We start from the raw sequence: 49,307 nt of genomic DNA, 5'->3' as shown, positions 1-49,307 counted from the left end.
ACGTCGCCATCTCCTAGAAAAACGCCACTTTCTTCGCCAACACGCGTCATAACTCTCTTACTACGCACGCTCGCGGGGGACGGGGAGCGCTCCAGTAAGCTGGCCTATCGTGCAAAAACGGCGGCGCAGGCTGGGTGTGATGGGTGGGACGTTCGACCCCATCCATAACGGCCACCTGGTCGCCGCCAGCGAGGTCGCCGACCTGTTCGAGCTGGACGAGGTCGTGTTCGTGCCGACCGGCCAACCGTGGCAGAAGGGGCGCTCGGTCACGCCCGCCGAGGACCGCTACCTGATGACGGTGATCGCCACCGCCGCCAACCCCCGGTTCTCGGTGAGCCGGGTCGACATCGACCGCGGCGGCCCCACCTACACCATGGACACCCTGCGCGATCTGCGCGCGGTCAACCCCGACACCGACCTGTACTTCATCACCGGCGCCGACGCGCTGGCCTCCATCCTGACCTGGCAGGACTGGAAGGAACTGTTCTCCATGGCGCGGTTCGTCGGGGTGAGCCGGCCCGGCTACGAGCTCAACGGCGACCACCTCAACGACGTGCTGGGCAAGCTGCCCGACGACACGTTGACCCTGGTCGAGGTGCCCGCGTTGGCGATCTCGTCGACGGACTGCCGGCGTCGCGCCCAACAGTGCCGGCCGATCTGGTACCTGGTGCCCGACGGGGTGGTGCAGTACGTGTCCAAGCGGCGGCTGTACCTGAAAGCCGACGCCACCACCGGAGACCACACATGACCGCCACCGCAGACGCCGTCGACATGGCGACCGTCGCCGCCCGGGCCGCCGCCGCCAAACTCGCCGACGACGTCGTCGTCATCGACGTCTCCGGGCAGCTGGTCATCACCGACTGCTTCGTCATCGCCTCGGCCTCCAACGAGCGGCAGGTCAACGCCATCGTCGACGAGGTCGAGGAGAAGATGCGCCGGGCGGGCTACAAGCCGGCCCGCCGCGAAGGCACCCGCGCCGGCCGGTGGACGCTGCTGGACTACGTCGACATCGTCGTGCACATCCAGCACCAAGACGAACGCGACTTCTACGCCTTGGACCGGCTGTGGCGCGACTGCCCGGTCATCGAGGTGGACCTGACGGTAGGCCCCGACGATTCCGAGGCCACACCATGAGGGTGCGCCGCCTGGTCATGCTCCGCCACGGGCAAACCGAGTTCAATGCCGCCAGCCGGATGCAGGGCCAGCTGGATACCGAGTTGAGCGAGCTGGGCCACGTCCAGGCCGTCGCCGCCGCCGAAGTGCTCAGCAAACGTCAACCGTTGCTGATCGTGTCGTCGGACCTGCGTCGCGCCGACGACACCGCGGAAAAACTGGGGGAGCGCACCGGGTTGCCGGTGCGGGTCGACACCCGGCTACGCGAAACCCACCTGGGCGATTGGCAGGGCCTGACCCACGACCAGGTCGACGCCGCCGCGCCCGGCGCCCGGCTGGCCTGGCGCGAGGACGCCGCCTGGGCGCCGCACGGCGGGGAGAGCAGGATCGACGTGGCGGCGCGCAGCCGGCCGCTGGTCGCCGAACTGGTGGCCGCCGAGCCGGAGTGGGGCAGCGACGAGCCTGGCCGCCCGGTGGTGCTGGTGACCCACGGGGGGCTGATCGCCGCGCTGACCGCCGAGCTGCTGGGGCTCCCGGTCGCCAACTGGCCGGCACTGGGCGGGATGGGCAACGCCAGCTGGACGCAGCTGTCCGGGCACTCCGCCGACGACGCGGACCTCGCCGACATTCGCTGGCGCCTCGACGTATGGAACGCCTCGGCCCAGGTTGCCAACGATGTCCTCTGACCTGCGGCCCACGCTGCTGATCTTCGCCGACTCGCTGGCCTACTACGGGCCGACCGGCGGGCTGCCCGCCGACGACCCGCGGATCTGGCCGAACCTGGTCGCGGCCGAACTCGGCTGGGACGTCGAGCTGATCGGCCGGATCGGCTGGACCTGCCGCGACGTGTGGTGGGCGGCCACCCAGGACCCCCGGGCCTGGGCGGCGCTGCCGCGGGCGGGTGCGGTGATCTTCGCCACCGGCGGGATGGACTCGCTGCCGTCGGTGTTGCCGACCGCGCTGCGCGAACTGATCCGCTACGTGCGCCCACCCCGGCTGCGGCGCTGGGTGCGCGACGGCTACGGCTGGCTGCAGCCGCGGCTGTCCCCGGCGGCGCGCTCGGCGCTGCCGCCGCATCTGACCGCCCAGTATCTCGAAGAGACCCGCGGCGCACTGGATTTCAACCGGCCGGGCATCCCGATCGTGGCGTCACTGCCGTCGGTGCACATCGCCGAGACGTACGGCAAGGCCCACCACGGGCGGGCCGGGACGGCGGCCGCGATCACCGAATGGGCGCAGCAGCACGACATTCCGCTGGTGGACCTTAAGGCGGCGGTGGGTGATGAGGTACTCAGTGGCCGCGGTAACCCCGACGGCATCCACTGGAACTTCGAAGCACACCAGGCCGTCGCCGAATTGATGCTCAAGGCGCTGGCCCAGGCCGGGGTCCCAGGGCGCCGATGACCGTCGTGGTGGTCACCGACTCGGCGTCGCGGTTGCCGGCCGACCTGCGGGACACCTGGGGAATCCGGGTGGTGCCGCTGCATATCCTGCTCGACGGCGCCGACCTGCGCGACGGCGTCGACCCGGTGCCCGACGACATCCACCAGCACGAGCATGTGACCACCGCCGCGGCCACCCCGGACGAACTGCGGGCCGCCTACCGCCAGGCGCTGGCGGACAGCGGCGGTGACGGCGTGGTGGCGGTGCACCTGTCGGCGGCGTTGTCGGGGACGCTGGCCGCCGCCGAAACGGCGGCGGCCGACCTGGGTGCCGCGGTGCGGGTCGTCGACTCCAAAACCACCGCGATGGCAACCGGTTTCGTGGCCCTGGCCGCCGCGCGGGCGGCGGCCGACGGCGCCGACGTGGACACCGTCGCGGCCGCGGCGTCGGCGGCGGTGGGCCGCAGCCACGGCTACATCGTCGTGCACCGGCTGGACAACCTGCGGCGCAGCGGACGGATCGGCAGCGCCGCCGCATGGCTGGGCACCGCGCTGTCCCTCAAGCCGCTGCTGCGCATCGACGAGGGCAAACTCGTGCTGGCGCAACGGATCCGCACCGCCAGCAAGTCGGTGGCGGCGATGATCGACCGGGTCAGCGAAATCGTCGGCGACCGGTCGGCGGCGCTGGCCGTGCACCACGTCGCCAACCCGGATGGGGCCGATCAGGTCGCGGCGGCGCTCGCCGAGCGGCTGCCGGCCTGCCCGCCGGCGATCGTCACCGACCTGGGCCCGGTGCTGGCGCTGCACGTCGGCCAGGGTGCGCTGGCGGTCTGCGTCGACCTGGACGCCGACGCCCCCGCCGCGCGCTAGCCCGCGACCCGGCCTGTGATCGGCGGTAGGTCGGCCAGCGTGACGATGCCGGGCTCGGCGGCCACCACCGCCGGGACCGCGTTGGTGACCGGCATCGCGGTGTAGATGCCGCCCAGCCCGCCGAAACCGGGCTCGCTCCAGTCCTTCGGCGGCAGGCAGTGAATGACGGTGCGCATGTTTGGCAGCCCGAACACCTGAATCACGTGGCCGTCGGCCACCGGTTTGGGCGGCGTCACCTGATCACCCATGATCCAGTTGAAGCCGACGCTGACCACGTTGCGCTCACCGACCCAGCCGCGGTGATACCCGTAGACGCTGGCGACGGTCCCGGCCGGAATCCGCATGAAGCCCAGGTCGGTGTCGCCGGTGGCGGGCGTGAATTGCACGTCGAAGGTCATCTTGTCCAGCTGTGCGCCGATCGCGTCGGCCATCACCGCCGCGGCCTCGGCGAAGACTTCGCTTTCGCGGCGCACACTTTCGGCCAGCCCCGCGGTGTCAGGATGCTGGGAGAACCCCATCGCGGTCATGGTGCCCGCCGATTCGTAGGTGGAGCAGTCCACCGACTCGGTGATCCGGATCTCGTCGACCCGCTCGCAGGCACCGGACAGCACCATGCCGACCATGTTCGTGATGCCCGGATGCGCCCCGCTGCCGAACATGGTCGACCGCCCGGCCTGGCAGGCGGCCAGGATGCGCTGACGGTCGGCGGGGGTCTGCTTGCCGCCGGTGATCCAGGCCGCGCTGGAGCACACGTTGACGCCGGCCTCCAACAACCGGACCAGCTCGTCGATGTTGGGCCACAGCGGGTTGTAGCAACACGCGTCGGGCCGCAGCGCCAGCAGCGCGTCGATGTCGTTGGTGGCCGTCACCCCGGTGGGCTGAGGCCAGCCCGCCAGCTCGGCGGCGTCCACCCCGACCTTGTCGGCGCCGTGCGCGTACACCCCGACCAACTCCATATCGGGTCGGCCGATGATCGCGTGCAGCGAGCGGCGGCCGATGTTGCCGGTGGTCCACTGGATTACGCGCAGCGGGGGATTGACGGTCATGAGGCTCCTCGGCGACGGTGGTCCGCCCAGCTTATTCGGATGCGGTGCGTCGCCGATTGTGGCACCGTCGAAGTTCGTGAGTCCCCTGACCCTGCGCACCCCGACCGACGACGACTGGCCGAAGATCTTGCTGTTGGACGCCACCGGCTTCGGGGTGTTCTTGGACCCGGGGCAGGTCGGCGCCTTCCGAACCCTGATCCCGTCCGACGGCGCGGTGGTGGCCTGCGACGGCGACGACGTCGTCGGCGTGGCGCTGTATGTGGATCTGGAGCTGACCGTGCCCGGCGGGGCGGTGCTGCCGACCGCCGGGGTCAGCGGCGTGGTCGTGGCCCCCACCCACCGCCGCCGGGGTGTGCTGCGGGCCATGTATGACGAATTGCACCGGCGCATCGCCGATTCGGGGTACCCGATGGCGGCCCTGACGGCCAGTGAGGGCGGCATTTACGGCCGGTTCGGCTACGGGCCGGCCACCATCGACCACGAGCTGACCCTGGACCGCCGGTTTGCCCGGTTCCATCCCGACGCCCCGGACCCGGGCGGGGTCCGGCTGGTCAAACCCGCCGAGCAGCGCGACGCGTTGGCGGCGATTTTCGACCGCTGGCGTCGGCGCACCCCCGGCGGGCTCGCGCGCCCAGCGGCGCTGTGGGACGACCTGCTCACCGACCGGGAGAGCACCCGGGGCGGCGGCACCGCCTGGTTCGCGTTGCTGCATCCCGACGGCTATGTGCTGTACCGGGTGCACGGCACCGACCCGAAGACGGTGCAGGTCGGCGAGTTCCGGGCGGTCACCGCCGACGCGCACACCGCGTTGTGGCGCACGCTGCTCGGGCTGGACTTGATGCGGACGGTCACGATCGCCACCCACCCCGACGACCCGTTGCCGTACCTGTTGACCGACACCCGGCTGGCCCGCACCAGCGCCCGCCACGACGCGCTGTGGCTGCGGATCATGGATGTGCCCGCCGCCCTGCAGGCCCGCAGCTACGCCGCCGACTTGTCGGCGGTGATCGAGGTCGCCGACGGGTTCCGCGGCGACGGCGGCCGGTTCGCGCTGCAGATCCGCGACGGCCGCGCCCGTTGCACCCCCACCGACGACCCGGTGGACGTCGCGATGGACCTCGATGTGCTGGGCAGCCTGTATCTGGGTGCGCACCACGCGGCGGCGCTGGCGGCCGCACACCGGTTGCGCTGCAAGGATCCCGAGCTGCTCGCCCGCCTGGACGCCGCGTTCGTCAGCGACGTCCCCGCCCAGATCGGCTTCCGTTTCTGACCGCGCCTCGGCACGCGCTGGGTGGCTACCCGGCCGCGATGTCGCGACCGATGATCTCTTTCATGATTTCGGTGGTGCCGCCGTATATGGTCTGTACCCGGGTGTCCAGAAAGGCTCGCGCGACGGGGTACTCCGCCATGTAGCCGTACCCGCCGTGCAGCTGCAGACAGCGGTCGATCACTCGTTTCTGCAGTTCGCTGACGTACCATTTGCCCTTGGCGGCGTCGACGGGGGCCAGTTCACCCGCGTTGAACGCCAGTACCGACTTGTCGACGTAGGCTTCGGCGATGTCGATTTCGGTAGCCATGTCTGCTAGTTCGAATCGGGTGTTCTGTAGGGCGGTCAGCGGTTGGCCAAAGGCGGTGCGCTGGCGGCAGTAGTCGACGGTGAGATCGAAGATCGCGCGGGACGTGGCCATCGCCATGGCTGTCACCCCGAGCCGTTCGCGCGGCAGGTGACTCATCAAATATTGCAGTCCGCGGCCTTCCTCGCCGAGCAGGTTTTCCTGCGGCACCTGGGCGTCCAGGAAGTACAGCTCGGCGGTGTCCTGCCCCGGCAGCCCGATCTTGTCGAGCTTGCGGCCTCGTTCGAATCCGGGCGTGTCGCGCTCGACTACGAACAGGCTGAACGCACCGGATCCACCGGCGGGGTCGGTGCGGGCCGCGACCACCACGACGTCGGCCATGATGCCGCTGGAGATGAACGTCTTCTGGCCGTTGAGAATCCAGCGGTCACCGTCCCGGTGGCCGCTGGTGCGGATGTTGCGCAGGTCGCTGCCGGTGCCGGGCTCGGTCATCGCCAACGCGCCGATCAGTTCACCCGACGCGAAACCGGGCAGCCAGCGCTGCCGCTGTTCCTCATTGGTCAGGTCCAACAGATAGTGCAGCACAAGATCGTCCTGCAGGCTGACTGTCAGACCAAACGACAACGCGTTGATTCGCGCTACTTCCTCGCACACCACCATGCGGTAGCGGTAGTCAGATTCACTCGAGCCACCATAGCGTTCATCGATCTGCAGCGCGTAGATCCCGGCCTTGGCAGCTCGTGCGAACACCGAGCGATCGATCCACCGATCACGATCCCAGGCGTGTTGGTGAGGGACGACTTCACGCGCCAGGAATTCCCGGACCGTCTCTCGGTAGGCGTCGTGGTCGGAGCCATATAGTTCGCGGCGCATGATCTAGAGCCGTTCGATGATTGTCACGTTGGCCTGCCCGCCCCCCTCGCACATGGTCTGCAGCCCGTACCGCCCGCCGGTTCGCTCCAACTCGTGTAGCAGCGACGTCATCAGGCGTGCACCGGTGCAGCCGATCGGGTGGCCCAGCGCGATGGCTCCGCCGTTGACGTTGACGCGGTCCGGGTCGGCACCGAGTTCGGCCAGCCAGGACAGGACGACAGGAGCAAATGCTTCGTTGATCTCGACGAGGTCGATGTCGTCGATGGACAGCCCGGTGCGCTTGAGTGCGTGCTGGGTGGCCGGGATCGGGGCGGTCAGCACCATCACCGGGTCGGCGCCGCGTACCGACATGTGGTGGACGCGGGCGCGGGGCGTCAGGCCGAACCGGTTGACGGCATCCGGTGAGGCCACTAGCAGCGCTGCGGCACCGTCGGAGATCTGGCTTGCGACCGCGGCGGTCAGTACACCCCCTTCGACCAAGGTCGGTAGAGCTGCCATTTTCTCCAGCGAGGTATCGGCGCGGGGGCCTTCGTCGACGCTGACACCGGCGTACGGGGTGATCTCGCGCTCATAGCGACCGTCGACAATCGCGGCGACGGCACGTTGGTGACTGGTCAGCGCGAACCGTTCGTTGTCTTCGCGGCTGAGCCTCCATTGTTCGGCGATGAGTTCGGCACCGCGGAACTGGGAGATCTCCTGGGTGCCGAAGCGCGCTTCCCACCCTCGGCATCCGGTCCACGGATCGGTCGAGCCGTACGGCTCTCCCGCACCGAACGCGCTGAGGATCGGGAACTGGCTCATCTTCTGCACACCGCCGGCGATGATGAGATCCGCGGTACCACTCATCACCGCCTGCGCAGCGAAATGCACAGCCTGCTGGGCTGATCCGCATTGCCGATCGATGGTGACTCCGGGTACCGAGTCGGGCAGGCCTGCCGCGAGCGCTGCGGTACGGGCGATATCGCCGGCCTGCGAACCGATGTTGTCTAGACAGCCCAAGATCACGTCATCGATCGCCGCGGGATCAAAGTCGTTCCTGGTGACGAGTGTGGTGATCACGTGGGCGGCCATATCCGCCGGGTGTTCCCCGGCGAGTCCACCGCCACGCTTCCCCACCGCGGTGCGAACCGCGTCAACTATGTATGCCTCAGCCATAGGACATAATTTAACATAGAATCAAAACATGGACCCAAACGGTGCCGGGCGGTGCGATCGAGGGTCCATGACCTACATCGCTAGGGTCGGGTCGCGGAACTCCTCTTCTTCCGCGGCCTAACAGCCGGTTCTTCGGGGGCTTGGCTCAGACCATGACGGACCAGCGTCTGGGCGTTTCGCACGACCGCATCGACCGAGCCCCTTCGGGGGTCCCACCACTCAGCTGTCCAGTTCAGGGCTCCCAGCGCCAGCAACTGGGCCAGGCGCGGATCGAGGTCGGGCCGGATTTGACCATCGGCAGCGGCATTGTCGAACAACCGGCGCCAGATCATCCCGTAGCGCGCCTCCTCCTTCATTTGGCGCTTGCGCAGCTTTTCTGGAACCTGCCCGGAATTGCGGATCGATGCGGTTGTGTAGTCGGATAGCTCCAGCTCGTGGCGTAAATGGGCCTCGACCGCGGTCAGGATGCGATCCATCGGCGACGTTTCAGGAGGTAGCGCGTCGAGAACCTCCTGGAGATACCTGCTCATATCGGCGATGCCGCAATGCAGCACCTCTTCGATCAGATCGTCGCGGGACGGGAAGTAGTAATAAATCGCCGGTGCCTGAATTTGAGCTTGCTCCGCGACGTCGGACAGGCGGGTACCCGCATAACCTTTGACGCTGAGGATATGCGCCGCGGCATCAAGGATGCGGGCGCGCGTGCGGGCGTACTTGGAATCCTGCTTGACGGAGCGCGCACCAGCCTTATCCCGTGGTTTTTTAGGCATCGTTTAATAATACGGTTCACCGCCGACGGAGCGACGACAGGGTGGGACCGGCCGTTACGGCATTGTGTATCCGCCGCTGACCGAGACCAGCTGGCCGGTGACCTGGCGGGCGGCCCGCGGCGAGGAGAACCACAGCACAACGCGTCCGACATCCTCGGCCGTGGTGAGCCGCCGCAACGGCGTGTCCTTGATCATGTAATCGATCTGGTTTTGGTTGAAGACCGCATCTTGGCCGACCGCCCACAGGCTCGCGGAACCCACCGCATCGGGGCCCTCGGGGATAACCAGACCCGGACACACAATGTTGGATCGGATCCCGTGACGTCCATGTTCGCGGGCGGTCGTGCGGGCTAAGGCGACCATTGCTGCTTTCGATGCACCATAGACACCCTGCCGAATTTGGCCGAAAGCAGCGTCGCTAGCAATGAAAACGATCGAGCCCCCTCCGGCCTCCTTCATCGGACCGAGGGCGGCCTGGGTGGCGGCGATCGCGCTGAACAGATTGATCTCGATGGTCCGTTGCCATTTCTCGCGGTCGGTATCACTCGCGATGAAGCCGGGCACGCTCCAGCCGGCGTTGTTCACCAGGACGTCAATGCCGCCCCAGGCTTCGATGCTGCGCCCGATCGCGGTGTCGGCCCCGGTCGGCGTCGTCAGATCTGTGATCGCGAGTTCAACCGCCGGGGCGCCCAGGTTCAGTGCCTCGGTGCGAACTTTCTCCGCCTGCGGCCCGTCGATATCGCTGATCACAATACGGGCACCTTCGGCGGCGAACTCGTGTACGATCCCGCGGCCGATGTTCGACGCGCCGCCGGTAACCACGACCCGTGCCTCGGTCAATCCCAGATCCATCACTGCTCCCTTCCTGGAGCCTGCTTGTGGCCACTGCGGACGTAGTTTAACCTAGATTAGAAATATTGAGCGGCGGAACGGAGGAGCATGACAGAGCTGTTGCTCGCGGAGCGTGTTGCTGTCGTGACGGGCGCTGGCCAGGGCATTGGTCGGGAGATCGCGCGCACCCTCGTCACCCATGGCGCCCGGGTGATTCTGGCCGACATCAACAGCGACCTGGCCGGTGAGGCGGCTACCGATGTCGGCGGAACCGGTGTGGCCTGCGATGTCACCTCACCCGAGCAGATGCACGACCTGGTCACCGGTGTCACGACCGACCTGGGTCGTCTGGATGTGTTCGTCAACAACGCTGGTATCACCCGCGACGCGTCGTTGAAGAAAATGTCGGTCGAAGACTTCGACACGGTGGTACGGGTGCACCTGCGAGGCGCCTGGCTCGGTGTGCGAGAGGCATCGGCGGTGATGCGGGAGCAAAAGTCGGGCAGCATCGTCAACATCTCCTCACTGTCTGGCAAGTCGGGCAATCCGGGGCAAACCAACTACAGTGCGGCTAAGGCTGGCATCGTCGGGTTGACCAAGGCCGCGGCCAAAGAGGTGGCACATCACAACGTCCGGGTGAATGCGATTCAGCCGGGGCTGATCCGGACGCCGATGACTGCGGCGATGCCGCCGGAGATCTTCGCCGAGCGCGAGGCGGCTGTGCCGATGAAGCGGGCCGGGGAGCCCGCCGAGGTGGCCGGTGCGGTGGTCTTCCTGGCCTCGGAGCTGTCCAGTTATGTCACGGGGACGGTACTCGAAGTCGGCGGCGGACGGTTCATGTGAGCACCGTTCTGCACACCATCACCGACGGCGTGGGGCGGATCGCACTCAATCGCCCGGGCCAGATGAATGCAATCACTGTCGCACTCGGTCGAGAATTGGAGCGCGCGATCCTCGACTTGGGCAATGATCCGAGGGCCAACGTGGTCCTCATCCGGGGGCTAGGCGGGAACTTTTGCGCTGGCGGCGATTTCAATGAGGTGCAACGCCTGCGTTCAGATGGTCCCGATGAGCTACGGTCGCTTTTCATCGCTTTCCGGCGTGCCTGTGAGGCCATTGCTAACGTCGATGTGCCGGTCGTGGCGGCGGTCGAAGGTGTCGCAATGGCCGGTGGCTTCGAGCTGATGCAGTCCGCCGATGTCGTTCTGGTCAGTGACGACGCCCGAATCGCGGACAACCACATCAACTTCGGCATGATCCCCGGTGGTGGCAGCACCCAGCGGATGCCGCGATTGGTGGGACGCCAGCAAGCGTTGGGCATCTTGCTTAGCGGTGACCGGATGTCGGGACAAGAAGCTGTCCGATACGGCCTGGCCTACCGCAGTTTCGCACCTTCCGAATTCAACGAAGGGGTGGAGCAATTCGTGTCAAGATTGGCTGGCCGGCAACGCTCGGCGGTGACCACGATCAAGCGGCTGGTATATGCGGGCCTGGGGAGATCCCTAGCGGTTGGCTTGAACGACGAGAGCGACGCTGTTGTCGCGCATATCAGCGGCCAGACCGGGGAGCGCGCGATCAATGCGTTCGCTGAGAAAGGTGAGAGTTGATGACAACCGCCAGCGCAACTGCGCCGGTTACCTTGAACGTTGACGACGACGGGATCGCGCGGCTACGGCTGAACCGGCCCGCTGTGTCCAACGGCATGAACGTGGAGTTGCTGAGGGCCCTGCATGAGGAGATCCTGCGCTGCCACGCCGATCCGCGGGCGAGGGTGGTGCTGCTGACCGGCGAAGGCCGAAACTTCTGTGCAGGCGGCGACGTCCACACCTTCGAGTCCAAGGGTGCCGATCTGCCCGACTATCTGCGCGAGGCCACCGCGTGGCTGCAATTGGCCACTGCGGCGCTGATCCAGCTCCGGGTCCCCGTGGTGACTGCGGTCCAGGGATTCGCGGCGGGCGGCGGCGGATTGGGACTGGTATGCGCATCCGATATCGTGGTCGCCGCGGACTCGGCCAAGTTCTTTTCCGGCGCGGTGCGGGTCGGGATGGCCCCCGACGGTGGTTCGTCGGTGACACTGACCCAGCTGGTTGGACTGCGCCAGGCGCTGCGCATCCTCCTGACCAATCCGACACTGTCCGCCGTCGAAGCGCGCGATATCGGGCTGGTCACCGAGGTCGTGTCGGACGATGCATTGGCGGACCGGACGGCCGAAATCGCGGCATCGCTGACCGCATTGCCTACCGGTGCGCTGTCGGCGACCAAGCGGCTGGTGTGGAGTGGAGTCGGAGCGTCGGTGGAGCAGCGGCTGGCTGAGGAGGCACGCACAGTGTCCGAGTTGTCTGGCACTGATGACGCGCTCGAGGGCTTACGAGCCGTCATCGAACACCGCAAGCCGAGGTTCCAATGACCGCCAGCACAGTTCTTATCAACGACAACGGCGCGGTGCGCACCATCACGTTGAGCCGTCCTGAGAAGCGCAACGCCATCGATCTCGAGCTGCGCGTCGCGCTCGCTCAGGCGATCGAGGCAGCAGGCTCCGACCAAGAGATCCATGCCATAGTCATCACCGGCGCCGGCCCGGCATTTTGCTCTGGTGGTGATATCACCACCATGGAGCGGATGCCCGTCGATCGCGCGATCGAGCGCGCCGAGCTGGCGCAGCGGGTGATTCGCGCGATTTGGAATACGCCTAAGCCGGTGTTGGCGGCGGTTGAAGGGTCCGCATTCGGCGCCGGAACGGCGCTGGCGGCCGCGTGCGATCGCGTCGTCGCCGCCCGTGACGCGAAGTTCGCGACGACGTTCACGAACGTCGGCCTCGCCGGCGACATGGGCACCTTCGTCTCATTGCCGGCACGGGTCGGGATGGCGCGGGCGCGGCAGATGCTCTTGTTTCCCAGATCCCTTTCGGCGGCGGAGGCGCTGGAGTTCGGGTTGGTCGACGCGGTGGTCGAACCCGGCGAGTCGCTGGATTCCGCGTGTCGGGACGCCGAGCGGCTGGCCGACGGCCCCGCAGCCGCTTATGGGGTGATCAAGACGCTGCTGTCCGAATCGGGCACGGCTAACCCGTTTGAGATGCTGCAGCGCGAGGCGGCCTATCAGTCCCAGCTTTTCGACACAGATGACTTTGCCGAGGGCGTCGCCGCCTTCCGTGACAAACGCCCTCCGTTGTTCGGCTCAAAGAGAGGAGCGCGATTGTGAGCTCGGCGATCGAAACCCAAACCCGCTATGACCGGCTGATCAGGCGCGACAAAGTCCACGGGTCGTTGTACACCGATCCCAGCATCTTCGCCGAAGAAGTAAGCAAAATCTGGTACCGCACCTGGGTCTTCGTGGGACACGAAAGCGAGGTAGCGCAGCCGGGCGATTATGTCCGCAGGCGGCTCGGGCCGCAGGAAGTGATCATGACCCGCGGCCGCGACGGTCAGCTGCACCTCTTGCTGAACCGCTGCGCCCACCGCGGCAATCAGGTCTGTCACGACGCCAAGGGAAACTCGTCGACGTTTCGCTGCCCGTACCATGGCTGGACCTTCCGCAACGACGGCGAGCTCATCGGTTTCCCATTCTTCAAGGGCTATGGCGAACGCAAACTTGACTTGAACTTGGGTCGGGTGCCGCGGGTCGACTCCTATCACGGTTTCGTTTTCGGTAGCTTCGCTCACGACGGACCGAGTCTGGTCGAACACCTGGGCGCCGCCGCCGGTGAGATCGACCGGCTAGCCCGATTGTCGCCGGCAGGCAGGGTGGAGCTCACCGCCGGATGGCTGCAGCATAAGACGCGGGCCAACTGGAAGCTGCTGGCCGAGAACGAAACCGATGGTTACCACCCACAATTCGTGCATGGATCCATCTTCGGTGTCACGGGCAGTCCCATCGGTGCCCTGTACAGCGACTCGTCCACCGCCGTCACCCGCGATCTGGGCAACGGTCACAGCGAAAACGACCTGCGGCCGGAGTTCCGCAAGTTCGGCGAGCCGATGCGGTGGTTTGGCACCACCGAGGCACGGGTTCCGGACTACGTTGCCGCGATGCGCGAACGCTACGGCCCGGAGGCTGAGCAGATCCTTATCGAGGGCGGCCCGCACGTGATGATCTTCCCGAACCTATTCATCGCCGAGATCCAGGTGTTCAATATCCAACCGGTTGCGGTCGGTGAATGTATCCAATTCTCGACCGCGATTCAGCTGGCGGAGGGGCACGAACTCAACACGCGGATGGTCTCGCAGTGCATGGGTTCGGTGGGGCCGGCCGGCATGCTGCTGGCTGATGACACCGAGATGTACGAGCGCAACCAGCGCGGCATCGAATCACTGGAGCCGGAATGGCTCGACGTCCGCCGCGGGCTCAACCGTGAAAGCGTCGACGAGAACGGATTCACGGTCGGGGCGGCCACCGATGAAACCGGGATGCGCGGATTCTGGTCGCACTACAAGACACTGATGGAGCAGCCATGACCGCCACTGCCGCAGCCGTTCAGGATCTGGGACCCGTACCCGAGGACTTCGACCGCTGGGAAGTCGAACAATTCCTGTACCGCGAGGCCCGGTATGCCGACGAGTTGAACTATGACGCGTGGGAGGCGTTGTGGACCGATGACGCACTGTACTGGGTTCCGGTCGCCTCGACGGACGACCCGCTGCGGCAGATGTCAGTGATCTACGACAACCGCAGCCGGATCTCCACCCGGCTCAAGCAGGTGCGGACCGGAAAGCGTCATGCCCAGGCACCGCCGTCGAACCTACGCAGATTGCTGTCCAACATCGAGTTCCTAGGCGGTAGGGCTAATCCTGAAGGCGGTATCGACCTCGAGTTGGCGGCTAATTTTCTGGTGCTTGAATCACGGGACCGCGACAACAACCTGTGGGGAGGACGCACCACGTATCGGTTGCGCCGTGTAGACGGCTCTTTGCGGCTGACGTACAAGAAAGTTGTCCTGGTGGACAATGACAAGCCCCTGCCCACGCTCAGTTTCCTGATCTGAGGATTCATGTCTATCGAGTTTGGTGGGAGCGACAGCATCGACATGCCGGGCATCGGTCCGGTGATCGGAAGTGAGTTCGCTGAGGTATCAGTGAATTTCGACACCGAAGGGAACTCTCCGCGGCTGCGTCTCGAGGACCTGCGCAGCGGGCGGGTTCGGTATCTGGATGCGCTGGAACTGGAGACGATCATCTGGCTGCAGCAAGATCATCTGAGCAGCCTGCTTGATCCGTCGGCCGACCGGTGGCGGGGTGACGCATGAGGCGCGCCGCGATCGTAGCTCCGCTGCGCACGGCGGTCGGTACTTTCGGCGGGACGCTTCAGCCGCTCCGTGCCGAGGATTTGGCAAGCCGCGTCATCGAGGCGGTGCTGCAACGCAGCGGTGCCCATCCCGAGCTCGTGGACGATGTCGTATTCGCCCAGTCATACGCCAATTCCGAGGCGCCCTGCATCGGCCGGTGGGCGGCGCTGAACGCCGGGCTGCCGGTAGGCGTGCCCGGCCTGCAGATCGACCGGCGTTGTGGCGGTGGCCTTCAGGCGGTGGTCACTGCCGCGATGATGGTGCAGACGGGCGCGGCCGACGTAGTCTTGGCCGGTGGTGTGGAATCGATGAGCAACATCGAGCATTACACCACCAGCGTCCGGTGGGGAGCCCGATCTGGTAACCAGGTACTGTACGACCGGCTCGATCGGGGCCGCGAGATGTCGCAGCCCATATGGCGATTCGGTCAGATCAGCGGGATGATCGAAACGGCAGAGAACCTAGCCTCGGACTACAGCATCGATCGCAACGCGGCCGACGCGTTCGCGGCCCGTAGCCACCAGCGAGCCGCCGCGGCGCAGGACTCGGGTCTGTTCGACGACGAGATCGTTGCCATAGAAGTACCCCAGCGCCGTGGTGATGCCGTGGTGTTTGATCGCGACGAGGGCGTCCGGCCCGACAGCACACCGGAGACCTTGGCGCGGCTGCGCACCATCGTGCCGGAGGGGACGGTGACTGCCGGCAATTCCAGCCAGCAGAACGATGCCGCCGCCGCCTGCTTGGTGGTAGCCGAAGATCGGCTCGACAAGCTGGGGCTGCAACCCCTTGGCTATCTGGAGGGCTGGGCCGCCGTCGGCTGTGAGCCCTCCCGGATGGGCATCGGCCCGGTCGGTGCGGTCGAAAAGCTCTTCAGCCGAACTAATTTCGGTTTCGACGATCTGGCTCTGATTGAAGTGAACGAGGCGTTTGCCGTCCAGGTACTCGCGGTGCTGGACGGGTGGGGCGTTAAGCTGGGCGATGTTGACGATCGGCTCAACGTCAACGGGTCGGGTATCTCGCTGGGCCATCCGATTGGCGCCACCGGGGTGCGAATTCTCACGACGATGCTGCACGAGCTGCGCCGTCGGGGCGGCGGGTTCGCGCTGGAAACGATGTGCATTGGCGGCGGTCAGGGCATTGCCGCACTATTCCGCGGGCCGACGTCATGACCGCTGCTTTAATCGGCTACGCCGCCTACCTACCGCGGTACCGATTGCCCAAGGACCGGATCGTGGCCTCGTTCGACGAGGACAGCACCACCATGGCGGTGGCCGCGGCCGCCGCCGCGACAAGGGGGAACCGGCCCCCCGAAAATCTGTATTTCGCCACCAGCAGCCCGGCTTATGCCGATAAGACCAACGCCACCGCGATACATTCCGCGCTGGGCTTGCCGGTCGGTGGGTTCGCTGCAGACCTCTGCGGTACCGGGCGGAGCTGGATCGCGGCCTGCCGAGCTGCGGCATCGACCGGCGGCGTTGCGGTATCGGCCGATGTGCGGGTGGGCCGGCCGGGTTCGCTCGACGAAAAGCGGGGCGGTGACGGTGCGACGGCGCTGCTGTTCGACGATGGTCCCGCCATCGCCGAGATGGTGGGTACGACATCGCTGACGGCGGAGTTCCTCGACCGCTGGCGGCAACCGTCTTCGATCACCGGTGAGCAGTGGGAGGAGCGCTTCGGTGCCGAACGATATGCTGCGCTGATCGGCGGCGCCTTCGACCGCATGCTCGGCGACAGCGGATTGTCTGGCGTCGACCACGTCGTGCTCGCCTGTCCCAATCCCGCGATCGTCAAACGGGCCGGAAAGCTGGTGAAAGGGCTGAAGTCGACCGTCACCTCGCCGATTGGGTTCGCAGGGGCGAGCGATGCGGCCATCGCCCTGTGCTCGGTGCTCGACACCGCGGATGCGGGCGAGACAATCCTGGTGCTTTCCGCGGTTGACGGCTGCGACGCTGTACTGTGGCGCACCACCGCCGAGCTGCCGCGCAATCGACAACAACATCGGGTCGGCGAGCAACTCGCAGATGGTCTACCGGTGCAACACCTCACCTATCTTTCTTGGCGCGGTCTGGTCGAGATGGAGCCGCCGCGGCGCCCAGAACCGGATCGTCCCGCGGCGCCACCGTCGGCACGGGCCGAGCAGTGGAAGTTTGGCTTCACCGGGACTCAATGCGCTGAATGTCAGTTCGTGCACCTACCACCCGTGCGTGTATGCCGGAGATGCGGCACCGCCGACCACATGCACCGGGCGCAGATCGCGACACTGCACGGCACGGTGGCCACCTACACGGTGGACCACCTGGCATACTCACCGTCGCCGCCGGTGGTGCAAGCGGTTATCGACGTTGACGGCGGTGGCCGGTGCACTCTCGAGATCGCTGATGCCGAACCAGACCGGCTGCGCGTTGGCACGCGGGTCGGTTTCACCTTCCGCCGGTTGTTCACCGCCGGTGGGGTACACGACTACTTCTGGAAGGCGCGTCTGCTCGACGACGCCGGAGTGGAGGCCCGATGACAAGCCACGGCATTACCGACCGGGTAGCGGTTGTCGGGATGGGCTGTACCCGGTTCGGAGAGCGTTGGGACAGTTCGACCGAGGACCTGATCCTCGAAGCAGTTGGCGAATGTCTGGGATCGGTATCCGGGCTGGGTAAGGATGATGTCGACGCCTACTGGCTGGGCACACTCGGCTCTGGGCAGTCCGGCCTGACATTGAGCCGCGCGTTGGGTACTGAGGGCAAGCCGGTCACTCGCGTCGAGAATTATTGCGCTACCGGGTCGGAGGCGTTCCGCAACGCCTGTTACGCGGTGGCTGCCGGGGCGTATGACGCGGTGATGGCGGTCGGTGTCGAGAAGCTCAAGGATTCGGGTTTCTCCGGCCTGTTGCGTGCGGACCCGCCCAGCGACGGAACCGCACCTGAATTGTCGCTCACCGCGCCCGCGGCGTTCTCGTTGTTGGATCCGGCGTATTGCGCCAAGCACAGTGTGCATCCCGACGAGATGCGCGAGGCGATGACTCATATCGCCTGGAAGAACCATACCAACGGCGCGCGGAACCCCAAGGCGCAGTTCCGTTCCCCGGTGACCAAGGAGACCATTGCCAACGCGCCGAAAGTGGCGGGCCGGCTGGGCGTATTTGATTGCTCGGGGGTTTCCGACGGTGCGGCGTGTGCGCTGATTGTGCCGGCCGAGCGTGCCGGTGACTACACGGACTCCCCGATGTATGTCAAAGCACTCTCTCTGGTGGCCGGATCAACGCGGGGCTCCATGGATCCCGATTTCGACTTCACCACCTTCCCCGAAGTGGTCCGGTCGGCCCGTGACGCGTACGCCCAAGCCGGTATCGATCGTCCCAGTATCGAGCTCTCGATGGCGGAGGTGCATGATTGCTTCACCCCCACCGAGCTCGTGCTGATGGAAGACCTCGGCTTCTCCGAGCCCGGGCACGCGTGGAAGGACGTGCTGGGCGGTGACTTTGACGCCGAGGGGCGGCTCCCGGTGAACCCGGACGGCGGCCTCAAGTCATTCGGCCACCCGGTCGGCGCCAGCGGTCTGCGGATGCTCTACGAAGCCTGGCTGCAGTTCCGCGGACAGGCCGGTGACCGCCAGCTGCCCGACCCACGTACGGCGTTGACCCACAACCTCGGCGGCCGGCCGGGAGGATGTGTCTCCTTTGTCTCCATTGTCGGTCGGGCCCTCGGTTCGGCGGGCGGTTAGCTCGTGGTGGGTCATGGGTGATAGCCCGCTGGCGCAGTTGCGCACATTCGTCGGTCTTGGATCGCTGGTCCCAGTCGCCGCGGGTGCCGTCGGGATAGGTCTGCTCACCGGTGACAGACGCCGTGGCGTGAACTTCTTCACGTCGACCTGGCCGCAGTTGATGTTGACGACCGGCGGCGTGAGCATCCGTACGTTCGGCGCAGAGAACTTGAGGTCCCAGCGTCCGGCCGTGTTTATCTTTAATCACCGCAACAGCTTCGATGTGTTCATAGCCGCGGCCCTTGTTCGTGATGACTGGACGGCGGTGGGCAAGAAGGAACTCGAGAACGACCCGGTCGCGGGCACGATCGGGAGGTTCGTGGACGCGGCGTTCATCGATCGTGATGATCCCCAGCGGTCGGTCGAGGGTTTGCGCAAGGTCGAAGCGCTGGCCCGCAGGGGCATCTCGGTGATCATTGCGCCCGAGGGCACCCGTGCGGACGGGCGTGCCGTCGGCGCGTTCAAAAAGGGTCCGTTCCGCATCGCGATGGCGGCCGGGATACCGATCGTACCCATCGTGATCCGCAACGCGGAGGCGATCGGGGACCGGCACTCCAAGACGCTCAGATCCGGCAGCGTCGACGTTGCCGTGCTGCGGCCCATCGCCGTTGACGGGTGGACCGTCGCGGAGTTGGACGAGCGTATCGCGGAGGTCCGTCAGCTCTACGTCGACACCCTGCAGCACTGGCCCGGTACATCAGACGGAGTCAGTCACCGATGATCCGACACAATCCGCGCAGGTACTGTGCCTCGGTAACCTCGGTTCCGAACAGTGTGGACACCGCCGACAGGTGGGGGAATTCGGACACGTCGAGATGTGACCAGGCGGCGCGCGGCCGGTCGGCGCCGGCCCTCGACTCGACGATGGCAAAGATCGCGAACCCCAACGTGTAGGTGGCCAGGGTGCGCTGCAGATGGAATGCCTCCTCGGGACTGAATCCGGCCCGGTGCAGCCGCATCAGCACCCGTTCGATCACCTCAGCCTGGGCGCGACCGAATACCGGTGCATCGGCGACCGCCAGGGTGACGTTGCGGTGGTCGAGGAATCGGCGGTAGATGGACAAGAACACCTTTTCCAACACCGTCTGCCAGCGTTGGCGTAGGTCGACCGGCGGTAGATCCGCCAGCAGCAGGTCGGCGACCATGGTGACGATCTCGTCCTTGGACGCCGCGTAGCCGTAGATCGTCATCGGCCGGACGCCGAGTTCCTTGGCCAGCCGGGCAATCGTCAGGGCACCGGGACCTTCCGCGTCGACAAGGTCGAAGGCCGCGTGTGCAACCTGGCTCGGGGTCAGCAACGAGGGGCGCCCGGGCCGACGAGCCGGGCCGGGGACCGTCAACGGTCTCGGTCACGCCAGGCGGCCACCAATTCGGCGTTCTGCGCCGGCGTCGATCCGTAGGTGACGATCTCGTCGGCTCCCGCATCGATGAACCGCTGGAGATTGGTGACGCACTCGTCGACCGTTCCGATCGCACTGCAGTCCCACATGTACTCGTCGGGAATAACGCTGGCGACATCCATCATCTCGTGGCGCTGGAACTCTCTGTCGGCGACCTGCGAGATGTTCGCGAACCGCTTGTGGTTGCGGATCTTGTCCAGCAAGCCCAGATCCCAGCCGTTCGCAGTGCACAACTGCTCGCCATAGCGGGGGTACTGCAGGTAGGTGACCATCCGTCCGTGTGCGATCGCACGTGCTTCGAAATCGGCTAGGTTGGGCGCTGTTACGACCAGGGCACCGACACGGATCGAGTTGGGATCACGGCCGATTTGCTCGCAGGCTTCGACGATTCGGGCCTTGGCTTCGGCAACGGCGGTCGGGTTCATCATGGGGATGAGGATCACTCCGTCGGCTTTTGCAGCGGCGTATCGGGCGCCGGCGGGACCGCAGAATCCACCGAACCAGATCGGGGGAGGAGCGCCGTGGTAGCTCTCCGCGAAGGAGAGGTCTTCGAAGGTCCCCACCGGTCCGTCGTAGGTGACGTGCTTTCCGGCCCATAGGTCGCGCAAAATGTCGGTGTAGTCATACATTTGACGAAAGGTCGCCATTTGGATGCCAGTGCCTTTGAAATAGCCGTTGTCACCGCGGCCCAGACCCATGATGAAGCGTTCCCCGTAGCAGGCTTGCATGGTGGCGCCGAACGCGGCGGCGGTCCACGGGTGTCGGGTGGTTGGGTCAATGACACCCGTGCACACCTCAAGGCGGGAAGTGCGGGCGGCGATGCCGGACAGGATCACGTCGGACCATTTGATGTCGATGCGCTCGGACAGCCAGACGCGGCGAAAGCCGAGGCGTTCGGCATCCACGCCGTCCTGGATTCCTTGCGCCGGTGTGCGGGACACGGTGTCGTACTCGGACTCCTCCTGCTGGGAGGTCACCGCACCGGCGATAACGAAGGCGCTCATGTCCTCGGCGACGGGCGCAAGGGCGGTGTCGGTGGACTTTTCGTTGATGGTCACAGCTTTATCTCCTAGTCGAGGTTTCGGCGCCCGATCGGTTACCAGCGCGGCGGCGTGAGCCACCGGGCCGCCAAACGCCGTACCGCCGCGATCGGGCGGCGCGAATCGTTTCCGTATGCTATACGGAAACGATGGATATCCGCAAGACGGGAGCATCGAATAACCAGTGTGCTCCGCCGATCGGTCGCACCAGCGCTCAGAACAGGCTTGCCGCCATCGCATTGTCGACGGGCAGCGCGACGCCGCTGACGAATTCCGCCGCATCCGAAGCGAGGTAGGCGACGGCGCGCGCGATGTAGGCCGGTTCGCCCATGCGACCTTGTTTCGCGGCAACCAGCTCGTTGATCGGTACCGGCGAGAGGGCCTCAAAACGGGACTTCATCTGGTCCATCATCGGTGTCGCGATGAGGCCGGGGCACACGCAGTTGACCCGGATATTCGCCGGTCGCAACTCCAACGCAGCCGACTGCGTGAGGTTGATGACGGCAGCTTTGGTGGCGCCGTAGGCAGACATCAACGGGACCCCGCGAAGCCCAGCCGCCGACGCGACGGACACGATGGCGCCGCCGCCGCCCTCGGCCATCGGTGGTGCTGCGTACCGGATGCCGTTGAATACGCCGACGATATTGACGCGCAGGATGTTTGCGAGTTGATCCGGGGTGGTCTCGACCAGTGGTGTGGTCACCTCCATCCCCGCATTGTTGACCAGGATGTCCAGCCGGCCGAACCGTTCGACCGTCGCCTGCACCGTGTGGTGGACATCCTCGGGTTCCCCGACGTCACAGCGAATCGGGTGTGCGCGTTCGAGATCGTCGGCGACGGCGGCGGCCCCTTCCGCATCGATGTCGCTGACCATGACGGTGGCCCCCGCTGCGGCCAGGATGGTGGCGACCCCGCGCCCAATGCCCGATGCTGCGCCGGTGACCAGCGCTACCTTGTTCGTGAATGTCATGGCCGCAGCCGTTCTCCGCCGAGCAGCGTGATCACCTGGGAGATCTGCTCGGTCCAATGGCGGCCGTATTCGGGGTCGGCACTGGCCGCCATGTTGAAGAAGCTGACCTCGTTGATACCGGCGTCGATCATCTCCTGCACTCGGCCGGCAACGCGTTGCGGTCCGCCCCACACCAGGGCGAAGTCGGTGACCTGTTCGGGGATCCCCGCCGTCATCTCGGCGACACGCTCCGGCGTGGCCAGCATCGGGTTGATGTCCTGCGCCCAGTTGAAATTGCCCAACGGGTGTTCGAAACCCCACTTCTCCCAGGTTTTGCTGGCGTCGATGCTGGCGGCGGTGACGGCGATCCAGCCGGGGTTGGGGTGGCGGGCGAGTTCCCAGGCGGTCTTATCGTCTTCGGCGAGGACCGTCACCACCTGGGCGTTGAAGCGCAGCGGTTCGGGATCGTGTCCGGCCTTTTCCGCGTGCTCTCTGATGCCGCGGATGTAATCGGCCAACCAGGCGTTGTCGTTGCCGGACCCGCCCGGCAGGTACGTCAGCCAGCCGTTGCCGATCGTTCCGGCCAGCCGCTGGATTCGGGGGCCACCGCCGACGAACAGCAGCTGCGGCGGGCCACCCTCCCACGCCGGAATCGGGAAGATCGCATCCGTGAGCGGCCAGAATTCGGATTCGCGCGTAACCGGCTCACCCCCGGACTGCCACAGCGTCTGCCAGATCGCCGCGGCCTCCTCCAACCGTGTGAACGGCTTGGTGCGGACCTCGCCGAACGGTTTGAATTGCTTTTCCTCGCCGGCCCCGATCGCGAATGTCATGCGGCCCTTGGACATGTGTTGCAGCGTCATCATTTCCTGCGCCATCACCGCAGGACTGCGCCGCAACGGGTCGATCACGGCAAGCAGGATCTCGAGGTTCTCCGTGAGCACCGATGCCGCTGCGCACATCTCCATGGAACCGAACCACGCCTCGGAGTAGAAACTTGTCGGCGCGGCCGGGTCCGCCGATGGCACCGGCGCCTTGAGCATCCCGAGTGGATGGGTCGACATGATCTGGTCGGGCAAATCGAGGAACTGCCATCCCTGCCTGTCGGCTCGCCGGAACGACTCCAGCGCGGCGTCCATCGGCGGGAACTCGTTCCCGAACAAGCCGAACTTCACCGGTTTGGTGACCACATCCACCTCCACACCCGTGCGCTGATGCCAGTGTGAGGATTCTCTTTGGTGAGAGTCACTCTTGTCAAGAGTGTGACTCTCGCAGTTGAGCGGATGGTGGACACGGCCGGTTCAGCGGTACCGGCCCGGCGGCAGGCCGGCTTCCATGGCATCCAACCCGGTCCTCAAGTGATCGACGACCCTTCCGCCGTGGGCCAGCCATACCCGCAGTGCCGTGCGGAAGGCCGCGACGGCGGCGCCCGCGACGACCCCGGCGACGATGTCGCTCTCAGGGTCCAGGCCTCGGTCCGCGGCCAGCACCTGCTTGATGATGTCCTCCACCTCGGCGCAGTATTCGAGAAAGCGGTTGTGCAACGCCGGTTCGGTATGGCACAGCCGGGTCCTCACCGGCGCGAACTCCGGATCCGACTCCAGCCAGTAGACGGCGTTCTCGAGGAGGACCTCGCGGGTGCGGGACCAACCCTCGCCCGCCGGTGGCGGATCGGCGAGAAGCGCCCGATACGACGTCATCCGCTCGTCGATGTCGTAGAAGACGGCGTTCTCCTTCGTTCCGAAGTGGCGAAAGAAGCTGCTCGGCGCGTAGTCGGCGGCCATAGCGATGTCTTCGACCGTGGTCTGAGCGAAACCCTTCAACTCGTACTGCTTCAGGGCCTCCAGCGCCAGTTCCCGCCGACCGCGCTGCATCCGTCGTGCCCGCGGTGACTGTTTGTGGACATCGGTGACCGGTGGAGATTCCGCCATGCCCTTCCCTTCATCGTTTAACTATCATCGTAAGACTTACTCCTATAGGAGGAAAAGCTATGCCTCCCGCATCCGCGGCTGCCCAAGCGCGCACCGCCGCCACCCCGGAAACTGTCTACGCGCTGCTGTGTGACGCGTCGAGTTGGCCGACGTGGATCGATGTGGACTCGGTGGACCTCGAGGTGGAGGGCCGTGACGGCGGCGAAAGCGTGGGCGCCGTCCGGGTCTTCCGGTTCAGGCGCCTGGGGTGCAGGTTCACGACAAGGGAGCGCATCGTTGAACTGGCCCCGCGTCGTCGCTTCGGCTATGAACTGATGTCCGGACTTCCGCTGGTGGGCTACCGTGCCGTCGTCGACCCCACCCCCTCGGCGGAGGGCGGAACGGTCATCACCTGGTCAGGATCGTGGTTGCCAATGCCGGGCACCCGAGTTTTCACCAGGCTCGCACTCGGCAGGCTCTATCGGCAGTTCTCCCAGGGATTGGCGCGCAAAGCCGCCGGCGGGTGAATCCGTTGCCGCGTGTTGAAGACCCGCGATCCTCTCGTGAGTTATGCGTAAGCCGTCGCGGGTGTCGGCAGCGGGCGGGCGTCCTGGATGTGTTGCCGCGGCTTGACGCTTGGCAAATTTTGAAACTATATTCAAATCCAGCGTAGGCCGTCAGACGTCGACCCAAAGGAATTCACGTGCCCGGAGTGCAGGACAAGGTTGTGATCGTCACCGGTGCCGGCGGCGGATTGGGACGTGCCTATGCGCGGTTCCTCGCCGATAACGGCGCACTCGTGGTGGTCAACGACCTTGGTGGTGCGCGCGACGGGACGGGCTCTGGTACCGGTATGGCGGACGCCGTCGTCGAGGAGATACGCAACTCCGGCGGGGAGGCCGTCGCCGACTACTCGTCGGTGGCGACCCCGGAGGGCGCCCAGGCCATCGTCACGACGGCGATCGAACGGTTCGGAGCGGTGCATGGCGTCGTCAACAACGCCGGCATTCTGCGGGACGGTGCATTCCATAAGATGACAGATGAGAACTGGGATGCTGTCCTGAAAATCCACCTGTACGGCGGCTACAACGTCAGCCGTGCAGCATGGCCCCACCTGCGCGAACAGAAATACGGCCGCATCGTGGTCGCGACATCGACCAGTGGCCTGTACGGGAACTTCGGCCAGGCCAACTATGGCGCCGCGAAATCAGGGCTGGTGGGCCTGATCAACACGCTGGCGATCGAGGGCGCTAAGTACGGGATCACCGCCAACGCGATCGCGCCCCTGGCGGCCACCCGGATGACCGCCGATATCGCACCCCAGGAAGTACTCGACAGGCTGGATCCTGCGCAAGTCGCGCCGGCCGTCGGGTATTTGCTCTCGGAAGAAAACCACGACTCCGGATCGGTGTTCGTCGTCGGCGGCGGTCTGGTCCAACGCGTCGCCCAGTTCCAGAACGAGGGGGTGACATTCTCGGCACCGCCGAGCCTGGCCGAGATCACCAGCCGGTGGCCGGAGATCAGCGACATGTCGAACGCGAAATTGGGCAGCAATCCTGTCTGAACCATGGCCGTGACGGGCACGCAGCCGCCGTCGCCGAGGACCCTCGAGCGGGCGTATTGGGAAGCGGACCGCGGGATATCGCTGGTCGATTTCACCGTGGGTGAATTGCTTGCCGACCGCGCGCGGGCGCACCCTGACCGGATCGCGCTTATTGGAGTGCGCCACGGTACCCACGAAACTGTTCGGTTGACCTATGCCGACTTGCTTGATGAGGCATGCCGAGTCGCCGTCGCCTTGTCGCAACTCGCTGAGCGGGGAACTCACGTCGCACTGTGGGCGCCCAACGTCATTGAGTGGCCGGTCGTGCAATACGGCGCGGCACTGGCCGGAGTGGTGCTGGTGGCACTCAATCCGGCACTCCGCGAGGAGGAGCTCGAGTACGCCCTATCGCACTCAGGCGCCTCGATCCTGCTGCACGCCGACGTCAGCCGCGACTACCGGATGAGCGATGTGGCAGCGAATTTGAGCCGCGCATTGCCTGGGTTGCGGTGTGTGTCGCTGTCGGACACCCCGACGTGGCGAGCGGCTGACGGTGACCTGAGCTCGTGCGCCTCACCAGACGCGGATGAGGTCGCCATGCTGCAATACACCTCGGGAACGACCGGCCGCCCCAAGGGGGTGCTGCTCAAGCACCGGTCTTTGGTCAACGTGGCGAAGTTGACGTTGGAAGCGGTGAATGCACCGCCGGGGGCGGTGTGCCTCAACCCGCTGCCGCTGTTCCACACCGCCGGATGTGTGATCGCGACACTGGGTCCGCTGTGGTTGGCGGGGACGGTGGTGCTGGTCGACCGGTTTGTCCCCGGCCCGGTCCTGAAGTCGTTACGTGACGAGAACGTTTCAGTGCTCTTCTATGTACCGACCGTGCTCGGCGCATTGCTGGAATGTCAGCGTGCCGGCCACGAACCGGCTCCGCGATTGCACACCGTCATGGGCGGGGCATCGAACGTGCCCGCCTCGATGATCGTCGACGCCGAACAGATTTTTGGGGCGACCGTGATCAACCTGTTCGGACAGACCGAGCTGTCGCCGGTGCTGTCGACCACCCGCCCCGGCGATTCACGACACGATCAACTGACAACGGTGGGCCGGCCCCTACCACAGGTCGACTGCAAGATCGTCGATCCGGGCACCAACGAGACGGTCGCGGTCGGCCAACAGGGGGAGATCTGCGCCAGGGGATACCAACAGTTCCTGGGGTATCTGCACGACCCCGAGGCGACATTGCGCGCGGTTGACGAAGACGGATTCGTCCACACCGGAGACCTCGGGACAATGGACTCTCGGGGGTATCTCACCGTCACCGGGCGGCTCAAGGAACTCATTATTCGTGGCGGCGAGAACATCGCCCCGGCCGAGATCGAATCCGTTGTGGTCGAACATGAATCGATTGTCGAGGTGGCGGTGGTCGGGCTTCCGGACGAGCGTCTGGGAGAGGTCGTTGTTGCGGTGATCCGCCTGCGGGTTGAGGTGGGTCCGGACCTGAAACAACGGTTGGTTGACCACGCCCGCGCCCGGCTGGCTCGGTTCAAGGTTCCGAGCCGGTGGTTCGTGGCCGGCGGACTGCCGGTGACGCAGACAGGGAAGGTGCGTAAGTTCGAGTTGCGCGAGGCGATCTTGGCCGACGAACTCCCCGAGCTGTGATGGAAACCGGTATCGCCTGGCGCCGAAGCCAGCTGCGCGACCGCTTTCCGGCCTGGCATCGGCATACTTTGGCCGGCTGGCTCGACGACTGCGCCAGCCGCTACGCCGATCGGCCACTGGTGCTCACCGACGAGGGCGAACACAGCTACGCCGACGTCGCCACGCAATCGCGGAGGCTCGCCGACGGTCTGATGGTGCTCGGGGTTCGGCGCGGTGACCGGGTCGGCATGGTGATGGCCAATCACCCCGAGTTCGCTGCCGTGAAGTTTGCGATCGCGCGAGTAGGGGCCATCGCCGTTCCGTTCAACTACCTCTACCGGTACGATGAGTTGCGGTACGTGCTCACGGACTCGGGGTGCCGAGTGCTGGTCACCATGACCGGTTTTCGGGGCCTCGATTATCCGTCGATGCTCGACGCCATCATACCCGGGTGGGATTCGCCGGCGACATCCGTGGAGCCGACAGTGGTGCAGCTCAATGTCGAAGGTCGGGCCCGGCCGGGTTGCCTGACGATTGACGACCTCGCCGCGATTGGTGATGAGAATCGCGGTGCCAGCGCGGGTGTGGAGCTGGACCCCGACGACCCCGGGGATATGTTGTATACCTCGGGGACCACGGGATCGCCCAAGGGAGTGGTGACGTCGCATGATGCGGTGTTGCGGACCGCCTATGCTTCCGCGTTGACCCGAGCTTATGAAGATGGTCGGCGAATTCTGTTTTCGTTGCCCTGCTACCACATGTTCGGCTACATCGAAGGTCTCCTCTCGGTCATGTTCGTGGGTGGTGCGATCATTCCGCAGACGGCGTTCAGCGCCGACGGCTACTTCGCGGGCATTCAACGGCACCGCGCCACCGATATCCTGTGTGTGCCGACCATGGCCGTAGCGATGCTCGAGTGCGCCACCCGCAGGGACTATGACCTCTCCTCGTTGCGAGCGATCCTCTGCGGATCCGCGCCCGCGCCAATCTGGTTGTGGCGACAGATCGAGGATGAATTCGGCGTCAGTGAGATCGTGACCGGGTACGGGATGACCGAATGTGGCGGGGCGATGACGCTGACTTTGCCCGAGGATCCATTGTCGCTGACATCGGAGACGGTGGGAAGGCCGAAACTCGCCGGTGCCGCGGCTGTTCCGGGGAGCGATTCCTTGGTGCTGTACAAGACGGTGGACTCTGCCAGCGGGAAGGATTGTGCACCGGGCGAGGAGGGGGAGTTGGTCTCCTCGGGGCCGACGGCGATGCTGGGCTATTGGAATCAACCCGGGCAAACCGCGGCGACGTTGCGGGACGGCTGGCTGTTCTCCGGTGACCTCGGTCGTGTTCGCGACGACGGCTACCTGGAGGTGACCGGGCGCAGCAAGGAGTTGTACAAGAGCGGCGGCGAGCTGGTGATGCCCAAGGAGATCGAGGACCTGCTGGCCGCTCACGATGAGATCAGCCAGGTGTTCGCCGTCGGCCTGGTCGATGATCGATGGGGCGAGATCGGCTGTGTCGTGGTGGTGCCCGCACCAACTGCGGCCCTGACCGAGGATGATGTCATCGCGATCTGTCGCGCGAGGTTGGCTGCGTTCAAGGTCCCCAAACGGGTGGTGTTCTACCGGGCGGAGGATCTCCCCACCACGCCCACGGGCAAAGTGCAGAAATTCAAGCTCATTGAGCAGCTCACTGCCGGGTCGCCGAGGGCGGCCCGGCGGCCCGGCGGCCCGGAGACTGAACTTAATTGCTACTAGAAAAATTCTATAATAACCGAGTTATCTGCGGTAACATCTGATCCAATAGATTAAAAACTGGGGTTCGGACGGCATTTTAACGGTTGGGTGTGGTGAAGGGGCAGGGCGTCATGGCGACCGGTGTTTCGGTGCGACCTCGTCGCTCGCCGTCGCCCAGGTTGATGTCGACGCGGCCTCGCGCGCTGGCCTCCTGGCTGATCGGAAACGGTGAACGTGTCTGTACTCCGGTCGTGATCGGGCGTGTTGGCGCAGGCCAGTCGAACGTCACCTCGATCGTGGCCGACGGCGAGGGGCGGCAGTGGGTGCTGCGCGAACCACTGCCGGGCGACGAGGCGGCCAACGCGCGGGCGGTGGCGCGGGAAGCGGGGACCATCGCGGCCCTGGCGAACAGCGGCATCCCGGTGCCCAGAATCATCGGCATCGGGGAGTCCCGCGGCGGCGGGTCGTTTTTTGTCATGCAGCGAATGGCTGGCGGGGTGCTCGAGGACGATACCCAACTCACCGATCCGGGCCGGCGCTACCAGATCGGCGTCGACGTGATCGCGACCCTGGCCCGGCTGCACCGGCTCGACCCGGCGCTGCTGCGCCGCGCCATCTCCGAATCTCCCTCCCTGCACCGTCAGATCGGTCAAGTCAGTGATGTCTGGTTGCGGGTGGGATCGGGGTGTATCCATGACGCCGGGTGGCGTGCCGTCCGGTCGAGACTGATCGAACGCCTGCCGCATCCGCAGAACCCGGCCGTGATCATGCACGGTGATTTCCGGCTGTCCAACCTGTTGGTGTGCGGTGGCCGCGTCTCTGCGGTATTGGACTGGGAACACGCTACGGTGGGTGACCCATTGGTCGACCTCGCTTGGCTGCTCGAGGATTGGCGGTCCGTCGACGACTCGCCGTTATCGCGGTATGCCCCCGCCCACGCGGACGGATTTCCGACACCGTCGAAGATGATCGAGATATACCGTAACGAAACAGGTTTCGAACTCGACCGGCTCAGCTACTACCGAGGATTCACGCAATGGCGCCAGGCGAGTTTGGCTCAGGCTGTGGTCATGAGATATCGGATGGGGTCGATGGATGATCGCGGTGTGATCGACTGTGACATGCTCGACGAGTCGATTGCCGGCTTGCTGACATCTGCTGCCGTACAACTCAAGGAGTGACGTTGGCCGAATCGTCACGCGGACATCGCACTATGCGTCACCCCCATCGTGGGGTTGCGGATCAAGAGGAGTAGAGGATGAAGGTATTCACAGATCTCACCGAGTTGGCCGATGCCCAAGGCGAGCAACTGGGGCCGACCGATTGGCTGGAGGTTGGGCAGGACCGTGTGAACTTGTTCGCCGATGCCACCGACGATCATCAGTGGATTCACGTTGACCCCGACCGGGCCGCCGACGGTCCCTTCGGTGGCACCATCGCCCATGGCCTGCTGACGCTGTCGCTGTTGCCGCATTTCATGCACCAGCTGTACCGCGTCGACAACATCACGATGGCGATCAATTACGGCTTCAACAAGGTCCGCTTCATCACGCCGGTTCCCGTCGGTGCCAGAGTGCGCGCCCGCTCCGAGATCGCCGATATCGCAAAGCTGGACGGTGCCGTGCAGGCCACCTTGGTGACCACCGTCGAGGCTGACGGAGCTCAGAAGCCCGCTGCCGTCGTGGAATCCATCATCCGCTATGTCGGATAGCCGCTACGAGTCGGAATTGGCGGCGGCGCAGCAGCTCTATCGTGCGCTGGCTGCCGGCGACCGAGATCGTGTGCTGTCGCTGCTGCATCCGGACTTCGTCGGTCATGTCACCGAGGGGCTACCGCTGGACATGGGCGGTGAGCATCTCGGGGCGGAAGCCATGCAGGCCGATGTGTGGTGGCGGATCGGCCGTCACTACCGGGTGGAAGCGCGGGCCGAGGAATTCAAAATACTCGATGACGGCAGGCTCTTCGTCGCGGGCCGGTACCGTGGCAGCGCGCGGGTGTCGGGACGGCGGCTCGATGCGGCATTCATTCATGTGATCGGTTTCGCGTCCGACGGGCGGATCACGTCACTGGACCAATTGACCGACAGCGCCGCCTGGGTGGAAGCCCTGGGCGCCGACGCTGCACCGGAAACGATCGACTACTCGGTGGCCGACGGTGTGGCCACCGTCTGCCTGAACCGGCCCGATGCCCGCAATGCCATCAACCTACAAGTCGCGCAGGAGACCTTGGAGATCGCTCGCCGGATCGCCGCCGATCACTCCGTGCGCGCGGTGCTGATCTGCGGGAACGGGCCCGCCTTGACCGTCGGCGGCGACATCGACTATTTCCGGCAACGGCGCCCGGCCGACCTGGGTGATCTGTTCAGGCAGATGACCACTCGGTTCCACGAGGCGTTTCGCGTGCTGAGCCACATCGATGCCCCGATCGTGACCGCCGCACACGGTGCCGTCGCCGGTGGCGGCCTGGGCTATGTCTATGCGGCAGACCTGGTGTTGGCGGCCGAGGGCACCCGATTCGTGACCGCTTTCGCGGGGCTGGGTTTATCCGGTGACGGTGGCGGCACCTGGCACCTGCCGCGTCTGGTCGGGCCGCGGCGGGCGGCGCAGGCTTATCTGCGCAATACGCCGATCGAGGCGGCCGAGGCGCTTGAGTGGGGACTGATCAACGAGATCGTGGCCGCCGACGAACTCCGTGACCGAGCCGTCGCGCTGGCGAACGAACTTGCCCACGGACCCACCAGGGGGTTCGCGAAAATGCGTGCTCTGCTACGGGACTCGTGGAACAACGACCTATCGACACAATTACACGCCGAGACCGAAGCGCTCGAGATCACCGGGGACACCGCTGACGCGGCCAATGCGCTGGCCGCATTCGCGGCAAAACGCCAGCCCAGTTTCACAGGAAGATAAAGCATGGCCGGATTGATCAACGATTCCGTCGAACACCGGGCGGTCCGGGACAGTGTGGCCGGTATTGCTGAGCGTTACGGGCCGCACTACTTCCTGCAGCGCGGCCGCACCGGGGAGGGGATCGAGGAGCTCTGGTCGGACCTGGGTACCGCGGGACTGCTGGGACTGCACCTGCCCGAGGAGTATGGCGGCGGGGGAGGAGGAATGGCCGAAGCAGTCGTCGTCGTCGAGGAGCTGGCCGCCCACGGCATGCCGTTGCTCATCTGGGTCATCTCACCGGCGATCTGCGGCAACATCTTGTCCCAACACGGGTCGGTTTCGCTGAAGCAGCAGTGGCTGCCCTCGATCGCCGACGGGAGCAAGAAAATGGCATTTGGTCTGACCGAACCCGATGCCGGATCCAACAGCCACAACCTCAAGACGACCGCGCGGAGGACCGGGGCCGGCTGGACGATTACGGGGAGCAAATACTACATCTCGGCCGTGGACCAAGCCAGTGCGATCCTGATCGTGGCCCGCGATGCCGATCAGTCGACGCCGGAGAACAACGCGCTGTCACTGTTCGTGGTGCCCACCGACAGCCCTGGCTTGACCTACCGGCCTATCGATACGTCGATCGTGTCGCCCGACAAGCAATTCCTTGTCTACCTAGATCAAGTCCAGGTCGGTGAGGAGGCGCTGATCGGTGTGGCCGGCAACGGATTGCGGCAAGTGTTCGACGGGCTGAACCCGGAACGAATTCTCGTAGGCGCGTTGTGCGGCGGCATTGGTAGATACGCCATCGACAAGGCGTGCGCGTACGCCAAGCAGCGTTGTGTCTGGTCCACACCGATCGGGGCGCATCAGGGTGTCGCCCATCCGCTGGCGGAAGCCCACATCGCCGTCGAGCTCAGTCGGATGGCGACGGCACGCAGCGCCGAAATGTTCGATGCCGGCCAGCCGGCCGGCGAAGCCGCCAACATCGCGAAGTTCGCTGCGTCGGAAGCAGCGCTGAAAGCTCTGGACCAAGCCATCCAAACCCACGGCGGCAACGGGCTTTCCAACGAATACGGGCTATCCGAACTCTGGTTCGTAACCCGGTTGATGCGTACCGCGCCCGTCAGCCGTGAGATGACCCTGAACTTCATTGCGCAGACTTCGTTAGGTCTGCCCCGCTCCTACTAACCGACGAAGGTGATAGCAGATGAGCACAGAACAGCAGTTTGACGCCGTCGTCATAGGCGCTGGAGCGGGGGGCCTGTTCACAGCGGCCCGCTTGGCCCACCACGGTTACCGCACCCTGGTCGTCGAGCGCTTCGACAAAGTCGGCGGGCGGGCATCCACCGACGACATCGACGGATTCAAGGTCAACAACGGTGCCATCGTCATCGAGGTTGGCGGGATAACCCAGCAGACCTTTGAAGAGGTGGGCGCGCCGTTCGACGTCCGCGAGCCCAAACCACCGATCCTGTACCGCATCGCGGGCAAAGATGTGGACGTCACCGGAGGCGGTTGGGGATTTCTGCTGAGCAAGCTCACTCGCCAGGGGGCGAAATTGGTCAAGGGGATCGGTGCTGCACGCGACGATTCCGGCCTGCCCACCGACGAGCTCTCCACCGAGCAATGGGTAGCCAAATACACGAAAAACGAGGGTGTACACGGAATCTTCCGTAATATGTGTGCGTCGGTGTTCGCGGTGGGGTCTGAGGACTTACCGGCGCGGGTGTTCCTGACCTACTTCACCCGAAAGAGCGCGTTCAAGCGGTTCGGTTTCCATCCGGAGGGAACGATTGGCCTGTGGCGGGCTCTGTCGGAAGTCGTTGAGTCACGCGGGGGCAGGGTCTGGTTGTCCACTCCCGCGGTCAAGATCATCTCCGACAACGGTGCGGTAACCGGCGTCGAAGTGCTGCGTAACGGCGAGACGATAGCCATTGCAACGCCGGTTGTGGTCAGTGATGTGGGTCCGGCGGCCACTGTCGCATTGCTCGGTGAGGACGCTGTGCCGAATGACTATCTGGAACTGGTGCAACGGGGTGACCGCCCCACCTCGATGATCTCAGTGAACTTCGCCAGCCGGGAGCGGCTGATCGACGTTCCGGGCATGCTCAGCTTTGCCAAGTCGCGAAGGCTAGCCTACATCGCCAATTTCACCGACACCTGCCCTGAGATGGCCCCCGACGGCTGGAATCTCTACGTCGGCACCTCCGTGCCAAAGCCGTCTCTCGGCGATTTCGACGAGGTCGCCGAAACAGAGCTCCTGCTGCAGGATCTGCAGGATCAGATCGATCGATTCAATGACCGCGCAAGAATATTGAACGTTGCGGTCACGCGTGACGATTGGCCGCCACAGCGGGCCGTAGCGGGGTTCGACCTTCCACACGAAACACCGTTCGCGGGGTTGTGGAATGTCGGCGACGGCGTGAAGGAATACGCCAACGGCGGCACCACAGCCTGCGCTGAAACCGCCAGACTGGTGGTCGACAAGATCATCGCCACCCATCGACCTGCCCCGTTGTCGGGCACATGATCATCTTCGATGCTGACCCGCGACGCTATGCGTGCTCACCGAGTGCGTGACGGACGAACGACTGGGCGTTGGCGACCACTACCTCCGGTAAGCCGCGGTGCGGATCCCACCACTCAAGGGCCCAGTTCAGCATGCCGAGAACCAGCATTTGCGCGATGTAAAGATCGAAGTCGGCGCGGAGTTCGCCGGAGCGGGCCAAGTCGTTGATGATCCTGCGCCAAATCTCGCCATAGCGCTCCTCCTCCTCAATCTGGCGCTTGCGGATCTTCAGCGGCACCTGTCCCGCGTTTCGAATGGAAGCGGTTGCGTAGTCGGATATCTCGAGTGCGTGACGCAAGTGCGCTTCGACGGCTGCGAGTAGGCGGTCCATCGCGGTGGCATCGGGGGGTAAGGCGTCAAGCACCGCAGCGACGTGCTTGCGGATATCGGCGATCCCAACCCACATGACTTCTTCGATGAGATCGTCGCGGGATGGATAGTAGTAGTAGATGGCCGGTGTCTGTAGGTCGGCGTGTGCGGCTACGGCATTCAGGCGAAGGCCGGCATAGCCCTTTGTGCTCAGCACGTGCGCCGCTGCGTCAAGAATTCGGGTGCGTGTCTGCGCCGCCTTCGAATCGCCGGTGGCATCACGGCCCGCGGGAGAGACGGTTGGAGACGAGCCGTTCCCTGTCCCGCTGACCATCAGCTGATGATAACGCCGGGGTGATCAGCCCGCCGGATGCGGGCCACCGAGGAAGCAAGATCCCCAGTCACTGGCCGCGCTCGGTCGGCGTCAAAGGTCAGCGCGAAGGCCGCGGATGATGAGGCTCAGCCCGTACTCGAAAGCGGCCGGGTCCAGGTGCGCCGCATAGTTCGCGGCGTCTGCGCTCAGACCCGGAAATCCCTCCGCGTGCTTGTGGCGGATTTCCAAGGGAAGCTGGCGTAAAGCCGGTGATCCCTGGGCGACGGCGAATCCGAGTGCGTAACTGGTAAGCACGCCAAGTGCGTGCAGGGCTTTCTCGGACGAAAAGCCCGCGTCGTGTAGCGCGGTGAGGATGAGTTCGCGGCGATGGAACAGGCCGGGTTTGAGCTTGTCATCGGTGAGGGCGATGGTCACCAGGTTCGGGTGGCGCTGGCAGATGGTGTGCAGCTCACGCACCGCGTCGCCGACCCGCTCGTACCACAGTCCGCTGCTCGTCGGCGGCGCTGGAACTTCGTCGAACGCGAGTGCCGTCACCTGTTCATAGAGCTCTTCTTTGTTGCGCACATACCCGTAGAGCGTCATGACGCCCATTCCCATCTCGTCGGCGAGCTGGCGCATACTGAACATTCCCGGCTCGCCATTGTCGATCAGGCGTAATGCGGTGCGGAGGACTTCGGCTCGGGTAAAGCGTGGACGCGGGCCCGGTCGTCTCGCCCGGTTTGAGGTCCCTGAAGCCGTTGACACATCACCACCGTACAGCTTACGGTTCAGACCAACGGATCTCCGTACGCCATACGGTGAAGTGTCGACGAGGAGGAATTCGGTGACGATGTCCGCTGTTGCGATTCCGCCCTCGGCGGCAGATGTTCGGGCTTTTGCCGACACGCCAGCCGAATTCTTCGGCCATTCCTGGTACGCCATGCAGCACTTGCCGGCCGAGGAGCTCGGCGCGTTGCAGTTGGCGGCGCTGCGGATGCGCTTCGAGCAGTTGCGCGATGCGATCCCCACCCTGACCACGATGGCCGCCGAGACCCATATCACCGCCATCGAATGCCTTAACGACGTAGTGCCGCTCCTATTCCAGCACTCGGTATACAAGTCGTATCCGGTCTCGCTGCTGGTAAAGAACCAGTTCACCGCGCTGACCCGGTGGCTGGATCGGCTAACCACCCATGACCTAAGCGCGATCGACGTGAGCCGATGCGACAGCATCGATTCGTGGCTGGACGTGCTGGACGCCCAGACTCCGTTGCGGGTGGCGCACACCTCCGGCACCGCCGGGATGATGTCCTTCCTGCCACGTGGGCTGGGTGAATGGGATCAGATGTTCGCCGCCGCCCGCTGCGGACTGTTCCAGTACTCCGATCCGGCTGGGGCGGGCGGTCGACACGACGGCGAGTACTTCAACCTGGTGTGGCCGCTCTACCGGTACGGTCGCAGCGCGATCTTGCGCGCGCCGCAGATGGGATTACCGCACTTACTAGGGTCCGAGGAGCGGCTGCATGCGCTGCGTCCCGGCCGGATGAGTTCCGACTCGATGTTCCTCGCCGGCCGGCTGCGGGCGGCTGCCGCCCGCGGCGAGGTCGACCAGCTCGAGATCAATCCAGCGCTGAGTGCACGCAAGGAGCAGTTCGAGCGTGAGCAACGTGAAATGGCCGAGACGATGCCAAGGTTCGTCGACCAGATCGTGGAGCGGTTGCGTGGTGAGCGGGTGTGGTTGCTGGCGACCTGGAACGTGCTTTATTCGATTGCCGAAGCCGCGTTGAGCACGGGCATTTCCGATGTCTTCGCGCCCGATTCGCTGGTGAGCACCGGCGGCGGGGCGAAGGGTGCGGTCGTCCCCGACGACTGGGAGCAGACCGTCCGCAAGTTCACCGGTGTTGACCATATCCAGCACATGTATGTGATGTCCGAGATCACCGCGATGAACAAGATGTGTGAGCGCGGCAGATATCACTTTGAGCCGTGGATCATCCCGTTCGTGTTGGACCCCGTGGACGGAAGGGTGCTGCCCAGGGAGGGGGAGCAGACCGGTCGTGCGGCGGTGTTCGACCTGTTGGCTTCAAGTTACTGGGGCGGATACATCACCGGTGATGAGGTTTCCGCTCGCTTCGCTGCGTGCGGCTGCGGGCGGACCACCCCGCACTTGGATCGGCGCATCGAGCGGTTCAGTGAGAAGCACGGCGGTGACGACAAGATCACCTGCGTGGCGTCGGAGGATGCCCATCGGGCCGCGCTGGAATTCCTTAACGAGAGGCTTGCCTGATGACCGCCACAGCACGTGCTACCCGAACGTCGGAGCTGGCCATTCCGGCGTACGTACGTGGCGAGACTCTGCATGATGAGCTGGTCACGTTCGAGGGTCGGGGTGGTATGGCGAGTTTCCAGGCGCCCGACCCGAACCGGGTAGTTCACCGGCTGCCCTTGCGCGACCCCCGCAAGCTATCGGATGTGCATCGGCTGCCCTTCTCGGAGATCGTCGACTACCTCGACGAGCTTGGTCGGCACCTCGTGCTCGATTCGAACGCGCACCTGCAGCAGGCGCTGGAGCACTCGGCTCAGTGGTCCGACATGACTATCCCGCTGGTTCGCGCGTCGTTCCAGCAGCTCCCCGCGCTGTTTGACGCGGATGCGGTGCGCCAGCTCGCCGAGGCGACGATTGGCGTGCCCCACTTGGCGGGCTGGGTCGAGCGGACGATGGCCGACGGGCGGACGGTGAGCATCCGTGCGATGGGTGCTCGCACGCTGCACATCATCGCCGGCAACAGCCCGATCATCGCGGCGTTGTCTATCGTGCGCAATGCGGTGGCCCGGTCCGACGCGGTGGTCAAGACGCCGTCCAACGACCCGCTGACGGCGCTGGCCATCGCGCGGACTATGGCCGAGATGGCGCCCGACCATCCGATCACCCGGCACCTTTCGGTGGTGTACTGGAAGGGCGGCGATACGGAGGTGGAGACCGCGCTGTGCCAACCGGCCAACATCGAGAAGATCATCGCCTGGGGCGGGTTCGCCTCGGTCACTCACGTGTTGCGCTACGTCCAACCCGGGCTCGAGCTGATCACGCTGGACCCTAAACGCAGCGCCACCATCATCGGGCCGGAAGCGTTCGCGTCGGAGCAGAGTGTCCAAGAGGTAGCGCTGCGGCTGGCCACCGACATCGGGGCGCTCAATCAACTGGGCTGCGTCAACGCGCGGGTGGTATACGTGGCTTCTGGGCTCGCACCGGACGGCCTGGACCGGCTCAACACTCTCGGCGAGGCTGTTTATCAGCAGCTGCAGCGCTTGCCCGAAATGCTGAGCACACCCGCCAAGACCTTTGACCCCGAGCTGCGTGGCAGCATGGACGCGTTGCGCGCCAGCCCCGAGTGGTATCGGGTCTACGGCGGGCGTGACGGTGAGGGCGCGGTCATCTGTTCGCAGCTGGACGAGCCGGTGGATTTCCACCGCTCACTCTCCGGCCGGGTAGCCAACCTGGTCCCGATTGAAGACCCGCTGGACGCCGTCGCCTACGTCAACGCCTACACCCAGACGATCGGGATCTACCCGGAGTCGCTGAAGGCGACGCTGCGTGATGTGCTCGCGCTGCACGGAGCACAGCGGCTGGTGTCACTCGGCTACGCCGCCGACCCGGACGTGACGCTGCCACAAGACGGGCTTGAGCCGATGCGGCGGATGGTGAAATGGATTGTCGACGAGCAATGCGACCCGGAAACGGTCACCCCGCTGTGGGTTTCACACTCCAACTCGGCTGAGAGGAGGCCGGTATGACACACATCGTCGACACCGTGGGGGACCTAACCCCGGAGTGGTTCACCGGTGCGCTTTGCGAAGGCGGCACGATCGGCGAGGAGGTCAGCGTGACGTCGGCGAAGACCGAATTGGTCGGCACCGGCCAGCTCGGTCTGGTCGTGCGGGCCGACCTGGAATACGATGCTGAAGGTGGCCCGGCTTCGCTCATCGTGAAGCTGCCGTCGCAGGACGCCAGCAGTCGCCATCTGGGCGCCGCGATGGGTGTGTACGAAGCCGAGGTCCGCTTCTACCAGGAGATTGAGCCACTTGTGACGGTTCAGGTCCCGCGCATGCATTGGGGCGGCTTGGAGCCGCAAACCGGCAGGTTCACCCTGGTCATCGACAACCTATCACCCGGTTCGGTGGTCGGTGACATGGTCGTCGGCTGCTCACTGGAACACGCCCGGCTCGCGGTGATGGAGTTGGTCAAGCTGCAGTCGTCAAGCTGGGACCACCCTGAATTGCTCGGCCGCAAGTGGATAGCCGACGCCGCGCGCACCGAGATGCTCTTCGCTGCCGTCCCCGCCGCGCTTGGGCCGTTCCTGGAACGCTTCGCGGATCGCCTTGAGCCTGAGCACATCGACCTGGTCAAGCAGTTGGCGCCGAAAGCCTCGCTTTACACCACGAAGGCGTGGAAGCGCCCATTCGTGGTGGCTCACGGTGACTATCGGCTGGACAACGTCATGTTCGGCGTCGATCCGGCTGCTCCGCCAATATCCATCATCGACTGGCAGGCAGCCCGGCTCGCTCCGCCGCTGGTCGATGTGGCGATCTTCTTGGGCGCCTGTGTCAGCCCGGCCGAGCGGCGTGCTCACGAGCGTGATTTGCTCCGTCGCTACCACGAGGGCTTGCGGTCCGCCGGGGTCGAAGGCTTCTCGCTGGACGACTGTTGGGAGGGCTATCGTCGCGCCGCGCTCTACCCGTTCCTGCTCGGCGTCGCGATGTCGATGACGCTGGAGCGGACGGAGCGGGGGGACGCGATGTGGGCGCGACTGATGCGAGACACGGCTGATCTAGTCCACGCCACCGGCGCCGCGGACGTATTGGACTAGACCATGGCTATTCCCGCACCCCGGCCCGGCCACGCTGCGCTGGTCACCGGAGCCTCCTCGGGCATAGGAGAGGAGTTGGTCCGCGAACTCGCAACCCGCGGCCATGATGTCGTCTTGGTCGCACGCCGCCGCGACCGCCTGGAGAATCTGGCCACCGAGGTGCGCGACAAGCATCAGCGCCGCGCCGAGGTGCTGCCCTGCGACCTGGCCGACCCGGACGACCGCGTCCGGATGCTGCGCGAGCTGGGCGAGCTGGGTCTCGCGCTCGACGTACTGGTGCTGTGCGCAGGATTTGGGATGGTCGGGCCGTTTCTTGGCAACGACCCCGACCGCATCACCTTGATGATGCGGACCAACGTCGAATCCACCGTTGCGTTGGCCCGCTTGCTGACGCCGGCGATGGTCGAGCGGCGCTCCGGCGCGTTGTTGTTCGTCTCTTCGATGGCCGGAAACCAACCGATGCCCAACTTCGCGCCGTACGCCGCTACCAAGGCGGCGATCACCTCGATCGCGCAAGCCCTGCACTGCGAGCTCAAACCCTTCGGCGTCACCGTGACCGCGATGTGCCCGGCCAGTGTCTCCACCGAGTTCTCCGAAATCGCTGACGGCGCGGAACAAGCAAAACGCCAACCCGCGTTCCTCACCGCGACCCCGCGGCAGTGCGCGACGGCCGGCCTGGATGCCCTTGCCGACGGGCGGCGTACTGTCGTGCCGCTGCTTTCCGCACGGGTTTTCGCGTCGATTGCCGCCCGTCTCCCTCGGGCGTTGTGGCTGCCGATATGCCGCAAGATGCTACAAGGGGCGTGACCTCCCAGCTCTTGATACATCAACGTAGAATAGTTTACTATGCTGTTTGATGAACGTGATGCCGGTGTCGCGAGTCGCTGTCGGTGATTCTGGACCACAACCCAGCGAAGTAGATCTCACGCTTACGGTGGATCAACTTGGCTACATCGCCGATGATGTTGTGTCGTTGACGTTGGTGGATCCAGACGGGCATCCACTTCCTGCGTGGGAACCGGGCGCCCACATCGACGTGCTCCTCGACAATTCGATGGTCCGGCAGTACTCACTGTGTGGGGAACCTCGGGATCGTCAACGCTGGCGGGTCGCGGTGAGAAGGGATCCGGACGGTCGTGGGGGTTCGGTGTATTTGCACTGCCACATGGCAGCGGGCGCCCGTGTGAGGGTCAGGGGTCCTCGCAACGCATTTCCCCTCATCACTCGATCACGATACTTGTTTATCGCGGGCGGGATCGGGATTACTCCGCTGTTACCGATGATCGCAGCTGTCGCCCGGGACGGCCTCTCGTGGAACTTGCTGTACGGAGGGCGGACTCGCGCATCCATGCCGTTTCTGGAAACCCTCGCGCACTACGGGAGCCGCGTCGAGGTTTGCCCCGAGAATGAGCGCGGGCTGCTCGATATCGCTGTGGTCCTGGACCGCGTCGCGCCGCAGACGGCGGTGTATTGCTGTGGGCCAGAACCGCTGATCGCCGCAGTCGAAGACCTCGCATCACGGCGTGACGACATCTCGTTGCACACGGAGCGCTTTGCGCCGCGTGCCGTCGCAACGCTCAGGACGGACGAGCCGTTCGAAGTCTATTGCGCCGAATCCGATGTGACGTTGTTGGTACCACCGGGCAGGTCCGTTCTTGAGGTGGCCGCCGACGCCGGGATTGACGTACTTTGCTCGTGCAAGGAGGGGACCTGCGGCACGTGTGAAGTGGACGTGCTCGATGGTCAACCCGATCACCGCGATTCATTTCTGAGCCCGCAAGAGCGCGCGTCCAACGAGACGATGCTGATCTGTGTCTCCCGCTGTGTTGGTCACCGGTTAACTCTTGACCTGTGAGCCCAGGAAGTTTCCTGATAAGGAGGAATCGCAATGGCCACGCCCGACAATGCCGAGCTCGTCGAAAAGCTACGCAACTTCAGCTCCGATGAATCTACGCCAGCTGAAGCGATCGAGTTATTCGCCGATGCGCGGGAGCGGTGTCCTGTCGCGCACAGCGACAAACAGGGCGGTTTCCGTCTGCTGCTCAACTACGACGATATTAAATCGGCCCATACCGACTGGCAGACGTTCGCGTCCTCGCCGAGCGTTACTAGGCCTTTCGCCGAGCGCCCCGCGTTCCCGCCGCTGGAACACGATCCCCCCGAACACACGGTGTGGCGGGAGCTGTTCAGTCGAGTGCTTAACCAGGACACCGCGATACGGGTGGAGCCGGTGTTCCGGGCCGATGTTGTCGAACAGATCGACAAACTCTTGGCGGTCGGAACCTGCGACCTGGTCGCTGACTTCGCCGAAGAACTACCGCTGCTGGCGCTGTGTCATCTGCTGGGCTTAGCCCCGGAAAAGCGTGCTGCAGTACGCGCAAAGACGTTGGACATGGTGGGGCATCTCGGAGACCAAGACCGCGCCGCGGCCACGTTCATGGCGCTTGCGCAGCTTGGCGTGGAGGAGGTGCTGGACCGGCGGGAGAACCCCCGTGACGACTTCCTGACCGAGCTGTCCGTCGCCGAACTCAACGGTCGCTTGCTGACGCTGGATGAGCTCACCATGACGATGAGCAGCTTTCTGGTCGCCGGTCACGGCACGACCGTGGCGGGGATGTCCAGTTTGTTGTATGAAGTATTGTCTTCGTCGGAAACGAGGGCAAGGCTGATCCGCGAGCCCGATTTGATCCGGTCTGCCGTCGAAGAGAATCTACGGTTGCACCCGCCCTTTTTCGGTCTGTTCCGCCGCGCCGTCAAACCGACGATTGTCCACGATGTCGAGATCGCCGAGGGCGAATCATTATTGATGTGTTGGGCCGCGGCCAACCGCGACCCGAAAGTCTACGACGAGCCCGACACCTTCTCGCTGGAGCGAAAGCAATCGCGCCGTAGCCGCCACCTCACGTTTGGATTCGGGATCCACAGTTGCCCGGCTGCTCCGATCGCGAGGATGGAGATGGGGGTGGCCCTTGAGGAACTACTGCGTCGTGCTCCGGGCACCGAACTCAAAGATCCCGCATCGGTTCGATTCGAGTTCCGCGGGACCGAAACGGCAGCGATTCCCAGCCTTCCGGCCACGGTGCGGGGGTGAGACGGTGCACGTCCGGGTGAACTACGAGTGGTGCGAGGGTCACGGACAATGTGTGCTTGCAGCACCTGAAGTGTTCGAGCTTACCGACGACGATGAGCAAGTACGGGTGCTCAACCACGAGCCCAGCGAGGAATTGCGCGCCAGCGTCGAAGCCGCGCGGTCACTATGCCCGACGCGGGCCATCACCGTGGAGCCTTGAGGTTCTGGCTCTGAGCCCGAGGAGGGGCAGGGGTTAGGCATCTGTGGCGGCGCGGCCCTTCCACGCCGCGAGAAGCGTGGCGTTCTGGGCTGGGGTCGAGCCATACGTGGTGAGCTCGTCGGCGCCGGCGTCGACGAATCGTTGGAGGTTGGCTGCGCATTCGTCGGCTGTTCCGAACGCGCAGGAATCGAGCATCCATTCGTCGGGGATCAGCCCGGCGGCATCCATCATCTGGTGGCGGTGGAGTTCCATGTCCGCGACCTTCGCCAGCCCGGTGAAGATGGGGTGGTTGCGGACGTCGAGAACCACCTTCTCGTCCCACCCGTTCACGCGGGCGAGGTTCTCGCCATATCCGGGGTAGACGAAGTACGACGTTGCGCGTCCGTGCGCGAGTTGGCGGAACTCCTCTTCGGACAGGTCGGGGGCGGTTATGACCGACTGGCAGATTCGCACGGTGGCGGGGTCGCGGTCGATCCGCTCGCAAGCTGAACGGATGCGCGCTACGGCGGCTTCGGTGGCGCGGGGGGTGAATACTGGGGGGAGCACGACGCCGTCGAATCCAGCGGCGATAGCCTCCGCACCTTTGAGGTTGGCGAACGAACCGATCCACAGTTCCGGGGCCGGCCCGTCGTAGGTTTCGGAGAAGGAGAAATTCTCGAAGGATCCGGACTGGCCGGCATACGAAACCGATTCGCCGCGCCACAGGGCGCGGTACATGTGCGCGTACTCGATCATTTCACGGTACTTGGCTTTGCGCACCCCCATGCGTTTGAAAATCATGTCGTCGCCGAGTCCGAGGCAGATCGTCGTACGGGGGCCGTAGCAGGCCTGCATGGTGGCTCCGAAAGCCGCGATATTCCACACCTGGCGGGTCTGGGGGTCGATGGTTCCGGTAGCCAGCAGAATTGTGGAGGTGCGGGCCGCGATGCCGCTGAGAATAACGTCGGCGTGCTTAATGTCGTAGCGCTCGGATAGGAAGGCGCGGTGGAATCCGAGACGGTCGGCGTCGACTCCGTCCTGGATTCCTTCGGCGACCGTACGGTACTCGGTGTCGAATCGTCGGTCCCTGGGGCGGGCGCTTACGGCCCCGGAGATGAGGTAGGTGCTGAGGTCGGCGGCCCGGGCGGGAGTGGTCATTTCGACGCCGACTTGAGCTCGCGGCACAGGTCCACCATCCATCCGACGGCGGCCGGGGCGTCGGCCGGGTCACCGACGACAGGTAGGTAGTCGAAGGGGAGGACCCAGTCGATCCCGGCTTCCAAGTACGGCCGCATTTGGGCTGCCACGTCGGCCGGGCTCCCCGCGAACCAGGAGCGTTCGACGTGCTCCCGGGTGGTCGCGGCAAGAACGGTGTCGACGAGATCGTCTGGGGTGTCGTTCGGCAGCAGATCCTTGTAGTAAGCCCAGCCCGGCGGGAAGGGCAGCGGGAGCCCCTCCTCCTGCCACTGACGCGATTCCACCCGGCCGTTCGCGGCGCTGAAGAACTTGATCAGCGGGTTGTCGAAGGCTTGTTCCAGGACATTCTGATCGGGGTGCAACAATATCGCTGCCCACAGGCCGATTCGGAACGCCTCGGGGTCTCTTCCCTTCTGCTCCACCTCTTTGCGGATCGAGCCGACAGCCTCGGCGACTTGATCCGGGTTGGAGAATGCGCCCGGTAGGGTGAAGGCCATGCCGTCCGCGAACGAGGTGGAGCAGTCGGTGAGCCTGGGCCCGCCACCGAGACCCCACAGCGTCGGCAGGTGTTCGTTGGCATTGCCGAGGAACGCTTTCTCGAACGTCCACCGCTCGCCCGCATAGTCGAACGGGCCGTCGGTTTCCACGGCGCGTCGATAGATCTGCATCAGGTCTCGCATCCGGGACATGCCCTGCTTGTACGGGTGACCGAAGGGGCGAGTCTGTTTCACCTCGCCCCCGCCGATTTGGAAGTTGGCGTGGCCTTCGGTGATATGCGCCAGCGTCAGCATCGACTGGATCAGCTCCGAGGGAGCGCGCCGGATGCTGTCGGTGGTCAGGTGCATGTTCAGCCGTGGGGCCGCCGCGTATATGTACGGTGCGACCATGAACGCATCCATTGCGGAGTCCGGGTCTCGCACAATCGACGCGATGGGTGTGTTTTCCTCGGTCCACAATTGACGGGGAAGAAAACCCGCCAGCTGATCCGGCACCAGCACGCCGTCAACTACTCCGCTGTCCTGCAAGACTGTGCTCTGCTCTGCAAGGACAGCGGCTGGGAAGTAGCGGTTGGTCCACAGACCCACACAGGTCTCTAACACGATGCCTCCTTGATTTAGGCAAGCTGGTCGATGGTGTCGAAGGCGTTCAGATCGTGACAGTGCAGGAGGGGGCGAAGCAGCGCTGGATCGGTCAGACCTCGACCGTCGTGACGGTTCAGCGCGCCGACAAGGGCGATTCCCTGCCCAAGCGGAAACAGGATCGACTGCCGGTAGTGGGCTACGCACTGTTGCCAGTCGTAGTCGGTGACGCCGAGCGCGCAGAGGCGCCGGTGGTACCGACTCAGCAGGCTCTCCCAGTGCTGGCGAAGATCCTCGATATTCATGCTTCCGGCCAGAAGATTGGCGACGTCGTGTATGCCTCGGCTGACGCCGACGGACTGCCAGTCGACGAAGATCGGAGTGCCGTCGTCGTCGAAGAAGATGTTGTCCAAGCGGCAGTCGTTGTGGACAACGGTGCGTGGCCCCGCAGCACATGCGTCGACCACCTCGCGCCATCGGGGTGCGAGTGATTCGACCGCTTTGATCGCCTCGACAGGAGCGCGGTCGGCGTAGCGATCAGCTAGGACGTCGACGCCAGTGTTCACGACTTGCGCGACCATACTGGCGTATGCCTCGTCAGTGGGTGATGCCAGCCACGACTCCTCGCACATCGGCGACTCCCAGAATGCCGCGTGCTGCTCAGCAAGAACATCCATTAGCCGATCGGCATCCTCCTTCGCCAGACCCGCGGCCTGATCCCCAGCTCGCAGTCCACCGAGGTCTTCGAGCAACAGCGGCGTGATCGTGCCGTCACCGACGCCGAGGCAACGTGGGCTGCACAACCGCATCTGATCGGCATGCTCGGCGTAGAACCGGATCTCGCGCTCCTGCATCCCCAGCGCCTGATCCAGCGCCAAACGCACCCCCTCGCGGGCACTGATCTTCGCGATCACACTGGAGGGACCCGATGGGTGGCGCGGATCGTAGCTAAGCCTCAACCGGGCCATGTCCGCTACCGCTCCGCTGACCGACATCGGCTCCGCGCGGACCGTCGTCAGGACCACCGACCCAAAGCCGTGCGACCGCAACATCTCCTGGCACCATGGCGGCTCCAGCGCAGAAAGCCGGGAGTCGACGGCCCCGTTCATCGCACACTCCGACCCGTGATCGGCTCGGCCGGATTGTGCTCTGGCATCGCGCCTCCCCGACTTCTTATCGGTAACTAGTTACTGACTAATACCTCGGGTACGATACCACTCGTGTCAAACGCCCAGCCCCCTCGACTGACCGGCGACCAGCGGCGCAGCCAGATACTGGAAGTGGCTCGGTCGGAGTTCCTCAGCAAGGGTCTCGCCGGTGCCCGGGTCCAGTCCGTCGCCGACGCCGCCGGAGTCAACAGCGCGTTGATCTACAAGCACTTCGACTCCAAGGAGAAGCTTTTCGAGGAGGCGATCATGGCGCCTGTTCACGAACTGCTAAGTGACCGGATCGATGCCGTCCGTACCTTGCCCTCGGACCCGGGCGGAGCAACGCAGCGTGAGTCGACACGTGAGTTCTTCGCTGCGCTACTGCAGATGTTCGTGGAATCGTTCGGTGCTCTCGGGGTGATCCTCTTCGGCGACCGCGATCATGCGCGCCGGTTTTACGCCGACCAGATCCGGCCGTTGATCGACGCCGCCATCGACGCCACGCGCCTCAACCTCGATCGGTGGGAACACCGGGACTTCGACGTCGAAGTCGCTGTCCAGTCGATGTTCGGCGCCGCCTTCTGGTTGGCCCTCGACCATTCGATGCGTGACGATAACGGCGACCTCGCAGCCCAAGTCGACGCGGTGATCGACCTCACCTTCGATGGCATCAGCGCACCACCGGGCGCGCTGTGAACAACGGTGGATACCGGTCGCGCTGACCGTCGAGTGGGCTGTCGTTATTCGCTCGGCTTGGGATGATCGCTCTCAGTATCGAGAAGTCGCTCGAGGTAGGCGAGGTCCTGACGCAACAGAGCCACCGCCGCCCGCGGTCCGGTTGTGGCGGTGATCCGATCAGCGGCCTGCAAGACGCTGGCCACCGCGAGGTCGGCAATATCGCTCGCGGCTTGATCGGCGGTCGCTTTGTCTTCCTCGTGAAACCACCATGCGACCCAGTTACACATACCGATCACCGCCAGCGCCGCCGATCGGGGATTCACGGGCCGGAACTGTCCTGCCTCGATGCCCTGGGTGATCACAGCGATGAGGTTGCGCAGCATGGTGCGTTTGGTCTTTTCGTGAATGTCCGCCAACCCATCGGGGAGTTCCGCCTCCGATCGCGCCAGCAATAAGAATCGCGTGGGTTGCAAGGCGCGGTTGTGGGCCATTACGTAGGCGATGCGGGAAAGCTTCTCCGCGGGACCGAGATTCGGGTCGGTGGCGACGTCGAGGACCTGTGCAGTATTCCCCTCAGTAATTTCGGTGACGAGTTTGGTCAGCAACTCATCTTTACTTTTCACGTAGTAGTACAAGGCGGGCCGCGTAATGCCCATCTCGTCGGCGATATCCTGCAGGCTCGTCCCGGCGAAACCGCGCCGAGCAAACAGCTTTGCAGCGGTCTCGTACATCTGGTTCTCGACGAGTTCTTTCCGCATGCTCGAGGCGCTCGAAACCGCTGCACGCTGTTTGCCCCCCGATTTCGGCGCGGCTGGCCGATCAGTCGTGTCGAAGGTCTCCGTCGTGTCGATCGTCTCCGCCATCCCCTCATGCTAGGCGGGGTCACCGTCACAACCAGCGACCGCCGCGCCGACCAGTTTACATCAATGCTCAATAGTTGACGACAATGTTGACTGGCCAGGATGTTGGGGCTACTCTCGACGGACAGCGATGCTGAGGAAGGGGACCTACGATGGCCGACTCCACCGTGGCCGGTGGGCGGGTAGAGAACCTGGCCCGCGGCGTTGACCATGCCGCTTTTCCCACCTTCGACCCCGCGGCAACCGTCCGCTTCTACCACGACATTTTGGGTTTCCCGATCGTGCATTCTGTTTGCGCGGTGGGCTGGGGTCCAGCCGACCATCCCGACTTTGTTCATTTTTTCTTCGATATCGGGCAAGGCGACCGGATTGCCTTTTTCTATTACTTCGGTGTCGAGCGGTTCAGTCGGAGCGGGGACGCGTATGCCACGCACGGCCCGGAGATCCCGGGGTTTTTCAAGGATTCGCGCCACCTGGCGATACATGTCGATTCCGTCGGCGACCTCGACGAATACCGTCGACGATTAGAGTCCAATTCGTGGACTGTTGAGATGCAGGTCAAGCACGAGACCATCGAATCGATCTACACGCACGATCCCAACGGCTATCTGGTCGAGTTCACCTATCCCACGCGCGCCACCACCAAGGTCGACGATAACGACGCTGAGCTGACGGTGCGGGCCTTGGTCGATGTTGTCGAGTCCTGCGAACAGCCTTCGCTGGCGGCGCTGTGGGTCCGCAAAGCCGAGCTGATCGTCAGCCAGGCCACCGCGGATGAACTAGTCGGGGAGCGCCACTAGATGGTCGAACTCTACGTTCTCGATGTGCCCGAGTTCCGGCCGGTCATCGATGAAGGTTCACGATGCGCAACCAGAATTCGGAGCGTGGGTAACTACGTCGAATTGGCCAGCGACCGCTCATTGACGATCGAGCGTAAAAAGGCGGGAGCCCGTCGCTCGGTCTGGTTCAGCTCGATCGGTGCACTACGCAATGGCAAAGTGGCGCAATTTGATGACGACGTTTTGCGTATCGAGCCGGAATAGGCTCGCAAAAATGAACAACACGCGGCTCGTTCACCCGGTTTCGATTCAACGCTGGGTCACGAGTCGGCGAATTTGTGATGTGTAGCGCTTTACGGAAATAGGTGTGTTGGCCACAGGCAGGAGCGATGATGGCGGTAGCGGCGTCGGGCAGGTTGAACTCCGTCCCGGAGGATTTCCGCGGGCCGGTGTTTTATCCGGGTAGCGAGGATTATGTGAAAGCTCGCGCCATTTACA

The 49,307-nt window shown here is 64.8% G+C and carries 52 protein-coding genes and 1 pseudogene (1 of these 53 only partly in view); 37 read left to right on the top strand and 16 right to left on the bottom strand.

Annotated elements, in window-relative coordinates:
* Window positions 1-139 precede the first annotated feature (139 nt).
* The 5 genes from nadD to ACAG26_RS20760 are packed head-to-tail and all read left to right on the top strand — an operon-like array spanning window position 140 to window position 3,365.
* Window positions 140-748: a nicotinate-nucleotide adenylyltransferase gene (nadD, locus tag ACAG26_RS20780; protein ID WP_370484955.1), complete on the top strand. Its 609-nt coding sequence runs from the start codon at window positions 140-142 to the stop codon at window positions 746-748.
* Complete coding sequence (gene rsfS, locus ACAG26_RS20775) at window positions 745-1,134, top strand: ribosome silencing factor (RefSeq protein WP_370484954.1); 390 nt, start codon at window positions 745-747, stop codon at window positions 1,132-1,134. Before nadD ends, rsfS begins: the two co-directional genes overlap by 4 nt.
* Window positions 1,131-1,799 (top strand): glucosyl-3-phosphoglycerate phosphatase, encoded by a 669-nt coding sequence (gpgP, locus tag ACAG26_RS20770; RefSeq protein ID WP_370484953.1) that lies wholly within the window; start codon window positions 1,131-1,133, stop codon window positions 1,797-1,799. Before rsfS ends, gpgP begins: the two co-directional genes overlap by 4 nt.
* Window positions 1,789-2,517: a diglucosylglycerate octanoyltransferase gene (gene octT, locus ACAG26_RS20765; RefSeq protein ID WP_370484952.1), complete on the top strand. Its 729-nt coding sequence runs from the start codon at window positions 1,789-1,791 to the stop codon at window positions 2,515-2,517. Before gpgP ends, octT begins: the two co-directional genes overlap by 11 nt.
* Window positions 2,514-3,365, top strand: coding sequence for a DegV family protein (locus tag ACAG26_RS20760; protein ID WP_370484951.1), 852 nt, complete (start codon window positions 2,514-2,516; stop codon window positions 3,363-3,365). Before octT ends, ACAG26_RS20760 begins: the two co-directional genes overlap by 4 nt.
* On the opposite strand, the gene ACAG26_RS20755 is transcribed toward ACAG26_RS20760, so the two are convergent.
* Complete coding sequence (locus tag ACAG26_RS20755; RefSeq protein WP_370484950.1) at window positions 3,362-4,411, bottom strand: dihydrodipicolinate reductase; 1,050 nt, start codon at window positions 4,409-4,411, stop codon at window positions 3,362-3,364. The two genes, ACAG26_RS20760 and ACAG26_RS20755, sit on opposite strands and share 4 nt — an antisense overlap.
* A gap of 85 nt (window positions 4,412-4,496) precedes the next feature.
* Between ACAG26_RS20755 and ACAG26_RS20750 the strand changes: the two genes are divergently transcribed.
* The gene (locus ACAG26_RS20750; RefSeq protein ID WP_370484962.1) at window positions 4,497-5,681 is read left to right on the top strand and encodes an enhanced intracellular survival protein Eis; all 1,185 of its coding nucleotides are present in this window, start codon (window positions 4,497-4,499) and stop codon (window positions 5,679-5,681) included.
* 25 nt (window positions 5,682-5,706) lie between these two features.
* Here the strand turns inward: ACAG26_RS20750 and ACAG26_RS20745 are convergent, their stop codons facing one another.
* The 4 genes from ACAG26_RS20745 to ACAG26_RS20730 all read right to left on the bottom strand — a co-directional run bounded on the left by ACAG26_RS20745 (window position 5,707) and on the right by ACAG26_RS20730 (window position 9,635).
* Window positions 5,707-6,858, bottom strand: coding sequence for an acyl-CoA dehydrogenase family protein (locus ACAG26_RS20745; RefSeq protein ID WP_370484949.1), 1,152 nt, complete (start codon window positions 6,856-6,858; stop codon window positions 5,707-5,709).
* Window positions 6,859-6,861: 3 nt separating this feature from the next.
* Entirely contained in the window at window positions 6,862-8,013 is a 1,152-nt protein-coding gene (locus tag ACAG26_RS20740) for an acetyl-CoA C-acetyltransferase (protein ID WP_370484948.1), read from the bottom strand.
* A gap of 80 nt (window positions 8,014-8,093) precedes the next feature.
* Entirely contained in the window at window positions 8,094-8,783 is a 690-nt protein-coding gene (locus ACAG26_RS20735; protein WP_370484947.1) for a TetR/AcrR family transcriptional regulator, read from the bottom strand.
* A gap of 54 nt (window positions 8,784-8,837) precedes the next feature.
* On the bottom strand, window positions 8,838-9,635 hold the full coding sequence (locus ACAG26_RS20730) for an SDR family NAD(P)-dependent oxidoreductase (RefSeq protein WP_370484946.1): 798 nt from the start codon (window positions 9,633-9,635) through the stop codon (window positions 8,838-8,840).
* 87 nt (window positions 9,636-9,722) lie between these two features.
* Between ACAG26_RS20730 and fabG the strand changes: the two genes are divergently transcribed.
* The 11 genes and pseudogenes from fabG to ACAG26_RS20675 form a co-directional block, all read left to right on the top strand.
* Window positions 9,723-10,457, top strand: a complete 735-nt coding sequence (gene fabG, locus ACAG26_RS20725) for a 3-oxoacyl-ACP reductase FabG (RefSeq protein WP_370484945.1) — start codon at window positions 9,723-9,725, stop codon at window positions 10,455-10,457.
* Window positions 10,454-11,221, top strand: a complete 768-nt coding sequence (locus ACAG26_RS20720; RefSeq protein WP_370484944.1) for an enoyl-CoA hydratase/isomerase family protein — start codon at window positions 10,454-10,456, stop codon at window positions 11,219-11,221. Before fabG ends, ACAG26_RS20720 begins: the two co-directional genes overlap by 4 nt.
* The gene (locus ACAG26_RS20715; protein ID WP_370484943.1) at window positions 11,221-12,021 is read left to right on the top strand and encodes an enoyl-CoA hydratase/isomerase family protein; all 801 of its coding nucleotides are present in this window, start codon (window positions 11,221-11,223) and stop codon (window positions 12,019-12,021) included. Before ACAG26_RS20720 ends, ACAG26_RS20715 begins: the two co-directional genes overlap by 1 nt.
* On the top strand, window positions 12,018-12,812 hold the full coding sequence (locus ACAG26_RS20710; RefSeq protein WP_370484942.1) for an enoyl-CoA hydratase/isomerase family protein: 795 nt from the start codon (window positions 12,018-12,020) through the stop codon (window positions 12,810-12,812). The genes ACAG26_RS20715 and ACAG26_RS20710 overlap by 4 nt, the downstream gene beginning before the upstream one ends.
* A complete protein-coding gene (locus ACAG26_RS20705) occupies window positions 12,806-14,065 on the top strand; it encodes a Rieske 2Fe-2S domain-containing protein (protein WP_370484961.1) in 1,260 nt (419 codons plus the stop codon). Before ACAG26_RS20710 ends, ACAG26_RS20705 begins: the two co-directional genes overlap by 7 nt.
* Entirely contained in the window at window positions 14,062-14,592 is a 531-nt protein-coding gene (locus tag ACAG26_RS20700; protein ID WP_370484941.1) for an aromatic-ring-hydroxylating dioxygenase subunit beta, read from the top strand. Before ACAG26_RS20705 ends, ACAG26_RS20700 begins: the two co-directional genes overlap by 4 nt.
* A gap of 6 nt (window positions 14,593-14,598) precedes the next feature.
* Window positions 14,599-14,853, top strand: coding sequence for a hypothetical protein (locus ACAG26_RS20695; protein WP_071022990.1), 255 nt, complete (start codon window positions 14,599-14,601; stop codon window positions 14,851-14,853).
* Window positions 14,850-16,061 carry an acetyl-CoA C-acetyltransferase gene (locus ACAG26_RS20690; protein ID WP_370484940.1) on the top strand — a complete coding sequence of 404 codons (1,212 nt, stop codon included), beginning with the start codon at window positions 14,850-14,852 and terminating at the stop codon, window positions 16,059-16,061. The genes ACAG26_RS20695 and ACAG26_RS20690 overlap by 4 nt, the downstream gene beginning before the upstream one ends.
* A complete protein-coding gene (locus ACAG26_RS20685; RefSeq protein ID WP_370484939.1) occupies window positions 16,058-17,404 on the top strand; it encodes an OB-fold domain-containing protein in 1,347 nt (448 codons plus the stop codon). The genes ACAG26_RS20690 and ACAG26_RS20685 overlap by 4 nt, the downstream gene beginning before the upstream one ends.
* Entirely contained in the window at window positions 17,401-18,606 is a 1,206-nt protein-coding gene (locus ACAG26_RS20680; protein WP_370484938.1) for an acetyl-CoA acetyltransferase, read from the top strand. Before ACAG26_RS20685 ends, ACAG26_RS20680 begins: the two co-directional genes overlap by 4 nt.
* 16 nt (window positions 18,607-18,622) lie before the next feature.
* Window positions 18,623-19,336, top strand: a pseudogene (locus tag ACAG26_RS20675) (lysophospholipid acyltransferase family protein); the annotation flags it as partial.
* A 16-nt stretch (window positions 19,337-19,352) separates the two neighbouring features.
* On the opposite strand, the gene ACAG26_RS20670 reads toward ACAG26_RS20675, so the two are convergent.
* From ACAG26_RS20670 to ACAG26_RS20650, 5 genes are all read right to left on the bottom strand, one after another.
* The gene (locus ACAG26_RS20670; RefSeq protein ID WP_370484937.1) at window positions 19,353-19,943 is read right to left on the bottom strand and encodes a TetR/AcrR family transcriptional regulator C-terminal domain-containing protein; all 591 of its coding nucleotides are present in this window, start codon (window positions 19,941-19,943) and stop codon (window positions 19,353-19,355) included.
* A 38-nt stretch (window positions 19,944-19,981) separates the two neighbouring features.
* Window positions 19,982-21,103, bottom strand: a complete 1,122-nt coding sequence (locus tag ACAG26_RS20665) for a TIGR03857 family LLM class F420-dependent oxidoreductase (RefSeq protein ID WP_370484936.1) — start codon at window positions 21,101-21,103, stop codon at window positions 19,982-19,984.
* A 196-nt stretch (window positions 21,104-21,299) separates the two neighbouring features.
* On the bottom strand, window positions 21,300-22,055 hold the full coding sequence (locus ACAG26_RS20660; protein WP_370484960.1) for an SDR family NAD(P)-dependent oxidoreductase: 756 nt from the start codon (window positions 22,053-22,055) through the stop codon (window positions 21,300-21,302).
* Window positions 22,052-23,230, bottom strand: a complete 1,179-nt coding sequence (locus ACAG26_RS20655; protein ID WP_370484935.1) for an LLM class flavin-dependent oxidoreductase — start codon at window positions 23,228-23,230, stop codon at window positions 22,052-22,054. The genes ACAG26_RS20660 and ACAG26_RS20655 overlap by 4 nt, the downstream gene beginning before the upstream one ends.
* A 105-nt stretch (window positions 23,231-23,335) precedes the next feature.
* Window positions 23,336-23,965: a TetR/AcrR family transcriptional regulator gene (locus ACAG26_RS20650; protein WP_370484934.1), complete on the bottom strand. Its 630-nt coding sequence runs from the start codon at window positions 23,963-23,965 to the stop codon at window positions 23,336-23,338.
* A 59-nt stretch (window positions 23,966-24,024) separates the two neighbouring features.
* Between ACAG26_RS20650 and ACAG26_RS20645 the strand changes: the two genes are divergently transcribed.
* From ACAG26_RS20645 to ACAG26_RS20605, 9 genes are all read left to right on the top strand, one after another.
* Entirely contained in the window at window positions 24,025-24,471 is a 447-nt protein-coding gene (locus ACAG26_RS20645) for an SRPBCC family protein (protein ID WP_370484933.1), read from the top strand.
* Window positions 24,472-24,647: 176 nt separating this feature from the next.
* Window positions 24,648-25,508, top strand: a complete 861-nt coding sequence (locus ACAG26_RS20640) for an SDR family oxidoreductase (protein ID WP_370484932.1) — start codon at window positions 24,648-24,650, stop codon at window positions 25,506-25,508.
* Window positions 25,509-25,511: 3 nt separating this feature from the next.
* Window positions 25,512-27,149, top strand: a complete 1,638-nt coding sequence (locus ACAG26_RS20635) for a class I adenylate-forming enzyme family protein (RefSeq protein WP_370484931.1) — start codon at window positions 25,512-25,514, stop codon at window positions 27,147-27,149.
* Window positions 27,149-28,879: a class I adenylate-forming enzyme family protein gene (locus tag ACAG26_RS20630; protein ID WP_370484930.1), complete on the top strand. Its 1,731-nt coding sequence runs from the start codon at window positions 27,149-27,151 to the stop codon at window positions 28,877-28,879. Before ACAG26_RS20635 ends, ACAG26_RS20630 begins: the two co-directional genes overlap by 1 nt.
* 92 nt (window positions 28,880-28,971) lie before the next feature.
* A complete protein-coding gene (locus ACAG26_RS20625; protein ID WP_370484929.1) occupies window positions 28,972-30,039 on the top strand; it encodes a phosphotransferase family protein in 1,068 nt (355 codons plus the stop codon).
* Between the two features lie 77 nt (window positions 30,040-30,116).
* The gene (locus ACAG26_RS20620; protein ID WP_370484928.1) at window positions 30,117-30,569 is read left to right on the top strand and encodes a MaoC family dehydratase; all 453 of its coding nucleotides are present in this window, start codon (window positions 30,117-30,119) and stop codon (window positions 30,567-30,569) included.
* On the top strand, window positions 30,559-31,767 hold the full coding sequence (locus ACAG26_RS20615; RefSeq protein WP_370484927.1) for an enoyl-CoA hydratase-related protein: 1,209 nt from the start codon (window positions 30,559-30,561) through the stop codon (window positions 31,765-31,767). The genes ACAG26_RS20620 and ACAG26_RS20615 overlap by 11 nt, the downstream gene beginning before the upstream one ends.
* Window positions 31,768-31,770: 3 nt before the next feature.
* Window positions 31,771-32,931, top strand: a complete 1,161-nt coding sequence (locus tag ACAG26_RS20610) for an acyl-CoA dehydrogenase family protein (protein WP_370484926.1) — start codon at window positions 31,771-31,773, stop codon at window positions 32,929-32,931.
* Between the two features lie 19 nt (window positions 32,932-32,950).
* A complete protein-coding gene (locus tag ACAG26_RS20605; protein WP_370484925.1) occupies window positions 32,951-34,273 on the top strand; it encodes a phytoene desaturase family protein in 1,323 nt (440 codons plus the stop codon).
* A gap of 25 nt (window positions 34,274-34,298) precedes the next feature.
* On the opposite strand, the gene ACAG26_RS20600 is transcribed toward ACAG26_RS20605, so the two are convergent.
* Both ACAG26_RS20600 and ACAG26_RS20595 read right to left on the bottom strand, forming a co-directional pair.
* Window positions 34,299-34,955, bottom strand: coding sequence for a TetR/AcrR family transcriptional regulator (locus ACAG26_RS20600; protein ID WP_370484924.1), 657 nt, complete (start codon window positions 34,953-34,955; stop codon window positions 34,299-34,301).
* Between the two features lie 90 nt (window positions 34,956-35,045).
* Window positions 35,046-35,546 (bottom strand): TetR/AcrR family transcriptional regulator C-terminal domain-containing protein, encoded by a 501-nt coding sequence (locus tag ACAG26_RS20595; protein WP_370484923.1) that lies wholly within the window; start codon window positions 35,544-35,546, stop codon window positions 35,046-35,048.
* On the opposite strand from ACAG26_RS20595, the gene ACAG26_RS20590 reads away from it, so the two are divergent.
* The 7 genes from ACAG26_RS20590 (at window position 35,536) to ACAG26_RS20560 (ending at window position 43,089) form a co-directional block, all read left to right on the top strand.
* On the top strand, window positions 35,536-37,221 hold the full coding sequence (locus ACAG26_RS20590; protein ID WP_370484922.1) for a hypothetical protein: 1,686 nt from the start codon (window positions 35,536-35,538) through the stop codon (window positions 37,219-37,221). The genes ACAG26_RS20595 and ACAG26_RS20590 overlap by 11 nt on opposite strands.
* Window positions 37,222-37,328: 107 nt before the next feature.
* Entirely contained in the window at window positions 37,329-38,726 is a 1,398-nt protein-coding gene (locus ACAG26_RS20585; protein WP_370484921.1) for an acyl-CoA reductase, read from the top strand.
* Window positions 38,723-39,799: a phosphotransferase gene (locus ACAG26_RS20580; protein WP_370484920.1), complete on the top strand. Its 1,077-nt coding sequence runs from the start codon at window positions 38,723-38,725 to the stop codon at window positions 39,797-39,799. Before ACAG26_RS20585 ends, ACAG26_RS20580 begins: the two co-directional genes overlap by 4 nt.
* A gap of 3 nt (window positions 39,800-39,802) precedes the next feature.
* Complete coding sequence (locus tag ACAG26_RS20575; protein ID WP_370484919.1) at window positions 39,803-40,606, top strand: SDR family NAD(P)-dependent oxidoreductase; 804 nt, start codon at window positions 39,803-39,805, stop codon at window positions 40,604-40,606.
* A gap of 58 nt (window positions 40,607-40,664) precedes the next feature.
* Window positions 40,665-41,654 (top strand): 2Fe-2S iron-sulfur cluster-binding protein, encoded by a 990-nt coding sequence (locus tag ACAG26_RS20570; protein WP_370484959.1) that lies wholly within the window; start codon window positions 40,665-40,667, stop codon window positions 41,652-41,654.
* Between the two features lie 33 nt (window positions 41,655-41,687).
* Window positions 41,688-42,890 (top strand): cytochrome P450, encoded by a 1,203-nt coding sequence (locus ACAG26_RS20565; RefSeq protein WP_370484918.1) that lies wholly within the window; start codon window positions 41,688-41,690, stop codon window positions 42,888-42,890.
* Window positions 42,787-43,089 (top strand): ferredoxin, encoded by a 303-nt coding sequence (locus ACAG26_RS20560; RefSeq protein WP_370484917.1) that lies wholly within the window; start codon window positions 42,787-42,789, stop codon window positions 43,087-43,089. Before ACAG26_RS20565 ends, ACAG26_RS20560 begins: the two co-directional genes overlap by 104 nt.
* 33 nt (window positions 43,090-43,122) lie before the next feature.
* On the opposite strand, the gene ACAG26_RS20555 is transcribed toward ACAG26_RS20560, so the two are convergent.
* The 3 genes from ACAG26_RS20555 to ACAG26_RS20545 are packed head-to-tail and all read right to left on the bottom strand — an operon-like array spanning window position 43,123 to window position 46,453.
* Window positions 43,123-44,226 carry a TIGR03857 family LLM class F420-dependent oxidoreductase gene (locus ACAG26_RS20555; RefSeq protein ID WP_370484916.1) on the bottom strand — a complete coding sequence of 368 codons (1,104 nt, stop codon included), beginning with the start codon at window positions 44,224-44,226 and terminating at the stop codon, window positions 43,123-43,125.
* Window positions 44,223-45,365: an LLM class flavin-dependent oxidoreductase gene (locus ACAG26_RS20550; protein ID WP_370484915.1), complete on the bottom strand. Its 1,143-nt coding sequence runs from the start codon at window positions 45,363-45,365 to the stop codon at window positions 44,223-44,225. The genes ACAG26_RS20555 and ACAG26_RS20550 overlap by 4 nt, the downstream gene beginning before the upstream one ends.
* Before the next feature lie 14 nt (window positions 45,366-45,379).
* The gene (locus ACAG26_RS20545) at window positions 45,380-46,453 is read right to left on the bottom strand and encodes a phosphotransferase (RefSeq protein WP_370484914.1); all 1,074 of its coding nucleotides are present in this window, start codon (window positions 46,451-46,453) and stop codon (window positions 45,380-45,382) included.
* Window positions 46,454-46,564: 111 nt separating this feature from the next.
* Here ACAG26_RS20545 and ACAG26_RS20540 point away from each other — a divergent pair, with 111 nt between their 5' ends.
* The gene (locus ACAG26_RS20540; protein WP_370484913.1) at window positions 46,565-47,188 is read left to right on the top strand and encodes a TetR/AcrR family transcriptional regulator; all 624 of its coding nucleotides are present in this window, start codon (window positions 46,565-46,567) and stop codon (window positions 47,186-47,188) included.
* Between the two features lie 44 nt (window positions 47,189-47,232).
* On the opposite strand, the gene ACAG26_RS20535 is transcribed toward ACAG26_RS20540, so the two are convergent.
* Window positions 47,233-48,033 carry a TetR/AcrR family transcriptional regulator gene (locus tag ACAG26_RS20535; RefSeq protein ID WP_370484912.1) on the bottom strand — a complete coding sequence of 267 codons (801 nt, stop codon included), beginning with the start codon at window positions 48,031-48,033 and terminating at the stop codon, window positions 47,233-47,235.
* 149 nt (window positions 48,034-48,182) lie between these two features.
* On the opposite strand from ACAG26_RS20535, the gene ACAG26_RS20530 reads away from it, so the two are divergent.
* The 3 genes from ACAG26_RS20530 to ACAG26_RS20520 form a co-directional block, all read left to right on the top strand.
* Window positions 48,183-48,830, top strand: coding sequence for a VOC family protein (locus tag ACAG26_RS20530; protein ID WP_370484911.1), 648 nt, complete (start codon window positions 48,183-48,185; stop codon window positions 48,828-48,830).
* Window positions 48,831-49,073: a glyoxalase gene (locus tag ACAG26_RS20525; RefSeq protein ID WP_370484910.1), complete on the top strand. Its 243-nt coding sequence runs from the start codon at window positions 48,831-48,833 to the stop codon at window positions 49,071-49,073.
* 128 nt (window positions 49,074-49,201) lie between these two features.
* A protein-coding gene (locus ACAG26_RS20520) for an FAD-binding oxidoreductase (protein WP_370484909.1) crosses the window boundary here: on the top strand, window positions 49,202-49,307 show its 5' end (the start). It continues 1,307 nt past the right edge of the window; 106 of the gene's 1,413 nt are visible here — the first part of the coding sequence; its start codon is at window positions 49,202-49,204; the stop codon falls past the right edge of the window.

It is taken from the genome of Mycobacterium sp. pUA109, assembly GCF_041287095.1.
In the GTDB taxonomy this organism is placed as follows: domain Bacteria; phylum Actinomycetota; class Actinomycetes; order Mycobacteriales; family Mycobacteriaceae; genus Mycobacterium.
Note: the sequence above shows the minus strand (reverse complement) of the source record. Positions and strands in the feature narration are given on the sequence as shown.

Bases quoted from the DNA above. Each gene is read 5' to 3' on its own strand.
- nadD (WP_370484955.1), top strand. From the start codon at position 140: ATGGGTGGGACGTTCGACCCCATCCATAACGGCCACCTGGTCGCCGCC.
- rsfS (WP_370484954.1), top strand. From the start codon at position 745: ATGACCGCCACCGCAGACGCCGTCGACATGGCGACCGTCGCCGCCCGG.
- gpgP (WP_370484953.1), top strand. From the start codon at position 1,131: ATGAGGGTGCGCCGCCTGGTCATGCTCCGCCACGGGCAAACCGAGTTC.
- octT (WP_370484952.1), top strand. From the start codon at position 1,789: ATGTCCTCTGACCTGCGGCCCACGCTGCTGATCTTCGCCGACTCGCTG.
- ACAG26_RS20760 (WP_370484951.1), top strand. From the start codon at position 2,514: ATGACCGTCGTGGTGGTCACCGACTCGGCGTCGCGGTTGCCGGCCGAC.
- ACAG26_RS20755 (WP_370484950.1), bottom strand. From the start codon at position 4,411: ATGACCGTCAATCCCCCGCTGCGCGTAATCCAGTGGACCACCGGCAAC.
- ACAG26_RS20745 (WP_370484949.1), bottom strand. From the start codon at position 6,858: ATGCGCCGCGAACTATATGGCTCCGACCACGACGCCTACCGAGAGACG.
- ACAG26_RS20740 (WP_370484948.1), bottom strand. From the start codon at position 8,013: ATGGCTGAGGCATACATAGTTGACGCGGTTCGCACCGCGGTGGGGAAG.
- ACAG26_RS20735 (WP_370484947.1), bottom strand. From the start codon at position 8,783: ATGCCTAAAAAACCACGGGATAAGGCTGGTGCGCGCTCCGTCAAGCAG.
- ACAG26_RS20730 (WP_370484946.1), bottom strand. From the start codon at position 9,635: ATGGATCTGGGATTGACCGAGGCACGGGTCGTGGTTACCGGCGGCGCG.
- fabG (WP_370484945.1), top strand. From the start codon at position 9,723: ATGACAGAGCTGTTGCTCGCGGAGCGTGTTGCTGTCGTGACGGGCGCT.
- ACAG26_RS20715 (WP_370484943.1), top strand. From the start codon at position 11,221: ATGACAACCGCCAGCGCAACTGCGCCGGTTACCTTGAACGTTGACGAC.
- ACAG26_RS20710 (WP_370484942.1), top strand. From the start codon at position 12,018: ATGACCGCCAGCACAGTTCTTATCAACGACAACGGCGCGGTGCGCACC.
- ACAG26_RS20700 (WP_370484941.1), top strand. From the start codon at position 14,062: ATGACCGCCACTGCCGCAGCCGTTCAGGATCTGGGACCCGTACCCGAG.
- ACAG26_RS20695 (WP_071022990.1), top strand. From the start codon at position 14,599: ATGTCTATCGAGTTTGGTGGGAGCGACAGCATCGACATGCCGGGCATC.
- ACAG26_RS20690 (WP_370484940.1), top strand. From the start codon at position 14,850: ATGAGGCGCGCCGCGATCGTAGCTCCGCTGCGCACGGCGGTCGGTACT.
- ACAG26_RS20685 (WP_370484939.1), top strand. From the start codon at position 16,058: ATGACCGCTGCTTTAATCGGCTACGCCGCCTACCTACCGCGGTACCGA.
- ACAG26_RS20680 (WP_370484938.1), top strand. From the start codon at position 17,401: ATGACAAGCCACGGCATTACCGACCGGGTAGCGGTTGTCGGGATGGGC.
- ACAG26_RS20660 (WP_370484960.1), bottom strand. From the start codon at position 22,055: ATGACATTCACGAACAAGGTAGCGCTGGTCACCGGCGCAGCATCGGGC.
- ACAG26_RS20650 (WP_370484934.1), bottom strand. From the start codon at position 23,965: ATGGCGGAATCTCCACCGGTCACCGATGTCCACAAACAGTCACCGCGG.
- ACAG26_RS20645 (WP_370484933.1), top strand. From the start codon at position 24,025: ATGCCTCCCGCATCCGCGGCTGCCCAAGCGCGCACCGCCGCCACCCCG.
- ACAG26_RS20635 (WP_370484931.1), top strand. From the start codon at position 25,512: ATGGCCGTGACGGGCACGCAGCCGCCGTCGCCGAGGACCCTCGAGCGG.
- ACAG26_RS20630 (WP_370484930.1), top strand. From the start codon at position 27,149: ATGGAAACCGGTATCGCCTGGCGCCGAAGCCAGCTGCGCGACCGCTTT.
- ACAG26_RS20620 (WP_370484928.1), top strand. From the start codon at position 30,117: ATGAAGGTATTCACAGATCTCACCGAGTTGGCCGATGCCCAAGGCGAG.
- ACAG26_RS20615 (WP_370484927.1), top strand. From the start codon at position 30,559: ATGTCGGATAGCCGCTACGAGTCGGAATTGGCGGCGGCGCAGCAGCTC.
- ACAG26_RS20610 (WP_370484926.1), top strand. From the start codon at position 31,771: ATGGCCGGATTGATCAACGATTCCGTCGAACACCGGGCGGTCCGGGAC.
- ACAG26_RS20605 (WP_370484925.1), top strand. From the start codon at position 32,951: ATGAGCACAGAACAGCAGTTTGACGCCGTCGTCATAGGCGCTGGAGCG.
- ACAG26_RS20600 (WP_370484924.1), bottom strand. From the start codon at position 34,955: ATGGTCAGCGGGACAGGGAACGGCTCGTCTCCAACCGTCTCTCCCGCG.
- ACAG26_RS20590 (WP_370484922.1), top strand. From the start codon at position 35,536: ATGACGCCCATTCCCATCTCGTCGGCGAGCTGGCGCATACTGAACATT.
- ACAG26_RS20595 (WP_370484923.1), bottom strand. From the start codon at position 35,546: ATGGGCGTCATGACGCTCTACGGGTATGTGCGCAACAAAGAAGAGCTC.
- ACAG26_RS20585 (WP_370484921.1), top strand. From the start codon at position 37,329: ATGGCGAGTTTCCAGGCGCCCGACCCGAACCGGGTAGTTCACCGGCTG.
- ACAG26_RS20580 (WP_370484920.1), top strand. From the start codon at position 38,723: ATGACACACATCGTCGACACCGTGGGGGACCTAACCCCGGAGTGGTTC.
- ACAG26_RS20575 (WP_370484919.1), top strand. From the start codon at position 39,803: ATGGCTATTCCCGCACCCCGGCCCGGCCACGCTGCGCTGGTCACCGGA.
- ACAG26_RS20570 (WP_370484959.1), top strand. From the start codon at position 40,665: ATGCCGGTGTCGCGAGTCGCTGTCGGTGATTCTGGACCACAACCCAGC.
- ACAG26_RS20565 (WP_370484918.1), top strand. From the start codon at position 41,688: ATGGCCACGCCCGACAATGCCGAGCTCGTCGAAAAGCTACGCAACTTC.
- ACAG26_RS20555 (WP_370484916.1), bottom strand. From the start codon at position 44,226: ATGACCACTCCCGCCCGGGCCGCCGACCTCAGCACCTACCTCATCTCC.
- ACAG26_RS20545 (WP_370484914.1), bottom strand. From the start codon at position 46,453: ATGAACGGGGCCGTCGACTCCCGGCTTTCTGCGCTGGAGCCGCCATGG.
- ACAG26_RS20535 (WP_370484912.1), bottom strand. From the start codon at position 48,033: ATGGCGGAGACGATCGACACGACGGAGACCTTCGACACGACTGATCGG.
- ACAG26_RS20530 (WP_370484911.1), top strand. From the start codon at position 48,183: ATGGCCGACTCCACCGTGGCCGGTGGGCGGGTAGAGAACCTGGCCCGC.
- ACAG26_RS20525 (WP_370484910.1), top strand. From the start codon at position 48,831: ATGGTCGAACTCTACGTTCTCGATGTGCCCGAGTTCCGGCCGGTCATC.